This window comes from Streptomyces corchorusii, assembly GCF_001514055.1.
In the GTDB taxonomy this organism is placed as follows: domain Bacteria; phylum Actinomycetota; class Actinomycetes; order Streptomycetales; family Streptomycetaceae; genus Streptomyces; species Streptomyces olivaceoviridis.
Map to the genome: position 1 here is coordinate 114,066 of NZ_KQ948354.1, position 57,488 is coordinate 171,553.

The following is a 57,488-nucleotide window of genomic DNA, read 5'->3' on the forward strand; positions in this document are numbered from 1 at the left end:
CCAACATCGACGACGTCCAACCCATGGGAAACACCCCAAAAGGGCAGCTTCTTCGCTGCAAGGAGAGCGTGTGCTCACTGTCGGTGACAAGTTCCCCGAGTTCGAACTGACCGCCTGCGTCTCGCTGGAGAAGGGCAAGGAGTTCGAGCAGATCCACCACAAGTCCTACGAGGGCAAGTGGCTCGTGGTCTTCGCCTGGCCCAAGGACTTCACGTTCGTGTGCCCGACCGAGATCGCCGCGTTCGGGAAGCTGAACGACGAGTTCGCCGACCGCGACGCCCAGATCCTCGGCTTCTCGGGTGACTCCGAGTTCGTCCACCACGCCTGGCGCAAGGACCACCCGGACCTGACCGACCTGCCGTTCCCGATGATGGCGGACTCCAAGCACGAGCTGATGCGCGACCTCGGCATCGAGGGCGAGGACGGCTTCGCGCAGCGCGCCGTCTTCATCGTCGACCCGAACCACGAGATCCAGTTCACGATGGTCACCGCCGGTTCCGTGGGCCGCAACCCCAAGGAGGTCCTGCGGGTCCTGGACGCCCTCCAGACCGACGAGCTGTGCCCGTGCAACTGGACCAAGGGCGAGCAGACCCTCGACCCGGTCGCGCTGCTGGCTGGTGAGTGACCCGTGTCGCTCGACTCCCTGAAGTCCCGTATCCCGGACTACGCCAAGGACCTGAAGCTCAACCTGGGCTCGGTCATCGGCAACTCGGAGCTGCCGGCCCAGCAGCTGTGGGGCACGGTGCTGGCGACCGCCATCGCCTCCCGTTCCCCGATCGTGCTGCGTGAGCTGGAGCCGGAGGCGAAGGCGAACCTCTCGCCGGAGGCGTACCAGGCCGCCAAGTCGGCCGCCGCCATCATGGCGATGAACAACGTCTTCTACCGCACCCGGCACCTGCTGTCCGACCACGAGTACGGCACCCTGCGCGCGGGCCTGCGGATGAACGTCATCGGCAACCCGGGCGTGGAGAAGGTCGACTTCGAGCTCTGGTCGTTCGCGGTCTCCGCGATCAACGGCTGCGGCATGTGCCTGGACTCGCACGAGCAGGTGCTGCGCAAGGCCGGCGTGGAGCGCGAGACCGTCCAGGAGGCGTTCAAGATCGCTTCCGTGGTGCAGGCGGTCGGCGTCACCCTCGACGCCGAGGCCGTGCTGGCCGAATAGGCCGTACGTCGAGGACCCCGCTCACCCCTGGTGGGCGGGGTCCTCCGCGTTCCGGTCCACCGGCTCTTCCACCGCCTCTTCCGCCTCTTCCACGGGCTCGGCGGGGGCGTCCTGCTGGACCTCCTGCGAATACTGCCGCAGGTACCCCACCACCGTGTTCGTCACCGCCACCAGTGGTACGGCCACCACCGCGCCGCCGATGCCGGCCACCATGCCGCCGGCGGCCACGGTCAGGACGACCGCCAGCGGGTGGACCCGGACCGCGCGGCCCAGGATGAACGGCTGGAGGACGTGCCCCTCGATCTGCTGGACCGCGAGGACGACGACGAGAGTCATGACGGCCGTGAAGACGCCCTGGGTGACCAGCGCCACGATCACCGCGAGCGCGCCGGAGGCGACCGCGCCGACCAGCGGGATGAACGAGAACAGGAAGATGAAGACGGCCAACGGGACGGCCATCGGCACGTCCAGGAAGTAGATGCCGATGCCGATGAAGATGGCGTCGATGAGGGCGACCAGGACCGTGCCGCGCACGTAGGCCGTCAGGGTGCGCCAGGCGCGCGGGCCGGCGCCGGCCACGCCCGGGCGGGCGGCGGCGGGCACCAGCTTCAGGAACCACTGCCAGATGCGCTTGCCGTCGTAGAGCAGGAACAGCGTCGAGAAGAACACCAGCAGGATGCCGGTGAGGGCCTCCACGATGACCTGAACGCCCTCCAGACCGGCGGACGTTATCTGGTCGGCGTTGGCCCCGATCGCCTCCCGGAGGTTCTTGGCGATCTGGTTGATCTGCTTGTCGGTGACGTGGAACGGGCTCTTCAGCAGCCAGTTGCGCAGGTCGTCGATACCGCTCTGGATCTGGTTGGAGAGCGTGTCGATGTTCTCCATGACCTGCCAGGTCACGAACCAGCCCATCAGGCCGATGACGACGAAGCCGCTGATGGCGGTGAGCGCGGTGGCCGGGCCGCGCGGCACCCCGCGCCGGGTGAGCCGGGCGACCGTCGGCTGGAGCAGCGCGGTGACCAGCAGGGCGATGACGAAGGCGAACACCACGAGCTGGATGGCGCTGATGACCCGCATCAGCACCCAGACCGTGCCGGCCAGCACCAGCAGCCGCCAGCCCGCCTCGGCGGCGACCCGGACGCCCCACGGCACCGCTTCGGCCGGATCGGGGCGGGGACCGGACCGCGCCGCGGGCCGGCGGACGGGCGGAGCCGTGGCGGCGGGCGCGTCGTCCGGCCCCGGACCGGCGGGCTCGGCGGGCTCGTCGTGCTCCTTCTCCACCTCGGCGCGGCGCTCGTCCAGGCGCTCGCTCATCTCGGTGAGACCGGCCCCCAGCCGGCCGAGCCACCCTGGCACTCGCGACATGATCCGTCCTCTTCCCCCGCGTCCTCGGGTGCTCGCCACCACTCCCCCGCTGGAGTCGTTCGGATACGACCGTACAGGGCGAAAGCCCCTCCCCTGAGGACGGGGAGGGGCTGCGCGGGGTTGAGAGAGCACCGGCGCAGGGGCTGCGCCGGCGGGACGCTCAGTACCAGTGGTTGGCCTGCCAGAACGACCAGGCCTGGCAGGGGCTGCCGTACCGGCTGTTCATGTAGTTGAGGCCCCACTTGATCTGGGTGGCCGGGTTGGTCTGCCAGTCGGCGCCCACGGAGGACATCTTGGAGCCGGGCAGGGCCTGGAAGAGACCGTAGGCACCGGAGGAGGCGTTCACCGCGCGGTAGTTCCAGCTGGACTCGTGGTCCACGATGTTGCTGAAGCACTGGAACTGGCCGCCGCCCACCATCTGGCGCGCCATCGCCTGGATCTGCGCAACGGTGTAGCTGCCCTGGACCGGGAAGCTGGAGGAGTCGCGGACGTCGGTCCCACGGCTGGCCGCGGCCTTCGCCTCGGCGCGCTCCTTCGCCTCCTTGGCCGCCTTCTCGGCGAGCTCCTTCTTGGCGATCGCGGTCTCGGCGGCGGCCTTGCGGGCCGCTTCCTCGGCGTCCTTCTTGGCGCTGACGTCCGCGGCGATGGCCTGTGCGTCGGCCTGCTGCGTCAGGGACGCGGTCTGCACCTGCGCCTGCTGACCCGCGGGTATGTCGGCGAGGAGCGTGGTGTCGGCTGCCGTCGCCTCGGCGTCGTTGGTCTGCGCGGTGCTGCCCGAGGCAACGCCGACGACGCTTCCGACAGCGGTGACCGCGGTGGCGGAGGCCACTGCGAATCCCCGGACCGAAATCCGGCTCACACGGTTTCCTTCCAGCATCGCCCGCTTCGGTGACCCTGGCGGACGCGATCGTGCCCCTGACACTGGCCTCCCAACTGCGGGGTCACGGAGGCACGGGCCCGGTGGGCAACTCCCCCGGAGGGAGCGCCGTGTGGTGCTCGGGCGGCATACGACGAACTCTATGGAGTTGGTGGTGCTGAGGTGGTGTCGTACCGCTGGGGGTACGGCTGTGTCGTATGCGGGGCCTGACAGGAACGAGACTCTGCCGTAACCGGACGCCGCGTGGCAATTCTGCGTTGCGTGTGAAAGCTCACATCCTGTTTGACCCTGGGGATTTCAGGAAAACTCCACGCACGAAGGCGCCGCCCGGCTAGGCTCGTGGCCTTTACCGGACGGCGCCAACAGCGGTCAGCCGCACGTCAGATGCGTCAGATGTGCCCGTCCTCCAGCATTTCGGTCACAAGTGCCGCAATCTGGGACCTCTCGGAACGCGTCAGCGTCACGTGCGCGAAGAGCGGGTGCCCCTTCAGCTTCTCCACCACGGCGACCACACCGTCGTAGCGGCCTACGCGCAGATTGTCCCGCTGTGCCACGTCATGCGTGAGAACGACACGGGAATTCGCGCCGATCCGGGACAGAACAGTCAGCAGGACGTTCTTCTCCAGGGACTGCGCCTCGTCCACGATCACGAACGCGTCGTGCAGCGAGCGCCCGCGGATGTGGGTGAGCGGGAGCACCTCCAGCATCCCGCGCGCGGTGACCTCCTCGATGACCTCCCGGCTGGTGACCGCCGACAGGGTGTCGAAGACGGCCTGGGCCCACGGGCTCATCTTCTCCGCCTCGGTGCCCGGCAGATAGCCCAGCTCCTGCCCGCCGACCGCGTACAGCGGCCGGAACACCATCACCTTCTGGTGCTGGCGGCGCTCCAGGACCGCCTCCAGGCCCGCGCACAGCGCCAGCGCCGACTTGCCGGTGCCGGCCCGGCCGCCCATCGAGACGATGCCGACGTCCGGGTCGAGCAGCAGGTCGAGGGCGATGCGCTGCTCGGCGCTGCGGCCCTTGATGCCGAACGCCTCCCGGTCGCCGCGCACCAGCCGGACGTTGCCCTCGGCGGTGACCCGGCCGAGCGCCTTGCCGCGCTCGGACTGGATGGTCAGGCCGGTGTGCACGGGGAGGTCGGCCGCCTCCGGGACGTACACGTGCCCTTCCTCGAAGAGGACGTCCACCTGCTCGCCCGGCAGGGTGAGTTCGGTCATCCCGGTCCAGCCGGAGTTCTCCGTGATGGCCAGTTCGGCCCGGTACTCCTCGGCGAGGAGGCCGACCGAGGATGCCTTGATCCTCAGCGGCAGGTCCTTCGACACGACGGTGACGTCGAACCCCTCGGCCTGGAGGTTCCGGGCCACCGCGAGGATGCGCGAGTCGTTGTCCCCCAGGCGGTAGCCGGTGGGCAGCACGCTGGGGTCCGAGTGGTTGAGCTCGACCCGGACCGTCCCGCCCAGTTCCCCGATCGGGATGGGGGCGTCGAGGCGACCGTGCTTCACCCGGTAGTCGTCCAGCAGGCGCAGCGCCTGGCGGGCGAAGTAGCCGAGCTCCGGATGGTGCCGCTTGGCCTCCAGCTCCGTGACCACCACGATGGGGAGCACGACCTCGTGCTCGTCGAAGCGGGCCAGGGCGTTCGGGTCGGCCAGCAGGACGCTGGTGTCGAGAACATACGTGCGCCGGTCGGGCTTGTGGCGCTTTGTGCTGGTCACCACGGAAGAACGTACCCCCTCGGATGAGGTCGGGGAGCGACGAAGTGATGCTGGACCGGTGTCCGGCCCCCGCGCACGGCGGGCCGTGAACCGGCCCTCCGCGGCTGCTTCCGTGCGGTGGCCGCACGGTCGGGCTGGTGCAAAGGGCCTCCCGGGCGGGCGACCCCGTGCCGCCCGCTGAGATCCGACACCCGTGGTTCGGGCGTCGACCTGCTTGGTCTATGCCCTCGATGATGCGCGGCCATGCAAATGCGGCCACCGGCGCGCTGGTGAACTCCTCGTTACGTTCCCGCCAATCGGGGTAAACGACGACGCCCCGTCACCGAGTGGCGACGGGGCGGGGCCGGCGGGTCAGCCGCCGTAGCGGCGGTGACGTGCGGCGTAGTCGCGCAGGGCGCGCAGGAAGTCGACCTTCCGGAAGGCCGGCCAGAAGACCTCGCAGAAGTAGTACTCCGAATGGGCGGTCTGCCAGAGCATGAATCCGGACAACCGCTGTTCCCCGCTGGTGCGGATCACCAGGTCCGGGTCGGGCTGGGCGCCGGTGTACAGGTGACGGCCGATCATGTCGATGTCCACGGACTCGGCGAGGTCCTCCATGGACACACCCTTGTCCTGCGCGTCGAGCAGCATGGAGCGCACGGCGTCGGCGATCTCCTGCCGGCCGCCGTACCCGATGGCCACGTTGACGAGTATCCCGTCGATGTGGGCGGTGGCCTCCTCGGCCTCCTTCAGGGCCGTCTGCATCTGCGCGGGCAGCAGGTCCATCGTGCCGACGTGGTGCACCCGCCAGCGGCCGTCCGCGGCGAGGGTGCGCACGACGTCCTCGATGATGCCGAGCAGGGGGACGAGTTCCTCCTGCGGCCGGTCGAAGTTGTCGGTGGACAGCAGCCACAGGGTGACGACCTCGACGTCGGTCTCGGTGCACCAGCCGAGGAACTCCTCGATCTTCTCGGCACCGGCCCGGTGCCCGTGGACGGTGCTGGAGCCGGACGCCTTCGCCCAGCGGCGGTTGCCGTCCATGATGACGCCGATGTGCTTGGGCACCTGAGCGTGGTCCAGGTGGCCTTCCACCCGGCGTGCGTAGAGCCTGACGAGCAGACCGCGCAGCTTGTCGCGCAGGTTCACGTGACCCTCCGGGGGTTGGGCGCGGGGGATGGGGTGCCGGAGCCGTTGAGCCTACCGCTGCTCGGGGGTTGGTCATGGCCCGCCCCGTCCGTGGGGACGGCGGACCGGGGCCGTGAGGTTCCCGGAGCGGTCCCCCGTGGCGGGTTTCCCCGAGCGGGTTCCCGTGGCGCGTTCCTGAACGGGTTGCCGGAACGGGTTCCCGGAGCGGGGAAGAAAAACGGGCCGGTCCGTGGGGGGGAGACGGACCGGCCCGAGGGGGGGTTTCCACCATAACCCTTCGTAAGGGATGGTGGGCGCATCGGCGGGCCACAACTACTCTCCGGAATCATCCGGCGACGCCCCGGTGGTCGCGGAATGCGGGATTCATGGGGGCTTCATGGCCGGTTCACAGCGGAATTCCAGGGAAATCCGGTCGGATACGAATGGATTCGTAAGGATTAGGCCATCTTGGGGTTCATTGGCGAGTTGCCCCGGATCCCCCCGGACGGGCTACGCCGTCGGCGAAGGGTGGACTTGACGCCTCCGCTACACCCCCGGGCCGGGACCACACGGCTCCACGGCACCGCGCAGCCCCCTCCACTGCGCGGTACCGCCCGCGCAGCTTTGCTCACGCGAATAACCTTGGTCTGAACTTACGTGATCGAGGCGACCGATGTGAACCGCGCTCGATAACAATGTGGAAACCCCGGGCGAACTCCGGTCGGACTACGCCCGACGACCCGGCTTGCGTACGTCGAAAAGGTGCCGGGCGCTGTGCGCGACGAACGGCCCCTCCCGCTCGATCCGTTCGTGCAGCGCGCGCAGCCGCGGCTCGTACGCCTCGACCGTGAAGTCCGGGACCATCCACACCACCTTGCGCAGGAAGTGGACGACGGCGGCGATGTCGTGGAACTCCATCCGCAGCCGCTCCGCCCGCACCCCGGTCACCTCCAGGCCCGCCGCCTCGGCGTCGGCCCGCTCCCGCTCGGGGTCACGGACGGCCCGCACCTCCTCCGGCTGCGGCCCGAGGAAGTACTCGACCAGCTCGAAGACGCTGCTCGGCCCCACGTGCTGGGCGAAGTACGTCCCGCCGGGCCGCAGCACCCTGGCGATCTCCGCCCAGTACGGCCGCACCGGGTGCCGGCTGAGCACCAGGTCGAACGCGCCGTCCGCGAACGGCAGCGGCGCGTCGTCCGGGGCGGCGACCACCACGACGCCCCGGGGCCGCAGCAGGGCGGTGGCCTTCGCCACGTTCGGCGGCCACCCCTCGGTGGCCGCGACCAGCACCGGCCGGGCCGGCTCGGCCCGGCCCAGCGCGAAGTCCAGCACCTCACCGCCGCCGGTCTGGACGTCCAGCACGGCCCCGGCGCCGGCCAGCCGCTCCCCCGCCGACCGGGCATACCCCCACGACGGCCGCTCCTCGGTGGCCCGGCCCTCGAACCACGAGAAGTCCCACCCCTCGGTCGGTACGGCGACGCCCTCGGCCACGAGGTCTTCGAAGGAACGCTGCGGAGTCATACGGCCATGATCCCAGCGGAACCCCCGGCGGGTCCCGCCGTTTTTCCGCACCCCGGGCCGGGACCGCTCTCAGCTCTGCCCGGACGGCGCCGTGAGGACCAGCATGATGTGCTCGTCCGTCCCGTGGCGGACCGTGCCGGTCCGCTCGAAGCCGTGCCTCTCCAGGAGCCGCACGGAGGCGGTGTTGCCGGCGAAGGGGTCCGCGTACAGCGGACGCACCGGCTCCAGCTCCAGGAACCGGCCGAGCGCGCGCGTGCCGACCCCGCGGCCCCAGTACGGCCGCCCGAGCCAGTAGCCGACGAACCGCCGCCCGTCCTGCGTCCAGGACACGACGCTCCCGGCGGCCTCACCGCCGACGGTGACCGTCCGCACCAGGCAGTCGGGGTCACCGAGCACCCGCTCCCGCCAGTGCCGGAAGAAGGCTTCCCGCGGCCGGGGGGTGAACCTCGACCGCCGGACGGCTTCGGGGTCGTGCTCGTAGGCGAAGAGGGCCTCCAGATCCTGGTCCGTGACGACCCGCAGGCCCACGGGGAGATCCGGGTCGGGCGCTACGGTCTCGTGGTCACCGGTCTTGTCCGGCTCGCGTCGGTCGGTCATGCAGAGCAGTGTGACACCCGCCACTGACAACGCCTCTGACCTGCGGCGACTGCCTGCCGCGCTGTCCGCTCAGGGCACCAGCGGGCGGACCTCCCGCGCGGCGAAGCGCACGAAGCCCTCCGGGTCGGGCTCGTCCGCCGTCGGCTGGAGGACGACGGTGTCCGCGCCGGCCCCGGCCAGCCGCCGTACCGCCTCCGCGACCGCGCCCGCGTCGCCGGCGACCCCCACGTCCGCCCCCGCCTCCACCCCCTCGGCGGCGAGTTCGGCGCGCAGCCGGGCGTCGGCGCCGGCGCCCGTGGCGGCCAGCAGATAGACCACGATCCGGTGCGCACCGTCACGTCCGGCCGCCCGCCTCCCCTCCTCGACGAGCTTCCTGGCCCGCCGTACGCCGTCCGCCGAGGTGGTGGCGGTGAGCAGGGTGCCGTCGGCCTTCTCGCCGGAGAGCCGGAGCGTACGGGGGCCGGTGGCGCCCGCGAGGACGTCGACCGGGCGGTACGGGGGCCAGTCGAGGGCGACGTCGTCCAACTGGACGTACCGCCCGCGCACGCTCAGGCGTTCCCCGCGCAGCAGGGCGCGCAGGGCGTCGAGATGTTCACCGAGGAGGCCCAGCGGGGAGGCGGCACGGGCGCCGACCTGGCCCATCCAGTCCTGCACCCCGTGCCCCACGGTCAGGATGGCCCGGCCGGGGAACATCCGCTCCAGCGAGGCGGCCTCCATGGCGGTGACGGCCACGTTCCTGAGCGGCACGGGCAGCAGTCCGATGCCGACCCGCACCTGCTCGGTCCAGGCGAGCGCGGCGGCGGCCGTGGACACCCCGCCCTCCAGGAAGCAGTCCTCCCACAGCCACAGCTCTTCGAGCCCCGCGTCATCCGCGAGGCGGGCGATGGCCCGCAGCCGCTCGGGAGGAAGCTGGGGGCGGAATACGACACCGAGTCCTGTCATGGAGCCCTTCCTAGTGGGGAGGACGGCTACGGACAACGTATTTGCGGGCCGGGCGAGTTGACGACACGGGTGGCTGGGCGTGGGAGGTCGGGGCATGGGGCGGCGCTGGCGGGACGGACGGGGACGGCTGATCGTGCGGGCGGGCTCCGGCGGGGGGCAGGCCGCCGCCACCGTCCCGCTGGAGATCGCGACCTCCTACCGGGCGCGGACGAAGGGGCTCCTGGGCCGGGACGCGGTCGACGGGGCGCTGCTGCTGTCGCCGGCCAGCGGTGTGCACACGTTCGGGATGCGGATCCCGATCGACGTCGCCTACCTGGACCGCCGCCTGACCGTCATCGCCGTCCGCACGATGCGCCCCGGCCGCCTGGGCCTGCCGCGCCCGCGGGCACGGCACGTGCTGGAGGCGGAGGCGGGGGCGATGGCGGGGTGGGGGCTGCGGCCGGGAGCGCGGGTGGAGGTGGAGGCGGACCCGGGGCGCTAGCCGGGTGCCGCCTCACTGCCGGGTACGGGGGAAGGACACCTCCACCCGGCGGTTCTTCTTCCGGCCGGCCTCGGTGGAGTTGTCGGCGATCGGGTACTGCTCGCCGTAGCCGCGGACGTCGAAGGTGATGGACGGGGCGTTCAGGTCCTGGTCCAGTACGGCCTGTACGGCGTTGGCGCGCTGTCTGGAGAGGGTGTCGCCGTGGGCGGAGGAACCGAGGTTGTCGGTGAAGCCGAAGACGCGGACCTGGGTCGCGTTCTGCTTCCTGATCTCCTCGGCGATGCCGGCGATACGGGCCTTCGCCTCCGCGCCGAGCTTGGCGCTGTCCTTGTCGAACAGCACCTCGGCCTGGAGGGCGAAGGTCACGTCGGCGTTGGTGTCCTCGCGCCGTTCGTCCCCGCTCTGGTCCTCCACGACCGACTTGATGTCCAACACCTTGGCCTCGGCGAGCGTGGCCCCTTCCGGGAGCTTCAGATCCGGATCCGTGGGGTCGACCTTCACCGGGGCGGCGGCGGAGGGTTCGGTACCGGGGGGTTCACTGGGACCGGTGTCGTCGGCGACCGCGGGGGTGGCGGGCAGATTCACGACGAACAACAAAGCAGCGGCCGTGAGGGCGATCCGGGACGCGGTGATCACTTGGGCCTCACCCGGAGATCTTGATGGAGGCGGAGGAGAAGGTCGGCAACTGGAAGTCGACCTCGGTCGTGGTTGCTGGGGGTGCTGGGAACTGCATGAAGACAGGAACCGTGTCGCCCGCCCTTACGGACTGAACGCCGATCGTGGTCAAAGGCCGCCCGTCGGTGTCCCGCAGGACGTAGTAGCGCCTTCGCGCCTTCGAATCCACAAGCGTGGCTCCACCAAACGACTGCCCGTTCTTCATGATCTCTGTCTCGTTGCCGGTCAACTGCGACGACAGAACGGCATCCTTGCTGCCGTCATTCTTGAGCTGGCCATTGACGGTGACGAATCCGCCGGAATCACGCTGAGCCGACATGATTTTGAGTGACAGCCCGTCAGGACCTCGTAGCTCAGCCAGCGGTTGCGCTGACTGGCCCTCCTGAGGGCTCGCTTGAGAGCCACCACTCTTGGAAGGGGATGCAGAAGCGTCCGGCTTCTTGTCGCCGGTGTCTCCACTGCCGCAACCGGCCACACCCACGGCCAAGCCGATGGCAATGGTCATGGCGGCCATTCCCCTGCGAGCCTTCGCGGTGAATCGCATGCTCATCGCGCTGCTTCCCTTTTCCATCGTCGTCCGCTTGTCAGTCGGCGGCCAGGTGAACATCGAAGAGGTCCTCGGGTGAGGGCAGAGTGGCTTCATCGTCCGGGTCCGGATTCCAGGTCTTGCCGTCACAGTCGAGTGGGGGCAGCTCATCGCCCCCGGCTGCCTCCTCTGGAGGGTCGAACGTGCAGCGTGGCTCGATCACGGCCGTGGCGGCGGCCTTGGAGTGGATGTCCTCCGTGCCGGGAACAACGGAATCTCCGACTGACTTGTTCGTTTCGACATCGACCGTGTACCGCAGAAGCTGCCAGTTGCAGTCATTCAGCGTGGCATCGTTCTGTGCCGCCAGTTGCTCCGCACGAGCGCAGGGGTTGTCGACCGGCGACTCACCGTCGAAGACATCCCCCCACTTTTCCGGGTGGAGTAGATCCGCGACCCATGCGGCCGCGAGTTGGTCGCGCCCGCTTTGGGCAGCAGCCAGCACAGCCGCGTCGGCGGCTGTCTGTGCGCCGCCGCGGTTCACTGCGGCCTGGCCCACCGCAAGGTAGGCGAACGCAAGAAAGAGCAGGCCCGCCACCACCGTGATGTAGATGGGGAAGGCCTGCCCAGAGTCGCCGCTTGAGCGCCGGACGATCAGGTGATCTCCGTGATCTTGGACTTGATCTTGTCGAGGATCGTCTTGCCGATGTCCGTACCTGTGATCGCCAGCACGATCGCCACCACTACCGCGATGATGCCCAGGTACTCGACCGCGGTCTGCCCCCGGTCGCCGCCACGGCGGCGCATGGCCTCGACCGTCGTGTTCTTCCAGCCGTTCACGCGAACCTTGGTCGCCACAGCCGTCTTCAGCAAAAGATCGCTCACGGTGCTCCCCTCCGGGCTTGGTTTCGACCGACGCACCGTAGAGCGCTCCCACCGGCCGAACAGAGGGCCCCAGGGCCCAACCCCAGGCCCATTCGGGGTGGGGGGTTGTTTCCCCGCGTGTCATGTCAGGCCACCCCCAGCCACTTCGCCGTCGCCTGGGACCTCGTCGTGCTGTGGAGCTTGGCGAAGATGCGGTTGATGTGGTTCTTGACCGTCTTCTCGCTGATGAAGCAGGCGGCGGCGATCTGCTGGTTGGTCATGCCGGACGCGATGAGGTCCATGATCTCCGCCTCCCTGCCGCTCAGCCGGAACCGCGACCGGAACGACTGTCCCACAGATGGTTGCAGTTGCGAAAGGGTTTGGGAGGGTAAGTTTGGCTCGATGCCAGGGGTTTGAGTGGGCTCGTGTGCGAGTGCATCCCCCCGCAGCTCCGACAGCAACGCCCTCGCCGCCCCCGGCGTCACATGCGGGCGCCCCTCCCGTACGTCCCGTACCGCCCTCACCAACTGCTCCGTCGTGAACTCGCCGTGCACCAGGTATCCCCCCGCCCCCAGCCGCAGCGCCTCCCGCACGGTCTCCGTCTCGTGGCTGTAGGTGAGCATCATGACGGGGGCCAGCCCCACCAGGTGGGGCAACGCCGAGATTCCGTCGACTCCGGGCATGCGGACGTCGAGGAGGATGACGTCCGGCCGGTGCCGGACCGCCGCCTCGTACGCCTCCCGCCCGTCCCTCGCCTCCGCCACCACCGTGGTGTCCGGGTGACCCGAGAGCAGGGCCGTCAGGCCGGCGCGGACGACGGGGTTGTCGTCGGCGACCAGCACCCGCAGTGGCGGGGACGCCGGCGCCGGCGGCGGGAACGGCTGTGATGGTGGTCGTCCGGGGCGCATGTGCCTCCTCTCAGGCATGTCGGGACACAGGTGGCGGTGTCGGCAACGGGACCTCCAGACGGACCTCCGTGCCCCGCTCGTGGTGGCCCCTTCCGATGCGGATCCGGGCGCCGGCCTGCGCTGCCCGCTCGACCATGCCCAGCAGGCCGAAGTGGCCCGAACCCCGCAGTTCTTCGAGTGTGGTGCCCGGCGGGAGGCCCCTGCCGTCGTCGTGGACCGTGACGCGGAGCAGGTGGCCGTCGACCGCCGCCCGTATGTCCACGCGGGTCGCGGACGCGTGCCGGTGGGCGTTCTCCAGTGCCTCCGTGACGATGGAGAGGACGTGGCGGGCCAGGGGGGCCGGGAGCGCGGGGAGGCCGGTCCCGTCACTCGCCCCGCCGTCCCCGTCCCCCACCCCGCCATCGCCCCCGCGCGCCCCGCCGTCCCCCTCCCGCCCTTCCCAGCCGCACGTGACCTCCAGGCCCGTGCGTCTCGTGAAGTCCGTCGCCCGGTGTGCCAGTTCCCGCCAGAGCGGGATGCCGTCCGGCGCGTCCGGCTGGTCCCGGCGCAGGTCCGTCAGCAGTTCCCGGGACTCCGCCGCCGCCCTGCGCGCCGAGCGGGACACCAGTTCCGCCTGCTCCCTGATGCGGGCCGGGTCGGGGGCCGCGGCCGACGCCGTGGCCGCCAGGCCGTCCGCCGCCAGGGCGACGCCGTACAGGGTCTTGGCCACGGAGTCGTGCATCTCGCGGGCCAGCCGGGCCCGTTCCGCGCTCACCGCCTCCGCCGCCGCGAGACGGGCCTGGACCGTCGTCAGGGCCTGGGTCGCGGCGCCGAAGCGGAGCATCAGGTTGCGCAGGGTCGAGCCCATGGCGCCGGCGATGACGCAGAGGCCGGGGAGGAGGAGGGCCTCGGCGACGGGCGCGTGGCGGTCGGCCTTCAGCGTGGCGTGGACCAGGAGCAGGATCAGGGACTGGAGCGAGGCGAAGCAGGCGGCGCCGCGCCAGCCGTAGACCAGGCCGGCCAGGAGCGGGGTGCAGACGCTGACGTAGGCGAGGGTGGTGTCCGGGCCGGCCGAGATGAGGAGGAAGGAGCCGAAGAGGGTGTCGGCGGCCAGGAGGCTGGGGTGGCGCAGCAGGAGGGGGCCGAAGCGTTCCCAGTCGCGGAAGAGGACGTAGGACACCATGAAGGTGACGACCACGGCCGCGCCGACCAGGCGGGCGCCCAGGCCGGGGGCCGCGTTGAGGAGGGCGGCGGGGGCCGACAGGACGATCATCGCCAGGCGGAAGCCGAAGACCTGGCGGCACAGGGCCTGGAGGGCGCGGATCTGGAGCTTCTCGGAGGGCTCGGCGGGGGGCGCCGCCGTCACCGTCGCCGCTGCCGTCGGGTGCGGTGGCACCTCCGCCACGGCACCGGCCGCCCCCGGCCCCCGCTCCGACCCGGCCGCCCCCGGCTCCCGCAGCCGCCCGGCCGCCCGCAGCCATGCCCCGGCCCGCGCCAGCCCCGCGTGCACGCCCCGGCCCGTACGCCCCCTCAGCACCGTCGAGCCCGTCACCGTCACGGCCGTCCTCACTCCCCCGTGAGCGAGCCGAAGTCCACGCCGGAGCCGAGGAGCAGGCCCGCGCCCAGCAGGAGCATCGTCGCCGGGACCATGAACGTGGTGATCATCAGTGTGGCCTTCGGCACCGCCCGCGCGGCCTTGCGGCGGGCGTTCTGGGCGTCGGTGCGGCGCATGTCCTTCGCCAGGGAGACCAGCGTGTCCACGATGGGCGCGCCGAGTTCCTCGCCCTGCTGCAACGCCGTGACGAACATGGCCACCTGCTCGGAGTCGTTGCGCCGCCGCAGCTCCGCGAACGCCTCGCGGCGGCTCATGCCGAGGTCCATCTGGCGCAGGGTGATGCGCAGTTCGTCGGCCCACGGGCCCTCGTAGCGGGAGGCGACCCGGTCCAGGGCCTGCCGGAAGCCGAGCCCCGCGCTGACCACGACGGCGAGGACGTCCAGGAAGTCCGGCAGGGTGCGTTCGATGACGTCCTTGCGGACCCGGATCGCCGACCAGAGGCCGACCTCCGTCCAGAACGCGCCGAACAGGAGCAGCAGGACGGCCACGAACCACTGGCCGCGCAGGAGGAACACCAGGAAGCCGACGCCGCCGAGGGCGCCGTAGACCGCGCGGCGGGCGGCGTAGCGGTCGATGGTCAGGCCGCCGGGGTTGCCCGCGAGGTCGATCTTCCGGCGGTACCTGGCCACCAGGCGCGGGCCCATCAGGCGCAGCACGGCGGGGGCGTAGCGCATGCCCATGCGGTCGACGACCGAGCCGACCGCGCCGGTGCGGGTGGCGCCGACCTCCAGGGCGACGGCGAGGTCGCCGGGGAGCCGGGCGTCCGCGCGGTACATGCGGATGCCGGCGAAGACGCCCCAGACGCCGAGGCCCATCAGCAGGGCGAGCAGGTATGCCATCGGGTCACCTCCCTCAGACGTCGATCCGGCTCATCCGGCGGATGAGGACGAAGCCGACGGCGTACAGGGCGAAGGCGATGATCACGCACGCCTGGCCGACCGGTGAGCCGGTCATGCGGTCCAGCGCGCCGTCCTTGACGCCGTTCATCAGGAACAACGCGCCGACCCCGAGGACGGGCACGGCGTAGGACGTCATGGTCACCTGGGAGAGCTGGGTGCGGATCTCGCGCCGGGTCTCCTTGCGCTCCTCCAGGGTCTCGGTCAGGTTGCGGAGCGCGGAGACCACCTGGCCGCCCGCCCGGTTCGACAGGACCAGCGTCGTCACGAGCACGACCAGTTCGCGGGAGGGGAGGCGGTCGGCCAGCTCGCCGAGGGCGTCGTCCAGGGAGTGGCCGACGGCCAGCTGGTCGGCGACCTTGGCCAGTTCCTCGCCGGCCGGGGCCTCCAGTTCCTCCGCCGCCATGCCGATCGCGGTGCGCAGGGCGAGGCCGGCCTGGGTCGCGTTGGCCAGGATGCGGGCCAGTTCCGGGAGTTGGTTGATGAAGCGTTCGATGCGCTTCTGCCGTTGCCAGTTGAGGAACTGGACCGCCGCCCAGACGCCCAGCAGGCCCGCGAGCGGGCCGAAGAACGGGGCCAGGGTGGCCTGGCCGACCAGCCAGAGCGCGGCCACCGTCGCGAGCATGGCGGCGAAGAACTCCCCCGGCGTGACGTCCAGGCCGGTGGCCGCCAGGCGCCGCTCCAGCCAGCGGCCGAGGCGGGTGCGGCGCAGCCGCCGGTCCAGGTCGCGGAAGCGGCGGGTGCGGCCGGTCGCGGGCGGCGCGCCGGTGTGCGCGAGGCGGTCCACGAGGGCGGCGCGCCGGGCCCGGCCGGAGGCGTAGGCGTGCACGCCGGCCACCGCGAGGACGCAGGTCAGCAGCGTCACGCCGGTGGTGAGCTGGACGAGGGTGTGCAGTTCCATGGTCCTTGAGTCCTACCTGGCTTCTCGGGTGGCGAGCTGGTCGGCGGAACGGGCGACGCCGAAGGCCTGCGGGACGGGCTGGCTCGCCATGTAGAGGCGGTCGGCGGTACGGCGGGGCAGCGGGAAGTACCGGAAGTCGCCGTACACGCGGCCGTCCGGGGTCATGGGCCGCGCGTCGAAGCGCGCCACGGTCGCCAGCCGGTACGGCTCCCCGCCGTGGCTGTCGAGCAGCGCGATCTCGGTGATCCGGCGGGCGCCGTCCGCGAACCGGGTGAGCTGGACGATGACGTCGACCGCGCTGTTGATCTGGTCGTGCAGGGCGACGAAGGGCACCTCGACGTCGGACATGGAGGCCAGGGTCTGCAACCGGGTCAGCGCGTCCTCGGCGCTGTTGGCGTGCACGGTCGCCAGCGAGCCGTCGTGGCCCGTGGACATCGCCTGGAGCATGTCGAGGGACTCGCCGCCGCGGACCTCGCCGACCACGATCCGGTCGGGGCGCATCCGCAGGGAGTTGCGGACCAGGTCCCGGATGGTGACCTGGCCCTTGCCCTCCACGTTCGGCGGGCGGGACTCCAGGCGGACCACATGGGTCTGCTGGAGCTGGAGTTCGGCGGAGTCCTCGATGGTGATGATGCGCTCGTGCACCGGGATCAGCCCGGACAAGGCGTTGAGCAGGGTGGTCTTCCCGGTGCCGGTCGCGCCGGAGACGATGATGTTGAACTTCGCCTGCACCAGGCCCGCCAGCAGGTACACCATGTGCTCGTCCAGCGAGCCGAGGCCGATCAGCTCCTGGAGGGTGAAGGAGCGCGGGAAGCGGCGGATGGTGAGGACGGGGCCGGTCAGGGACAGCGGCGGGATGATGACGTTGACCCGCTCGCCGGAGGGCAGGCGGGCGTCCACCATCGGGTTCGACTCGTCCACGCGGCGGTTGACCGTCGACACGATCCGCTCGATGGTCTGCATGAGCTGGTCGGCGGAGACGAACCGCAGGGGGAGCTGTTCGACCCGGCCGCCGCGCTCCACGAAAATGGCGTCCGGGCCGTTGACCATGATCTCCGTGATCGACGCGTCCTCCAGCAGCGGTTCCAGGATGCCGAGGCCCAGCGCCTCGTCCACGACCCGGCGGATCAGCTGGGAGCGCTCGACCGTCGACAGCACCGGGCCCTCGCGGCTGATGATGTGCCCGAGCACCCGCTCCAGCCGCGCCCGGCGTTCGGCGGCGGCCAGCGCGCTCATCTCCGCGAGGTCGATCTCCTCCAGCAGCTTGGCCCGGTAGGAGGCGACGAGATGCCCGTCCTCGCCCCGGCTGCCGTGCTCCTCCGGGGTGCTGATGCGTGCCCGCAGACTCATGGGGTCGCCTCTCCTCGGTCAGTGGTCGAGCGGCATGGTGGCGGACTTGGTGGCGGAGCCGAGGTCCCAGACGATGGTGGGGATGTGGACGGTCGCGGTGACGGTGACGGAATCCGCGCCGCCTGGGCCGATGGAGCAGGACACGTCGAGTCCGCCGCTCACCGCGTCGGCGCAGGCCTGGGCGTACGACTGGTCCAGCGAGGCCGCCCGCGCCCCCGCTCTGGCCGCCGTACCGGCCTGCTCGGCGGCGTAGGCGACGGCGCCGAGCTGGATCCCGGCCAGCCCGACGATGAGCAGGACGGGGATGAACCCCAGGTACTCGATGGCGACCTGGCCCCGGTCGCGTCCCGGGCGGTACGGCATCTCAGTCCTTCACCTCCTCGACGGCGCCGGCGTGGCCGTGCACGGTGGCGGGGAAGGAGATCACGCCCGGGAAGAGGACGGGAACCTTGAGGGAGACATCGGCCGTGACATAGCCGGACGCGCTGCACTGCACCGACGCGTCCCCCTTCCACGCTCCCGACAGGTGCTTCATCCCCGCCTCCGCGCACGCGGCCTGGCGCGCGCCTCCCCGTGGCGCGGCCGTCCCGGCCCGCACCGCCTCGTCGGCAGCATTCCCGGCGAGCGTGAAGGTGTATCCCACGAGCACGGCCTGCCACATGAGCACCAGCGTCAGGACGATCAGCGGGGTCATGCCCAGGAACTCGACGCTCACCTGTCCCCGGTCCCCGTCCGGCCTTCTCATCAGGGGTTCACTCCTTCCGCCGCCGCAGGCTCACGGAACCGCGTCCGCTCCCGCGGTGGGAGGCTCCCTCCGCGGCCTTCACCAGGCCCAGTTCGCCCGCGAGCCCCCACAGCGCCTGTTTGACCGTGCTCCTGGCGTCGAGTTCGTGGACCCGCCCGGCGTCCACGACCCCTTGCAGTTCCTTGAAGTTGGCGGGGACGGCGGTGCGCGCCAGCGCCGTCCCGGTGATGCGCTGCACCAGCGCGGGCTGGATCTCCGTACTGCGCGTGTGCCGGTTGACGACCACGGTCGTCTCCTCGGCCTTGCGGATCTGGAGCCGGTCCCACATCCGTACGGTCCGTTTGGCGGCGCGTACGGCGATGACGTCCGGGGTGGTGACCAGCAGCGCGGTGTCGGCCATCTCGACGGCCGCCGCGCCGGCCCCGCCGAGCTGGGCGCCGCAGTCGACGACGACGACCTCGTAGCGGGAGCGCAGGGCGCTGACGAGCTGGCGGGTGGCGCGGTCGGTGACCTCCTCGCCGCGTTCGCCCTCGCCGGGCGCGAGGAGCAGGGAGAGCCCGGTGTCGTGGCGGAAGACGGCGTCGGCGAGGACGCGGGGCGAGATGTCGGTGATGGCGGCCAGGTCGGCCACCGACCGGCGGAACTGGATGTCGAGGTAGGAGGCGACGTCGCCGGTCTGGAGGTCGAGGTCGACCAGGGCGGTGGCGCGGCCGGAGGCCTGGGCGGCGAGGGCGAGCTGGATGGCGGTCAGTGTGGTGCCCACGCCTCCCTTGGCGCCGCTGACGGTGACGACGGTGCCGCCGGCGCCGGCGAGCGCCTCGGCGCCGTGCCCGAGGTGCCGTCGTACCCCCGTCGACCACTGGGCGACGGCCTGCACGCGGTTGGCGAGCTCCTCGTACGACAGCGGGAGCGCGACCAGGCCGCGGGCGCCGGAGTCCATGGCGGCGGCGAACAGGCCGGGGCTCGTGTCGGTGGTGACGAGGATGACGCCGACGGCCGGGAAGCGCAGGGCGACCTCGCGGATCAGTTCCAGGGCCGGGACCGGGCCGATCCGTTCGTGGACGACCACGACCTCGGGCAGTTCGTCGACCGACTCGGCGGCGAGCCGGGCGAGGGCGTCGACCAGTTGGGTGGAGTCGGTCACCGGGGGCTGCGGCTCGGCGTCGGGGAGCTGGCTGAGCAGGGTGGTGAGGGAGCGGACGGCGTCCGGGTCCGCGCCGGCCGGGAGGATCCTGGTGGGCATGGCCGCCTCTCACTTGTCCGTCGCGAGTTCGTAGGTGCGGTCCTTGTCGGGGACGCTGGTCTCGCTGCCGGGGGCCACGAGCGCGAGCCGGACGCGCTGGGCGAAGGACTCGGCGTAGGTGACGCGCTGGGCGTCGATGGTGGACAGGGCGAAGGTGATGGGGACGGCCTCGGTGGGCTGCCGGTCCTTGTCGCGGTCGGGTTCCAGGGCGGTGATCCGGCCGACGTCGATGACGCGGGCGTTGGTCACGATGATCTTCGACTGGTCCGGGTCGCCCTCCTTCTTTCCCTCGAAGGTGGCATAGACGTTGACCCGCGACCCCGGGGTGATCTTGCCCGCCACGCCGGTCGCCGCGTCGATCATGATGGCGACCTCCTGCTGGCCGGGCTGGAGGGCGGGCCGGTCCACGATCATGTCGGTCTGGAGCAGGGAGCCGGCGCGCAGGGTGGTCACGGCGATCTTGCCGCGGATCTGCCGGAGGTCGGTGACGGCGTTGCCGGACAGCCACCGCTTCGGCATCTCGATCTTCTCGAACTGGCCCGTGTCCAGTGCGGTGTACGGCTTCACCTCGGACCTGACCCGGTAGGCGGCGACCTCGGGCCCGACCTTGGAGTTCGCGTCGTGGATGACGGAGAGCACGCCGGCGAACGCGCCCAGCGCGCACAGGACCGACAGGATCAGGAGTATCACGCCGCGGCGCTGACGGGAGTTCATGAACCGTGCAACCTCATTGGGGGAATCGGTCGAGCGGGACGGGTCAGGTTCGCGCAGGTCAGGCGGGCGTTCGCTGTTCCAGGGCGCGGGGTGTCTCGTACGCGGGCGAGGTGGCGGAGCAGAAGACGCAGCGGTCGCCGATGACGTCCAGGCCGCACCAGTGGCAGCTGGTCTGCCGTACGGAGGTGACCAGTTGGTAGAGCACGGACAGGTCGGCGAGGTAGCCGCAGAACTCGACCACGCGGCCGGTCCCCCACCACACCGGGGACTCGGCGGGCAGCGGGACCTCGCGCAGCCCGTGCACACCCCACCGGGTGCCGAGCCCGGCGGCCCAGTCGCTCTGCAACTGCCCCTTGGCGACCAGCATCCAGGTGCTGAAATCGGGCCCCTTGAGCGTGGCGTCGGGGGCCACCTTGACGAGCTGGGGCTCGGGGTGGGCGAGGACGGCGAACTGGCTGCCCGGCATCCAGGACCTGGCGTGCGCCTTGAGGCCGACGGGGACCCGGTCCAGCTTGGCGACGGAGCCGAGGACGGCGCCGGCGTGGATGTAGTGGGTGAGCAGCCGGCCGGCGGAGGCGAGGACGCCCGGGCTCAGGTCGCAGGAGGCGAGCTGGCGCAGCTGCCGGGCCAGGACGGCGATGCCGAGCGGCGGGAGCTCCGGCCGGAACAGGGCGATGCGGTCGCTCTCCAGCAGCGAGCGCAGGGTGTGCAGCCGCCGTACGACCGGCTCGGGGGTGGCCTGTGAGCAGACGACGACCACATAGCCGTACTGCTCGGTGAGGGCGTTGAGTTCGGTGAGGGCCTGGTCCAGCGGCTTGTGGTCGAGGCCGGTCAGCACGACGGCGGGCATGGTCCGCTCGTCCTGCGCCGGCAGCGCCATGTCGGCACTGGTCACGGCAATGGCAGTTGGCACGCGCAGCTCCCCGCTCTTCACACCCGCCCGGCCCACCGGTGTAACTCCCGTGCGCCAGGACGACTTCATTGCGTGACTACCTGAGCACTGTATCCACGGGCGTATGGCCGGAGAACAGCGTTTGTGAAGCCGGTGTGGAACTCTCCCGGATCAAGTCCCGCCAAACCTGGACAGGTTGAGCCACCGAGCGGAGACGGTTTCGGCCTGGACCTCTTGACACCCGGATTGGTCTGGACCAACTTAGGCGCAAGCGGTGGCCACCGCCCCTCTCCCCCTCTCCTCCCCTCACCGCCCACTCCCCACGGAGGCTCCAGTGGACCGCGTACCAGGCATACCCAGACCCCGCGGACGGCGGCTCGCGGCATGGTCCGCCGCCACCGCCCTGGCCCTCTCGGTCGCGGGCCTCGCCACGGCCGGCCCCGCGTCCGCCGCGGACGTCAACAACGTGAAGAACGCGGGCTTCGAGTCGGGCCTGGCCAACTGGACGTGTACGGCCGGCAGCGGCACGACGGTCACGTCCCCGGTGCACGGGGGCACCGCGGCCCTGAAGGCGACCCCGGCCGGCCAGGACAACGCCCAGTGCACCCAGACGGTCGCGGTCAAGCCCAACTCGACGTACACGCTGAGCGCGTGGGTCCAGGGCGGCTACTCCTACCTGGGCGTGACGGGCACCGGCACGACGGACGTCTCGACCTGGACCCCCGACTCGGCCTCCTGGAAGCAGTTGTCGACGACGTTCACGACGGGCTCGTCCACGACCTCGGTCACGGTCTACACCCACGGCTGGTACGGCCAGGCGGCCTACTACGCCGACGACCTCTCGGTCTACGGCCCCGACGGCGGCGGAGGCGGCGACCCGGCCCCGACGGTCCCGGCGGCCCCGGCCGGCCTCTCCGTGACCGGTACGACGTCCTCCGCGGTCTCCCTGTCCTGGTCGGCGGTGTCGGGCGCGACGGGCTACAACGTCTACCGGAACGGCACGAAGGTCACCGCCGTGACCGGCACGTCCGCGACGGTGACCGGCCTCACGGCGGCCACGTCGTACTCCTTCCAGGTCACGGCGACCAACGCGGCCGGCGAGTCGGCCAGGTCGGCGACGGTGACGGGCACGACGGCCTCCGGCACGGGCGGCGGAGGCGGCGGCTCCCTGCCCAAGCACGCGGTGACCGGCTACTGGCAGAACTTCAACAACGGCGCCACGGTCCAGAAGCTCTCGGACGTCCCGTCGTCCTACGACATCATCGCGGTGGCCTTCGCCGACGCCACGTCGACCCCGGGAGCCGTCTCCTTCACCCTGGACTCCGTCGGCCTGAACGGCTACACCGTCGACCAGTTCAAGGCCGACATCAAGGCCAAGCAGGCGGCCGGCAAGAAGGTCATCATCTCGGTCGGCGGCGAGAAGGGCTCGGTGTCCGTCAACGACGCGTCGTCGGCCGCCAACTTCGCCAACTCGGTCTACTCCCTGATGCAGACGTACGGCTTCGACGGCGTCGACATCGACCTGGAGAACGGCCTGAACGCGACGTACATGACGCAGGCGCTGCGCGCGCTGTCGTCGAAGGCGGGCTCCTCGCTGATCATCACGATGGCCCCCCAGACGATCGACATGCAGTCCACGTCGAACACGTACTTCCAGACGGCCCTGAACATCAAGGACATCCTGACGGTCGTCAACACGCAGTACTACAACAGCGGTTCCATGCTGGGCTGCGACGGCAAGGTCTACAGCCAGGGCACGGTCGACTTCCTGACGGCCCTCGCCTGCATCCAGCTGGAGGGCGGCCTCTCCCCGTCCCAGGTAGGCCTCGGCGTCCCCGCCTCCACCCGCGCGGCGGGCAGCGGCTACGTCTCCCCGACGGTGGTCGACAACGCCCTGGACTGCCTGACGGCGGCCACGAACTGCGGCACCTTCAAGCCGTCCAAGACCTACCCGGCCCTGCGGGGCGCGATGACCTGGTCCACGAACTGGGACGCGGCCTCGGGCAACGCATGGTCGAACACGGTCGGCCCCCACGTCCACGCACTCCCGTGACGTGACCTTCGGCCACCCCCAGCGCCCGGGCCTTTCGGTCCGGGCGCTGTGCTGTGCGGCGGGGCGGCCGGACTTGATCGGTCAGCCCGGCATCGCGTTGCGACCGCCGTCAGGCACTGTGATGATCCCGTCCATGGTTGAAGACGGGAGGCGTACACGCAGGTCACGGCTGTACGACTACACGGACACGGCCGTACCCGGCCCATCGGGGACCACGGACGACCCCGAGCGCGGACGCCGCCAGTTCGCGGCCTTGCTGGGTGAGTTCCGGCGCACGGCCGTGCTGGTCCCCCTCGACCCGGAGACCGGCAGCCCTCTGACAGCCGATTTCGGTGGTGTCCGTTGGTTCTACGCCTTCTCGAACGAGGGGGCGTTGGCGCGTTTCGCCCTCGCGCGGGGTGAGGGTGAGCGGGAGTGGCCGTATCAGCGGTGGCTGGGGGCGCGTCTGCTGGACGCGGCGGTCCCGGCGGCCGGGGTGCCGTGCGGGGTGGCGCTGGACTGCGCGGACGGGGAGGACGGGATGGTCCTTCCTCCGGTGCGCGGGATCGTGCCGGACGCGGTGGCGGTGGACGCCGGCACGGAGGCGGAGGACACGCAGGACACGGGGGACATGGGGGACGGGCGGTGACCGGGGGCGGCGGCGAGGATCTGGTGGCGCAGGGTCTCGGCCTGATCGCCAAGGGCCTGACCGAGGCGCTGGGGGAGCTGAAGGAACTGGGCATGGTCGGCGAGGCGGGTGCCGGGCGTGGTTTCTCCGACATCGCGCTGTCCGGGCTGGAGCTGGGCCATGAGGGCCTCACGGACGACTTCGCGTCGTTCTGCGAGCGCTGGGAGTGGGGCGTGCGGTCGCTGATCCACGAGGGCAACGGCTTCGCCGTGAAGACGGGCCTGGCGGCGGGCACGTACTACGAGACCGACCAGTACGTGAAGGGCTCCTTCAAGATCGTCGCCAATGCGGCCGTCGGCAATCCGTACGCCTCCGAGGAGGACGTGCAGAAGATGGGCTATGGCGAGATCGCCTCCTCGGTGGGGGACGTGGACTACAGCAAGGAGTCCTTCGAGCAGGCGTGGGAGACCAGCAAGCAGGGCTGGAAGGACGCCGGGCGGGATCTGATGACCTCGCACACGGTGGGGGCGATGGGTCTGGGCCCGGAGGACCTGCACCAGGCGTTCGGGGTCTCGGACAAGGAGTACGACCAGTACCTGGACGACACGTTCGGCCCTTCCCCCGAGGCCCGCGCCCGGGCCGCCGAGCAGCAGGGCGGTGAGGGCTGATGGGGTTCGGCGATGTGACCAACGCGCTTCTGGGCGGTGCCGAGGACCTCTACGACAAGGGCAAGAAGAAGCTCGGCGAAGGTGTCGACTGGGCCACGGACAAGGTCGGCGAGGGCCTGGACGAGGTCGGCGCCCACAAGTGGGCCGACACCGTGGAGGACTGGGGCGACGGCGTCGCCTCCGACCTGGGCGCGACCCCGGGTGAGCAGCAGCTTGGCCAGACCGAGGAGGCGAACGAACTCGTCCACGGCAGCCCCGACAAGATCCGGGGCAGCGCCAAGCACCTGCGGGACTTCCACGGCGCGTTCGACAAGGTCAGCCAGGGCCTGAAGAAGGTCGACTCCTCCGGCTGGAAGGGCGAGGGCGGCGACACCTTCCGGGAGAAGTTCGCCGTGCACCCCGCCAAGTGGGCACAGGCCGCCGAGGCCTGCCAGACGGCGGCCGGGGCGCTGGAGTCGTACGCCGACACCGTCCAATGGGCACAAGGACAAGCGAAGGAAGCCGTCGAGCTCTACAAGAAGGGTGTCAAGGCGTCCAAGGACGCGGTGGAGGCGTACAACAAGAAGGTCGACGCCTACAACGCCAAGATCAAGGCCGAGGAGGACCCCGGCCCCCGACCGGAGCCGTTCCACGACCCCGGCAAGGCCGACATCCAGGCCGCGCGTGAGAAGCTCGCCGAAGCGCGCAAGCAACGCAACACCGCCGCATCCGAGGCCCAGGGCAAGGTCAAGGCCGCCCGGGCCCACGCCCCCGCCCAGCCCCCGCCCCTGAACCGGCTCAAGGACGACTTCACCGACCAAGCGCTGTCCACCGGCATCGAACTGACCCACTTCGCCGGCGGCGTGGCCAAGGGCACCGCCGGCCTGGTCAACTTCGTGCGTGGCCTGAACCCCACCGACCCCTACAACCTCACCCACCCCGCCGCCTACCTGCAGAACGTCAGCATGACGCTCTCCGGCCTGACCTCCACCGTCGCGCCACCCCGAACGCACCGCGAAGGCCATGTGGGACGAGGCCCGCAAGGACCCCTCCGAGTTCGGCGGACGCCTGCTGCCCCAGCTCGTCGGCACAGACGGCCTCGGCATGGAAGCGGGCCTGGCCCGCAAGGCCGCCGAGACCGGCCTCACCCGACGCGCCGCGGAAGCAGCAGCCACACGGGAAGCTCGCGCCGGAGCGGAAGGCGCGGCCGGGAAGACAGCCCGGGAACGCGTCAACGACGACCCGCACCAGCCTTCCCGTACCGGCGAATCGGTGGAGAGCAAGGGCACCGACCCGATCGACCTCGCCACGGGCAAGATGTACCTGCCCCAGACGGACGTCGCCCTCCCCGGCGCACTCCCCCTGCTCCTGACCCGGCGCGTCGAGTCGGGCTACCACCTGGGCCGCTGGTTCGGCCCCTCCTGGTCCTCAACCCTGGACCAGCGCCTGGAGATCGACGCGGAGGGAGTCGTCTACGTCACCGAGGACGGCCTCCTGCTGTCCTACCCCCACCCCGCCCCCGGCCTGCCCACCCTGCCCAGCCACGGCCCCCGCCTCCCCCTGGACCGCGTGGACGACGGCTACACCATCACCGACCCCCGCACCCACCGCACCTGGCACTTCGCCGACCAGAGCCCCGACCTCGCGGTCCTCGAACAGATCGACGACCGCAACGGCAACTGGATCACCTTCGAGTACGACACCGAGGGCACCCCGCTGGGCGTCCACACCAGCGCCGGCCAGGGCGTCCGCATCTCGACGGAGTCGGGTCGCGTCACGGCGTACCACCTGACCGCGACCGGCGAGGAACTGAGGCGCTTCGGCTACACGGACGGCAACCTCACGGAGGTCGTCAACTCCTCCGGCCTGCCGCTCCGCTTCACCTACGACGAGGCCGGCCGCGTCACCTCCTGGACGGACACGAACGACCGCGGTTACACGTACGAGTACGACGACCAGGACCGTTGCGTCGCGGAGGGCGGCTCGGCGGGCCACATGGCGCTGCGCCTGGCGTACGGCGACCCGGACGCGACAACGGGCCTGAGGACGACGACGGCGACGACGGCCGAGGGCCACACACGCCGCTACTTGGTGAACGACGCCTGGCAGGTGGTGGCGGAGACCGACCCACTGGGCGCGACGACGCGACACGTCCGCGACCGTTACAACCGCCTGCTGTCCGCGACGGACCCGCTGGGCCACACGACGACGTTCGAGTACGACGAGTCGGGCAACCTCACGCGGGTGGTCCGCCCGGACGGCCGCGAGGCGCGGGCGGAGTACAACGACCTCGGCCTGCCGGTGAAGGCCGTGAACCCGGACGGCACGGTGCTCCGTCAGACGTACGACGACCGGGGCAACCGCACGTCGGTGACGGACCCGGCGGGCCAGACGACCCGCTTCACGTACGACGAGGCCGGCCACCTCACGTCGGTGACGGACCCGCTGGGCCACACCACGACGGTCGTCTGCGACCGCGCGGGCCTCCCGGTACAGGTGACGGACCCGCTGGGCGCGACCACGCGCTACGAGCGGAACGCCCTCGGCCTCCCCACCGCGATCACCGACCCCACCGGCGCGACGACCCAGCTGGAATGGTCACTTGAAGGCAAGCTGACCCGTCGCACGGCCCCGGACGGCACGACGGAGACGTGGACGTACGACGGCGAGGGCAACTGCACGAGCCACACGGACCCGCTGGGCGGGGTCAGCCGCTTCGAGTACACGCACTTCGACCTGCTCACGGCCCGCACGGGTCCGGACGGCGTCCGCTACGAATTCGAGCACGACACGGAACTGCGCCTGACGACGGTCACGAACCCGCAGGGCCTGACCTGGACGTACGAGTACGACGCGGCCGGCCGCCTGGTGCGGGAGACGGACTTCGACAGTCGCACGCTGAACTACGTGTACGACGCGGCGGGCCGCCTGGTGTCACGGCGGAACGCGCTCGGCGAGACGGTGACCTTCGAGCGGAACGAACTCGGCCAAGTGCTGCGGAAGAACGCGGCAGGCCAGGTCACGACGTACGCCTACGACCTGACCGACCAACTGGCACAGGCGGTGGGCGCGGACGGCACGGCCCTGACCCTGCTGCGGGACCGCCACGGCCGACTGCACTCGGAGACGGTCAACGGCCGCACGGTGACGTACACCTACGACGCCTTGGGCCGCCGCACGGGCCGCACCACGTCGACAGGTGCCGTATCCACATGGTCGTACGACGCGGCGGGCCGCCGCACGGGCATGGTGGCGTCGGGCCGGCCGATCGACTTCACGTACGACGAAGCGGGCCGCGAACTGACCCGCCACATCAACGGCACGGTCGCTCTGGAGCACTCCTTCGACCTCATGGGCCGCCTCACGACCCAGTCGGTAACCGGCGCCGGGGGCCACCGGCTCCAACACCGGACGTACGCCTACCGCGCCGACGGCAACCTGATCGGCATCGACGACCACCTGTCCGGCACCCGCCGCTTCGACCTCGACGCGGCCGGCCGGGTGACGGCGGTCCACGCGGCCGGCTGGACGGAGCGCTACGCCTACGACGAGGCAGGCAACCAGACCGAGGCGTCCTGGCCCTCGGACCACCCGGGCGCGGAGGCAAGGGGCCCGCGCGCGTACACGGGCACCCGCATCACCCGAGCCGGCAACGTCCGCTACGAACACGACGCACTCGGCCGCATCACCCTCCGCCAGAAGACCCGCCTGTCCCGCAAACCCGACACCTGGCGCTACGAATGGGACGCCGAGGACCGCCTGACATCCGTGGTCACCCCGGACGGCACCCGCTGGCGCTACACCTACGACCCCCTGGGCCGCCGCACCGCCAAACTCCGCCTCGCCGAGGACGGCGAAACGGTCCTGGAACGGGTGGACTTCACCTGGGACGGCACAACCCTCTGCGAACAGACGACGACCTCCGCCGACCTCCCCCACCCGGTCACCCTCACCTGGGACCACCAGGGCCTACGCCCCCTCGCCCAGACGGAACGCATCACCCCGGCCGACGCCTCCCAGCAGGAGATCGACTCCCGCTTCTTCGCCATCGTCACCGACCTGATCGGCACCCCGACCGAACTCGTCGGCGAACAAGGCGACATCGCCTGGCACATCCGCAGCACCTTATGGGGAACAACAGCATGGTCGACAAACAGCACCACCTACACGCCCCTGCGCTTCCCGGGCCAGTACTACGACCCCGAAACCGGCCTCCACTACAACTACTTCCGCCACTACGACCCGGAAACGGCCCGGTACCTCACCCCCGACCCCTTAGGACTTGCCCCTGCTCCCAACCCCACTACCTACGTCCACAATCCACATGCATGGACCGACGCTCTCGGCCTTGCTCCTAACGGCTGCCCGGAAGAGGAACATCTGTTCCGAGGTACCACCAGGGGATTCAACGCAAGCGATGGCACGCAGAGTTCCGGGTTCACTCCGACATCTACAGACCCAGGGGTAGCCACAGCATTCGCAAGACACTCAGAACAATTCGGGGATGCAGTCGTTCAACTTATCCCAAGAAACGCACTGCAAGGAGTCGAGACCCTACCCGGGTACATTCGCGCCGAGGCGGAAGTCGGCGTGAATCTTCCGGCTCATGAACTTGCTCGCAGAGCCACGGTCGAGCTTCCAGCGAATGTCGCTCATGAAATTCTTGGAAATATGGGAATCCACGTCCCCAGGATTAAGTCATACGAAGGCATTACCGACGCCCTGGAATGGGATATACCGAAACTTTCCCCAGATCAGATAAAACAGTTCGTAGCAGAGGCTTACAGGCATGGATGAAACTTACGCGGCAAAGTTGCAGATCTACTCGGTGGAAGAGAAGGTAGCATCGACCGCCGTGTGCATCGTTCGATGCGTAGGAGGAGTCGCCCGCGCCGGTCAGCAATTCGAACGAGAGTCAACGACCGACGCGAGCAGCAGCCAATCACGCATGACGCTCGAATCAATTTTCCGGTACGAGCAGCCAGCCGATTTCCTGGAACCGCCCCATAGCGCCAAGGTTCACTTGTCCGGTGAAGGTCTCGACGACTTGAAAAGAGGGGTCATCATTATGGCCCGCCATACTTCGACTTGATACGGCTTAATACGGCTTGATCATCCACACGAATGATGCTTCCGACCACCCCACCTTGGCCTCGTCCCCCAACCGTCCACCGGCCGCAAGCCGCCGATACCGCCTGGCTTGCAGACGAGGCACGTCCGCGTACCCTCCGCTGGCGGTTCGCTTCTGGCCGACGCAAGGGCCCAGTGCCGATAAGGGCCACCGCCTCACCGGGCCGCTCGCTCGCCTCTCCCCCGTACCGGAGGGGGCCGCTGGGCCGCCTCACCCTCCACCAGAAGAGACGTCAGTCCCCCACCCGGTCAGTTGGTCGCACGGTAGGACGACGGTACGCCGTTCAATCCACACAACGAGCTGAAGCAGGTACGGGACTGTCCAGGTAGTTGACCGCCTCAATGGGTTCTTGCATTCGATTGGACATCGCCAAGCCACTCGGAATTGGAGGAGCTTTTGCTTTCGCATTTTGTAGACAGAGGCAGCTCTATCGAAGATCTGGAGGGTAATCGATGGCCTGACCCTCCAAAAGCCAGCACGACCCTGGTTCGCAGCGTTCACGAGTTGCGGAGGCGAGCCATCAAGGACCTCACAGTGGAAGATCTACGCCGGCTGATCACCCAGGATGTCGGCCTGCGTTGGCTCCTTCCCACCGCTCTGGACTTCCTGCGCGAAACAGCACCACAGGAGGCGGCCGGCTGGTACGACGACGACTTGCTCTCAGCAGTGCTGACACGGCGGGAGTCGGTATGGCGGAGCGCGCCGGAACTGGCACGCCACCTCGACGGGACAGTGCGCATGCTCACCGACCTCTCGCCGCACATGCAGCGGGACGTGGAGTACTTCCGGACCACACTGTCGGACTTACTGTGACACCTCTGCAAATCGCTACACAAAGGGCTGACCATGGAACATTGGAAGGTTGACTGGGCACATGAATTTCAATCGGAACCAGTCCGCTTCTATAGCGAAATCGGAAGCGATGGATATGAAGCACGAAAGATTCAACTCTACCGGGACGGACGAATATTGAAGGCCGACGCGTTCCACGAGTCCGCGGAAATCGGTCTGAGTGAAGTACCCGTCGGATCGATCGATGATGTGGCCAACCAGCCAGACTTCTCAGCTTCTTCGATCAGCTCTGAAGAGTTCGAGCGAGCATGGCGAACCGCCTCGTGGCCGCCGAGACGGCGGTGATTGGCGGATTTGAGCCACGCAGCGACGTCTCCGGACGGCCCCAGCCTTCACTTCTCCCTACGCCCCCTGGAACAAATCCGCCAATCACCGCCACCACCGGCCGTTGGCCGCCAAGCCGGCCCGGCGTGCCGGCGAGGTGCTGGGCGCCCCCGCTCACCGGGCCGGACGTCCGCCGCGTGGACGGACTGGAAGGCGACGGCGGGCAACGCGTGGTCCAACTCGGTCGGAGGGCACGTCCACGCACTGCCGAGATCTGACCCACCAGCCGTCCCCGGCGCCCGGACCCTCCCGGTCCGGGCGCTTTCCTGTGGGGTACCCGCCGTCATCTCAGTCCGGCAGACATGCCGGGAAGTCCGCGGTGGTCTGAACCGACTCAGCCGACACCCAACCCGTCGTGGGGTAGTTGTTGACGTTGGTGACGACGAGATAGAAAATGCCATCGCCAGCCGGGCTCTTAACGGTGCAGGCGGCGGAGACATCGGTACCGCCGGGCAGAAAGGCCACGACGTCGGCGTTGTCCTGCGGTGCCGAGAGGAGATTGGTCGGTGTCACGCCGACCTGCGGCAGCGAGTTGGGGCGTCCCGGGGCCCCGGATCCGATCGTGTGGTTGGCTCCGGTGACGTGGCCGGTTCCGGTGAGGATCTGTCCACACGACTGGTAGCTGTTCTCGTTGTGGTTTCCCTGATTGGTGATGACGCACGGCCTGTAGCCATCTCCGTCGTCCATCTGTGCGGCGTGGACGACGGTTCCCATACCGATGAAGCTGGTGAGGGCCAGAAGCGACGTGGTCGTGGTCAGCCCGCGGCGGATGAAGGGCATATCGCACTCATTCCGTGAATTCTCCTGCGCTATTGCCTCTTCATCGTGTCTTCCGGCGGGCCCTGAACCATGGAGGCGTGACTGAGGCTTCGCCCGGATGGCTCACTGCCCAAGTAGGTGGCATCCCAGGCGAATTGGAGCGGTGCGAAGCCGCCGGCTTCGGAAGGCGCGTCGGCATCGGCCTGCCGTTTCCGGTCGTTCCCCCCACTCGTACTTGACCTGATCATGCCAACACGCACCATGAGCGCCAACCCGCACAGCGAGTTCACAGGGAGCCCGACCGAAGGCCCCCGCCGGCTCGCATCCGCACGTCGCACGGGAACACCCCACCTCCCCTCCACCCCCACAAGGAGAGTTCATGCGACTTCGCATCCGCGGCTCCGGCGCGCGTGGTGGCAGACGTACCGCCGTTCTCGGTGCGCTGCTGGCCCTCGCGCTCGCCGCACCGGTCTCGGCCGGCGTCGAGCATGCCACCGCCGACAGCGTGCGCAGGGCCGGACCGGCCGACGACGGCGTACGGCAGTACGAGATCCACCAGAGCACGACCCCCGTGACCCGTACGGCCATCCAGGCGGCTGGTGTCACCGTCGACGAGGCCGACGAGGAGAGCGTCGTCGTGTCCGGGCGGGCCGAGCAGATCCGCAGGCTCCGGCGGCTCGGGTACGACGTGCAGCCGTTGGGGGCGGTGCCGCAGCGGTCCGGGGCGCGGCTCTACGACTTCCCCGGCGCCGACGCGAAGTACCACAACTACGCCGAGACGAACGCCGAGATCGACCAGCGGCTCGCCGCCTACCCGGGCATCATGAGCAAGCGGGTGATCGGGAAGTCGTACCAGGGGCGGGACATCGTCGCCATCAAGGTCAGCGACAACGTCGGCACCGACGAGGACGAACCGGAAGTGCTGTTCACCGCTCATTAGCACGCACGGGAGCACTTGACCGTGGAGATGGCGCTGTACCTGCTGCGCGAACTCGGCGCGGGGTACGGGACCGACTCCCGGATCACGAACATCGTCAACAGCCGGGAGATCTGGATCGTGCCCGATCTCAACCCGGACGGGGGCGAGTACGACATCGCCAGCGGGTCGTACCGGTCGTGGCGGAAGAACCGGCAGCCCAACTCCGGTTCCTCGTACGTCGGTACGGATCTCAACCGGAACTGGAACCACAAGTGGGGCTGCTGCGGCGGGTCGTCGGGGTCGACGTCCTCCGAGACCTACCGGGGGTCCGCCGCCGAGTCCGCGCCCGAGGTGAAGGTCGTCTCCGACTTCGTGCGCGGCCGGGTCGTCGGCGGCAAGCAGCAGATCAAGGCCGGCATCGACTTCCACACCTACAGCGAGCTGGTGCTCTGGCCGTTCGGGTGGACGTACAACGACACCGCCGCCGGGATGACCGCGGACGACGCCGCCGCGTTCAAGGCCGTGGGGCAGAAGATGGCCGCCAGCAACGGGTACACGGCGGAGCAGTCCAGCGACCTGTACATCACCGACGGGTCCATCGACGACTACCTCTGGGGCGTGCACAAGATCTTCGACTACACCTTCGAGATGTATCCGACGTCCAGCTCCGGAGGCGGGTTCTACCCGCCCGACGAAGTCATCGAGCGGGAGACCTCCCGGAACAGGGACGCTGTGTTGCAGCTGCTGGAGAACGCCGACTGTATGTACCGGTCGATCGGCAAGGCCGCCCAGTACTGCGGTTAGGTCACGCCTCCTCGAAGTAGGCGTCGAGCACCGCGTCGATCTGCTCGTCCCACTCCTTGAAGCGCGCCCTGGCCGCCGCCTCGATCTCGATCGGGTACCAGCGGCGGTCAGGGGTGTGCACGGTGATCGTGTAGCGCTTGCCGAAGCGGGGCGACTCCGTCTCCACCGCCGCGATCTCGTCCCAGCGGAACTCGCAGGCCTCCTCGTCCAGGCTGAGCCGGACGCCCTTGCGGTCGGCCACGATCCGCGCCCGGCGGTCGGACGCCTCGAAGACCGGGCCGTCGGCCTTGTCCTCGGCGTCCGCGTCGGCGACGTCCTCGGCGTCCGCGTCGGCGACGTCCTCGGCATCCGCGTCGGCGACGTCCTCGGCGTCCGCGTCGGCGACGGCTTCCGCGCCCGCCTCCTCGGCGTCCACCCGTTCAGGGGACGCCGGTTCGGCGGACGGCGGCTCCTGCGCCCCCTTCGGCTCCGGTGACTTCGCCACCCCGTCCGTCGGTGTCGGACCCGTGATCCCCGGGACGAAGGCCGGGTCGAAACCGGCGCCCATCACAGGCTCGGCCTTCACGGGTCCGGCCTTCGACGGCCCCGCCTGCGAAGGCTCCGCCGTCAACGGCTCCGCGGCCTCGGTCGGCTCGCTGCTCGATCCTATGCGCTGCTCCACGGCGGCAGTATGGACGACTTCCCTGTGCCGGAACCAGTCAGCTCACGAACACGCTGACCACCGCCGCCACCGCGAACCCCGCCAGTGACAGCACCGACTCCAGGACCGTCCAGGTCCGCAGCGTGTCGCGTTCGCTGATGCCGAAGTACTTGGCCACCATCCAGAATCCGCCGTCGTTGACGTGCGAGGCGAAGATGGAGCCCGCCGAGATGGCCATGATGACGAGGGCGACGAAGGCCTGCGAGTGGTGGCCCTCGGAGAGCAGGGGCGCCACGATGCCCGCCGTCGTGACGATCGCGACCGTCGCCGAGCCCTGGGCGACCCGCAGGACCACCGAGATCAGGTAGGACAGGACGATCACGGGCAGGCCCACGTCGTGGAAGGTGTCCGACAGCGCCTGCGCCACCCCGCTCGCCTTCAGTACGGCGCCGAAGACGCCGCCCGCGCCGACGACCAGCAGGATGTTGCCGATCGGCTTCAGGGACGCCGTCGACACCGTCTCCAGGGACTTGCGGGACCAGCCGCGGCGGATGCCGAGCAGGTAGTAGGCGAGGAGCAGGGCGATCGTCAGGGCGACGAAGGGGTGGCCGAAGAACTCGACGACCGAGCGGCCCGTGGAGGGGTCGAAGGCGATCGAGGAGAAGGTGGCGGCGAGGATCAGGATCAGCGGCGTACCGATGATGGCGAGGACCGTGCCCAGCGGCACCGGCTCCTCGCGCGGCTCGACACCCGAGGCGCGCTGCTCCTGGAGGACGGCCTGCTTCGCCTCCGCCGCGGCCTCCACCATGTCCTGCGGTACGGCGACGAAGACGCGGCGGCCGATCCACGCGGAGTACGCCCAGGCGGCCAGCACGGCGGGGATGCCGCAGACGACGCCCATGAGGATGACCCAGCCGAGGTCGACGTGGAGCAGTCCGGCGGCGGCCACCGGGCCCGGGTGCGGGGGCAGGAAGGCGTGGGTCATCGACAGGCCGGCCAGCAGGGGCAGGCAGTACAGGAGGATGGAGCGGCCACTGCGCTTGGCGGCGGCGTAGACGATCGGCGCCAGGACGAAGATGCCGACGTCGAAGAAGACCGGGATGCCGAAGATCAGGCCGGTCAGGCCCATCGCGAGGGGGGCGCGGCGCTCGCCGAACAGGGCGAGCAGGCGCGAGGCCAGCACCTCCGCGCCGCCGCTGACCTCCAGGACGGCGCCGAGCATGGTGCCGAGGCCGATGATGATCGCGACGTGACCGAGGATGCCGCCCATGCCGGACTCGATGGTGGACACCGCGTCCGAGCGCTGGACCGTGCCGAAGAGTTCGGTGACCGACAGGCCGGCGAGCAGGCCGACGGCTATGGAGACGGCGAGCAGGGCGACGAACGGCTGGAGCCTGACCTTGATGATCAGGAAGAGGAGCAGGGCGATGCCCACGGCGGCGACCGTGAGCAGTCCGGCCGTGCCGTCGACGAGGAGGAGCAGGCCTCCGGTGTGGGGTGGCGCGGCGGGGGCGGGAGCGGCGAGCGGATAGGACATACGGGGGTCCTCTACGTAAATGCATACTGCTTTCGGGCAGGGGGGAGCGCGGCACGGCGCCTCGTGAGGTGCCGTGCCGTACCGGACGTGCGGGAGGTGCGGGGGGTACGAGGGGTGAGCGGACGTCAGCCGAGGACGGCGAGGGCGTCGATCTCGATGAGGAGGCCGGCCGGCAGACCGACGTAGACCGTCGTGCGGGCGGCGGGCGGCTGGGTGAGGCCCTGCTCCTCGAAGTAGGCGTTGTAGATCTCGTTCATCTCGGCGAAGTGGCCGACGTCGGTGAGGTAGACGCGGATCATCATCACGTCGTCCCAGCCGGCGCCGCCCTCCTCCAGGATCGCCTTGACGTTGGCGAGGGTCTGGAGGGTCTGCTCGCGCAGGGAGGGGCCGGCGAGCGTGGGGGGCTTGCCCTCCTCGGCGGGCAGGAAGCCGACCTGGCCGGCGACCTGGAGGATGTTGCCCTTGCGCACGCCGTGCGAGAACTTCGCGGGCGGGGTGGTGTGGGTCTTCGGGGTGAGGGCGATCTTGTCGGTCATGCGGTGCGGTCCTTCACTGGGGTGCGTCCGGAGTACTCGCCGCTGATCGCGTCCGCCGTACGGCGCACCAGCGGGAGGAGGGTGAGGAGTTCCTCGGCGGTGACGACCACGTTCGGCGCGGACACCGACATGGCGGCGACCACCCGGCCGTCGGCGCCGCGGATGGGGGCGGCGACGCAGTTGATGGACTCCTCGTGGCCACCGAGGTCGGTGGCCCAGCCCTGTTCGCGCACGGTGGCCAGCTCCTTCAGGAAGGCCTCGGCGTGGGGGGTCGAACGGGCCGTGTACAGGGGGTAGTCGAGCTGCTGGGCGAGGGCGCGGCGCTCGGGTTCGGGCAGGTCGGCGAGGAGCAGCTTGGCCACGGCGGCGACGGTGATGGCGACGGGCTTGCCGATCCGCGAGTACATGCGCACCGGGTAGCGGCTCTCGACCTTGTCGATGTACAGCACCTCGTTCTCCTCGTAGACGGCGAGGTGGACGGTGTGGCCGCACTGCTCGTTCAGCCGTACGAGGTGGGGGTGGGCGATCTCGCGGATGTCGAGGTTCTCCATCGCCTCCTGTGCGAGGGCGAAGAGGCGGGCGCCGAGGCGGTAGCGCTGGTCGGACTGGCGGTAGACCAGGCCGTGTTCGTGCAGGGTGCGCAGGAGGCGGAGGGCCGTGGACTTGTGCACGCCGAGGCGGTCGGCGACCTGGCCGAGATCGGCGGGGCCCTCGGCCAGCAGCGGCAGGATGCTCAACGCGCGGTCGACGGTCTGACTCATGGGATGTTCGCCTCCTCCTCGGCCTGCTCGGCTTGCGTCCAGCCGGGGCCGAGTCGAAGTCTCCCCCATGCGTCGTCGTCCAGGGCGGCGAGGCGGTCGGCGTGGCCGCGGGCGGGGGGTGCGGCCAGGTCGCCCGGGGTGGTGAGGGCGGCGGCGGCGAAGAGGTGGCCGTACCGGAGCCGGTCCCTGACGGTCAGCCCCCGCAGGGTCGCCGAGAGGAAGCCTGCGGCGAAGGCGTCTCCCGCGCCGACGTGGGCGACGACGTCGACCCCGGGTGCGCGGACGTGTGTCGCGGTACCGCCGGCGTCTTCCATGCCGTCGGTGCCTCTGGCGAAGGCGGTCGCTCCTCCCTTGCCCTGTTTGACGACGACGATGTCCGGTTGGGGCAGTGCCTCGACGATGGAGGCCCCGCCGTGCAGCCCCCAGGCGTCACGGGCCTCGTCCGCGCCGACGAACACGATGTCCGCGCGCCGCGCCAGCTCCAGCAGGACATGGGCGCCCTCGCCGTCGCCCCACAGTCCCGGGCGGTAGTTCACGTCGAAGGAGATCAGCGGGCGCCCCGGGGCGGGGGCCGTCAGCTCGTGCAACAGCTCCCGGCACTCGTCCGACAGCGCGGCGGTGATGCCGGTCAGGTGCAGGACGCGGGCCGACCGGGCCGCCGTCAGGTCGACGTTCCCCGGCGACATCGCCGACGCCGCCGAGCCCGCCCGGTAGTACGCCACCTCGTGCGCGCCCGTTCCCCGGTCCCCGGCGGTGCGGAAGTAGACGCCCGTGGGCCGGCCGGGGTCCCGGTGCACGGCGGTGACGTCGACGCCGTAGCCGGCGATCCGCTCCAGCAGGTGGTCGCCGAAGCCGTCCGCGCCGACGCGGCTGACCCAGCGTGCGGTGTGTCCGAACGCGGCCAGGGCGCAGGCGACGTTGGACTCGGCGCCGCCGATGGCCCGGTCGAAGGAGGGGACGTCGGCGAGGCGGCCGGGGCGGCTGGGCAGGAAGGTGACCATGGACTCACCGAGCGCCACCACGTCCACGTCCATGACATTCCGCGGGTGCGCAACGGCCGAGGCGTAAGCAGCGTCGTTGATGATGACTCCTGTCGATCGCTCGGCCGGCGGATCCGTTGACCCGGTGTTCGGCGAGATGCTAGACACCTGTAAGCACTACACGCAATGGCTGTTGCACAGATTGCAACGCCTGAGAGGGGCTTCATGGGCACCGAAGCGCTCACCCGCCTTGCCGAGGAACGTGTCGACCACCGCTTCAAGGGCCTGCCCCCGGACGCCGACGGCCTGACCGTCGCCGAGCTGGCCGCCCAGCGCCGCAACCTCTTCCGGGACGGCGACGGCTTCACCACCCCCGTCCTCGCGCTGTCGGCCGAGCGCCTGGAGCACAACCTCGCGCTGATGGAGACGTACACCACCCGGCACGGTCTCGCCTTCGCCCCGCACGGCAAGACCTCCATGGCCCCGCAGCTCTTCCACCGCCAGATCGAGCACGGCGCCTGGGGCATCACGCTCGCGGTGCCGCACCAGGTGCGGGTGGCCCGCGCGTTCGGCGTCCAGCGGGTCTTCCTCGCCAACGAGCTGGTGGACGCGCCCGCCCTGCGCTGGATCGCCGGCGAGCTGGCCGCCGACCCGGAGTTCCGGTTCGTCTGCTACGTCGACTCCGTGCGCGGGGTGGAGCTGATGGACGCGTCCCTGGCCGGCACGGCCCGCCCGGTGGACGTCGTGATCGAGCTGGGCGCGGGCGAGGGGGCCCGGACGGGCGTGCGCACGGAGACGGAGTGCGCGGCCGTCGCCGCGGCCGTGGCCGCCGTACCGACCCTGCGCCTGGTCGGCGTGGCGGGGTACGAGGGCGAGGTGCCGCGGGCCGATCCGGAGCGCGTGCGGGCGTATCTGCGGCGGCTGGTGGCGCTGGCCGCCGACCTCGACAAGGGCGGGCTGTTCGGCAAGGCCGAGGAGATCGTGGTGAGCGCAGGCGGCAGCGCCTGGTTCGACGCCGTCGCCGACGTCTTCGCCGGCATCCCCGAACTGTCGCGGCCCGTACTGAAGTTGCTGCGCTCGGGCGCGTACGTCTCGCACGACGACGGGCACTACCGCAGGCTCACCCCGTTCGGCCGGGTGCCCGAGGAGGGCGCCCTGGAGCCCGCCTTCCGGCTGTGGGCGCAGGTCGTCTCCCGGCCGACCCCCGAGCAGGCCTTCGCCAACGCGGGCAAGCGTGACGCGGCCTACGACCTTGACCTGCCCACCGCCCAGGTGGTGCGCCGCGACGGCGAGGAGCGCCCGGCCACCGGCATCACCGTGACCGGGCTCTCCGACCAGCACGCCTGGCTGCGCACGGAGGCGGAGGCGGACCTGGCGGTCGGCGACTGGATCGGCCTCGGCCTGTCCCACCCGTGCACGTCCTTCGACAAGTGGCAGCTCATCCCGGTGGCCGAGGCGGACGGCACGGTCGTCGACTACATCCGTACGTTCTTCTAGGAGGCCCGCGTGGAGGACCTGGTCATCCGGGACGCCGACGTCGTCGACGGCAGCGGGGCGGACGCGTACCGCGCCGATGTCGTGATCGACGCCGGCCGGATCGTCTCGATCGTCAAGGAGGCCGCCGCGGCGGGCTGCCAGCGCCCGCGCGCCATGCGGGAGATCGACGCGGAGGGCCTGGTCCTCTCCCCCGGCTTCATCGACATGCACGCCCACTCCGACCTGGCCCTGCTGCGCGACCCCGATCACAGCGCGAAGGCCGCGCAGGGGGTCACGCTGGAGGTCCTCGGCCAGGACGGGCTGTCGTACGCCCCGGTGGACGACCGCACGCTGGAGGGGGTGCGCCGGGCGATCACCGGCTGGAACGGGTACGGCGAGGACATCGACTTCGACTGGCGGAGCGTCGGCGAGTACCTGGACCGGCTCGACCGGGGCATCGCCGTGAACGCGGCCTACCTGATCCCGCAGGGCACGGTCCGGGCGCTCGTCGTCGGCTGGGAGGACCGCGAGCCGACCCCCGACGAACTGGACCGGATGCGGCGGCTGGTGGCCGAGGGGCTGGAACAGGGCGCGGTCGGGCTGTCCTCCGGGCTGACGTACACGCCCGGGATGTACGCCCAGGACGCCGAACTGACCGAGCTGTGCCGCGTGGTGGCGTCCTACGGCGGCTACTACTGCCCGCACCACCGCTCCTACGGCGCCGGCGCCCTGGAGGCGTACGCCGAGATGGTCGACCTGGCCCGGGAGGCGGGCTGCCCGCTGCACCTCGCGCACGCGACGATGAACTTCGGCGTCAACGAGGGCCGGGCACCGGAACTGCTCGCCCTGCTCGACCGGGCCCTGGACGCGGGCGCGGACATCACCCTGGACACCTACCCCTACACCCCCGGCTGCACCACGCTGGCCGCGCTGCTGCCGAGCTGGGCGAGCGAGGGCGGCCCGCGGGAGATCCTGGCCCGGCTCACCGACCCGGCGACGGCCGAGCGGATCCGGTACGACCTGGAGGTCACCGGCTCGGACGGCTGCCACGGCGTGCCGGTGGAGTGGGAGACGGTCGAGATCTCCGGGGTGACCGATCCGGGCCTGGCCGACGTCGTGGGCCGTACGGTCCGTCAGGCGGCGGAGCTGCGCGGCGAGACCCCCTGGGCCACGGCGCACCGGCTGCTGGTCGGGGACCGGCTCGGGACGACCATCCTCCAGCACGTCGGCCACGAGGAGAACGTCCGCGCGATCATGCGGCACCGCGCGCACACCGGTGGCTCCGACGGCATCCTGCGGGGCAGCAAGCCGCACCCGCGTGCGTACGGCACCTTCCCGCGGTATCTCGGCCACTACGTGCGGGAGTTGGGGGTGCTGACGCTGGAGGAGTGCGTCGCCCACCTCACCTCCCGGCCCGCGGCGCGGCTGCGGCTGCCGGACCGCGGGCTGGTGCGCGAGGGCTACCGGGCCGACCTGGTCCTGTTCGACCCGGAGACGGTCGCGCCCGGCGCCACCTTCGCCGAGCCCCGCAGACTGCCGGCCGGCATCCCGTACGTGCTGGTCGACGGCCGGTTCGTCATCGAGGACGGCAGGCGGACGGACGTCCTGGCGGGGCGGTCCGTCCGCCGTACGCCGCGGTGAACCGCGCCTACGGCTTGGGCAGGGTGCAGCCGGCCGCGCTCAGGTTGAGCTTGTTGCCGGTGGTGAAGCAGGCCGGGATGTTGTACGTCTCCTCGGCGTAGTTGATGCCCTGGCGGACGGTGACGGTGCCGTTCGCGTCGACCTCGCACGGGTTGTTCACCGTGCACTGCTGGCCGTCCTCGTTGCCGGTGTTGTTGACGGCGACGACCTTGCCGGTGGCGGTGTCGATGACCGGGGAGCCGGAGGTGCCGCCGATGGTGTCGCAGGCGGAGGTGTAGCGGACCGAGTCCTTCCAGGTCCAGTCGCCCTCCTTCAGCCGGTACACGAACCCGTCGATGTTGCAGCCGTAGATGCGCTTCCAGTAGCCGGAGACCACCTTGATGGCGGTGCCGGCGACCGGGTGCGTGTCCTGCACGGTGAGCGGGCTGATGCCGTACGAGCTCTTGATCGCCGCGTAGGTGGTGGTGGTGCGGTAGATCGTGACGTCCGTGTCCGTCATGGTCGAGTAGACGACCTGGTTGGCGCGCAGGGTGGCGACCTTGGTGCCGGCGGAGTTCAGCAGGCCGAAGGTACGGCTGGAGGACTGGCCGGTGATGACCTCGCCGGGGTCCGGGAAGCCGGTCTCCAGGCAGTGGCCGTTCGTCAGCACGAGGGCCGGGTCGGTGTCGGCCGAGCCCGGGAAGCGGATGACGGAACCGGAGCAGTTGCTGAGCGAGACGGTGCCGGCGAAGTCGACCGTGACCGCGGCGGCCTTGGCGGAGTGCGGTGCGGCTACCGCCGGGGTCGCGCCCAGCCCGGCGATGGCCAGGGAGGAGAGCGCGGCAAGGAGAGGCTTGTTCACGTGGGGGTCCCCTCTGACGACTTGGGCGACCGGAGTCCTCCGGCCGCCCACTCGATTGTCATGCGCATTCTCAACGTCGGAGAGGGGAGGGGACAAGACGCCGTGTCAGGTCATAGGGGTTTCCCTGTACGGACGGACGACGGCCCCGCCGGGGCCCAGCACGCGGCGACTCGGCGGTCGGCGGGGGTGGTTGGCGGTGCGGTGGCCCCTGCCGGGGCGCCGGACGATGCCACGGCCGGCCGGCACCGAGGGCGTGATGACGACCGCCACGGACGGGCGGTGGCGGGTCCGTCGCGGCGCGATACTCGGCGCTCATCGCGGGTGGTTGGCGGTGCCGTGGCCCCTGCCGGACGGCGACACGGCCGGCATCGAGGGCGCGGCGGCGACCGCCACGGACGGACGGCGGCGGAGCCGTGGCGGCGCAGTACGCGGTGACACGGCCGGCACCGAGGGCATGGTGGCCACCGCCACGGACGGGCGACGGCGAGAACACCGTGACGCACACGGCGACTCGGCGCTCAGCACGGGGCGTGGCGATGCCGTGGCCCCTGCCGGGGGCACCGGACGGCGACACGGCCGACGCCGAGGGCAGGGCGGCCACCGCCACGGACGGACGGCGGCGGGAACGCCGTGTCCCACACGGCGACCCGGCGCTCAGCACGGGGCGTTGGCGGCTCCGTGGCCCCTGCCGGCGATGCCGGACGATGACACGGCCGGCACCCAGGGCAGGGCGGCCACCGCCACGGACCGGCGACGGCGAGAACGCCGTGACGCACACGGCGACTCGGCGCTCAGCGCGGGTAGTTAGCGGTGCCGTAGCCCCTGCCGGATGGGGCCAGACGGCGACACGGCCGGCACCCAGGGCGTGATGACCACCGCCACGGACCGGCGACGGCGAGAACACCGTGACGCACGCGGCGACCCGGCGCTCAGCAATGGTGATTGGCGGTGCCGTCGCCGTAGCCGGTGGCGCCGGACCGTGACACAGCCGGCACCCAGGGCGTGGTGGCCACCGCCACGGACCGGTGACGGCGGGAACGCCGTGACGCACGTGGCGACTCAGCGCTCAGCGCGGGTGTTGGCTGCGCCGTGGCCCCTGTCGGCGGAGCCGGCGCGGCGCAACATGCGGCGACCCGGCGCTCAGCGCGGGTGTTTCGTGGTGCCGTGGCCGTAGCCGTTGCCCCTGCCGGAGGTGCCGGGCGGGGACGTCGGTGGCGGGTCGGCCGTCGGCGTCCCCGTGGGGGTCGGTGCCGGTGCCGACGCGCCGGACGGCGACACGTCCGGTGCCGAGGGCGTGGTGGTGGCCGCCGGGCCGTCGGCCGTCCCGTTGTTCGCCTCTCCCCCGGCGCCGGTGTCCGAGGAGGCGGCCGAGCGCGACGGCACGGGGTCCCCGGCCTCCGGCGCGCTCGCGCTCGGCGAGGCGGTGTCCCCGCGCGGGCTCGCGGGAGTGGAGTCGACGCTCGCGCTCCCGCCCTTCTCGGGACGCGCGCCGGCCGGGGAGCCCGAGCCGCCCAGCGCGGCGAACGCGGCCACGGCGCCGGCCACGCCGAGGACCCCGGCGACGACCGCCACCCGGCGCCGGCCGCCCGCGCGGCGCGCGGCCCTTCGCCGCCCGGCCCGGCCCTCGCCGGGCCCGTCCGGATGCGTCGGCTCCGGGCGCTCCCCGGCTTCGGCCGCCGGCAAGGCATCCGGGGCCTCGTGAGCTCCGTATGTCCCACGGGCCTCGTCGGCCTCGCCGGCCTCATACAGGCCGGGCAGTTCGCGGGTCGCGTCGTAGGCGTCCTGCCAGCCGTGCGCGGCGGCGGGGTCGGCGTACTGCTCGTACGCGGGGGCCGGAGCCGGCTGCGGGTGGTACACGTTCGGCCGGGCTTCGGGCGCGCCGCCCGTTCCGTTCACGCCGTCCGCCCCCACCTCGTACTCCCGTTCCGTGGACATGCCAGCGAATTGTAGGGACGCAAGCGACTCCTGAGACACCTGACGGTGATATCCGGGCAAATCTCCGTGTCTCACGTGGCGGAAAACACGAGCCATGAGGCGTTACCGCGCCGTAAGCTCACGCACATGCAGGTGATCCAGTCGACCAAGCTCGCCAACGTCTGTTACGAGATCCGGGGCCCGGTTCTCGAAGAGGCCATGCGGCTTGAGGCGGCGGGCCACCGCATCCTCAAGCTCAACACCGGCAACCCGGCCGCCTTCGGCTTCGACTGCCCCCCGGAGATCCTGGAGGACATCCTCCGCAACGTCTCCACCGCGCACGGCTACGGCGACGCCAAGGGCCTGCTCGCCGCCCGCCGCGCGGTCGTGATGCACAACCAGACCCTCGGCATCGAGACCGACGTCGAGCACGTCTTCATCGGCAACGGCGTCTCCGAGCTGATCGTGATGGCGATGCAGGGGCTGCTGGACGACGGCGACGAGGTGCTCGTACCGGCCCCGGACTATCCGCTGTGGACGGCGGCCGTGTCCCTCTCGGGCGGTACGGCGGTGCACTACCGCTGCGACGAGCAGTCCGACTGGATGCCGGACCTCGCCGACGTCGAGCGCAAGGTCACCGACCGCACCAAGGCGATCGTCATCATCAACCCGAACAACCCCACGGGCGCGGTCTACGACGAGACGGTGCTCAAGGGCCTGACGGACATCGCCCGCCGGCACAACCTGCTCGTCTGCTCCGACGAGATCTACGACAAGATCCTCTACGACGGCGCCACGCACACCCCGACCGCGAAGGTCGCCCCGGACCTGCTCACCCTCACCTTCAACGGCATGTCGAAGGCGTACCGGGTGGCCGGCTACCGCGTCGGCTGGATGTCGATCTCCGGCCCGCGCGCCCACGCCGACTCCTACATCGAGGGCCTGACGATCCTGGCGAACATGCGGCTGTGCGCCAACATGCCGGGGCAGCACGGGGTGGTCGCCGCGCTCAGCGGACGCCAGACGATCAACGACCTGGTGCTGCCGGGCGGCCGGCTGAAGGAGCAGATGGACACCGCGTACGACCTGCTGACGCGGATTCCGGGGGTGAGCTGCGTACGGCCGAAGGGCGCGCTGTACCTGTTCCCGCGGCTGGACCCCGACGTCTTCAAGATCAAGGACGACCGGCGGATGGTCCTGGACCTGCTCCGCAAGGAGAAGATCATGGTCGTCCAGGGCACGGGCTTCAACTGGCCCGAGCCGGATCACTTCCGGGTGGTGACGCTGCCGACGGTGGGGGACCTGCGGGACGCGGTGACCCGCATCGGGAACTTCCTGGACGGATACAGCCAGCCGTAGTCGACGGGCTCCGTTCCGTGACCCGGCTCAACTTTAGACGAAATCCAAGCTAAGATGGCTTCCTGTCAGCGCACAGGAGGCCATCCCCATGTACGAGCCGATCCGCACCAAGTCGGTCCACAGCACGATGGCCGGCACCGCCTCGGACTTCCCCCACCGGTCGCGCGAGGAGGAGCTGGACATCCAGCTCGCCGGCCACCTCGCTGCGCTGCTCGCGGTCACCGACGAGCTGCGCGCACTGGGCCCGTCCGCCGACCTGGACACCGCCGCGGAGCGCCTCGCGGCGCAGGTGGCGCGGCTGCGGGGAGGACGTACGCCGCTGCGCGCGGCACCGGCCGCGGCCGGTGACCCCGTCGCCCTGCACCGGCGCGCGCACGCCCTCGCCGGGCGCGCGCTCGTGGTCGCCGCGTCCCGCGCCGACACGGCGGTGGCGATCCTCTCGGCCGAGCGGATGGACGCGCACGCCGCCGCGCTGTCCGCCGACCCGAAGGAACTCAGCACCGCCTGACCCCCGCGGGGGTCCCCCGATCGGCCCCGGTCCGCGCGCATCCGCAGCGACGCGCGGACCGGGCGCCACAAGCTGCGCTCCGTGCGCGTCTCCTTCCACGGGGCGCCGCCCGACGTCGCCGCCCCATTCCGGAGGGGTGACCTCCGGTTGCATACCGGGAACGGGACGTCACCCGTCGTTCATCTCGATGCGTGGGGAACGTGGGGTTCCGGGAGCACGCTCCCCGGCGTGAGACGTATCGCGGGAATCGTCCTCGCGGTCCTGCTGATCGGTGGCGTGGTGGCCGCCGTCGTAGCGGGCCGGCAAGGGGAGGACAAGGGCACGGCAACGAAGACCGTGCGTGGCGTGATCGGATCGGAGAAGGCCGACTTCTTCGCCGATCCCGACGTGGTGAAGGCCCTCGCCGCCAAGGGCTACACCGTCAAGGCCGAGGCCTCCGGGTCCTGGGCCATGGAGGGGCTGGACCTCAAGGGGTACGACTTCGCCTTCCCGTCCAGCCAGGCGCCCGCCGACCAGCTGGCGCGCAAGTACCACATCCAGGAGCCGCTGCCCCGGCCCTTCTACTCGCCGCTCGTGGTCGTGGCACACCGCGCCGCGGCCGACGTGCTCGCCGCGAACGGGCTGACGGTGCTCGACGGGAAGAACCGCGGCACGCTGAGGACGGGCGCCTACGTGGACGCCGCCCGGCACGACCGGACCTGGCAGCAGCTCAAGGGCGCCAAGGCCCACGGCGAGCTGACGGGCACCCTGTACATCGCCAGCACCGACCCCGAGTCCTCCAACTCCGGCGCCCTCTACCTCGCCGCCGCCTCCTACGTGGCCAACGGCGGCAAGGTGGTCGCCGGCAAGGCGGACCTCGACCGCACCGCCCCCCTGCTGCACAAGCTGGTCAGCGTCCAGGGCGCCCAGCAGTCCAGCACGGACGCGGTGTTCCGGGACTTCGTCAGCGGCGCGGGCAACCCGCTGGTGCTGGTGTACGAGTCGCAGGTCGCGGCGCTCCTCGCGGAGCGGCACGGCGTGGACGACCTGGTGGTGCTGTACCCGGACACCACCGTCAACAGCGACCACACCGTCGTACCGCTGAACGCGGACGGCCGGGCGCTCGGGGAGCTGCTCAGCACCGACCCGGCCCTGCGCAGGCTCGCCGTCCGGCACGGATTCCGGCCGCAGGGCGACGCCGCCGAGTTCGTCGCGGCCACCGCCGACCGCGCCGCCTACCTCAACCAGAAGCTCACCGGTGTCCGGCAGGCACCCGTGCCCACCTCCGCGGTGCTGCACGAGATGGCCCGCCGGGCCCGCGGATGACACGGGGGACCCACCGCATGACCGACAGCGACTTCCAGCTCACCCCGCCCGACCCCGTGCCGGCCGTGCCCAAGGAGAAGGCCGGCGGACTGGTGCCCGTCGAGGACGCGGTGCGCACCGACATGGCCCGCAAGGCCACCGCCTTCGTCGAGCAGCTCGCCGCGCTCGACGCCCGCTCGCCGGAGTTCGCGGGCAAGGTCGGCGAGATCACCGCGCTCGGCGCCGGCGAGATGCGCACCGCCGCCGTCCAGTCCAACCGCATGCTGGAGCGGGCCGTGCGCAGCCTGCCCGACAAGGGCGGGGACGCCCAGGGCAAGGTCGCCGGCTCGCTCGTGGAACTCCGCCGGGCGGTGGAGGACCTGGACCCGCGGGACCTGCCCGCGCACAGGGGCCGCAGGTTCCTGTCCCGGCTGCCCGGCGGCAACAAGCTGCGCGACCACCTCGCCAAGTACGCCTCCGCGCAGGGCAACCTGAACCGGATCGTCGGCGCGCTGCGCGGCGGTCAGGACGAACTGCGCCGGGACAACGCCGCGTTGCAGACCGAGCGGGTCCGGCTGTGGGAGACGATGGGCAAGCTCCAGGAGTACGTCGTCCTCACCCAGGCCCTGGACACCGCCGTCGAGGAGCACATCGCCGGGGTCGGCGACCCGCAGGAGGCCGACGCCCTCCGCGCCGACGTGCTCTTCCCGGTCCGGCAGAAGCACCAGGACCTGCTCACCCAGCTGGCGGTGTGCGCGCAGGGCTACCTCGCCATGGACGTCGTACGCCGCAACAACGACGAGCTGATCAAGGGCGTCGACCGGGCCGCCACGACCACCGTCTCGGCGCTGCGCATCTCCGTGCTGCTGGCCTCCGCCCTGGACCGCCAGAAGAAGGTCGTCGAGCAGGTCCACGCGTTGCGCGGGACCACCGAGGACCTCATCCGGGGCAACGCCGAGATGCTCGCCACGCAGAGCGGCGAGATCCAGCGCATCGCCGCCGACCCGGCGGTCGGCGCGGAGACCCTGCGCGCCGCGTTCCAGCAGATCTACCGCACCCTCGACGCCATCGACAGCTACAAGGTCCAGGCGACCGAGGTCATGGCGAGCACCGTGCAGTCCCTCACGGACGAACTGCGGGGGGCCTCCGCCCACCTGGAGCGCAGCCGCGCCCAGGGCGCGCTGGAGGGGGGCCTCGGATGAGACGACGCTCCCTGCTCGCCGTGCTCGTCGTCGCCGCCGGCCTGCTGAGCGCGTGCACCGCCGAGGACCCGAAGGAGGACCCGAACGCGCCGAAGCCCGGCACCCTCCGGGTCCTCGCCTCCAGCGAACTGAGCGACATGACCGCCGTCTTCGACCGCGTCCGCCAGGACACCGGCATCACCGTCCGGCCCACCTACATGGGCACCCTGGACGCCGTCGACCTGCTGGCCCGGGGGAAGGCGGACGGGGCGTACGACGCGCTGTGGCTGTCGTCGGACGACTATCTGCGGCTGCGGCCCGAGGCGGCGAGGAAGGTGCTGTCCGAGACGCCGGTCATGTCCAGCCCGGTCGCCATCGGCGTCCGGCCGGCGACCGTGCGGGAGCTCGGCTGGAAGCCGGAGAACGTCACCTGGTCCCAGGTGGACAGGGCCGTCCGGGACGGGAGGCTGACCTACGGCATGACCGACCCGGCGCGCTCCAACTCCGGCTTCGCCACGCTGGTCTCGGTCGCCTCCGCCCTCTCCGGCGCCCAGTCCGCGCTGACCGACGCCGACGTGGCGAAGGCGACGCCCCGGCTGAAGGAGTTCTTCCGGGGCCAGAAGCTGACCTCGGGCTCGTCGGGCTGGCTCGCCACCGCCTACCGGCGGCGCGGCACCGTGGACGCCCTGCTCAACTACGAGTCCGTCCTCAAGGGCATCCCGGGCCTCACCGTGATCCGCCCCCGCGACGGCGTCGTCACCGCCGACTACCCGTTCTCCTCGCTCGCGTCCACCGACGCCCGCACCCGCGAGGACGTCCGCAAGGTGACCGCGGACCTGCGCACCGACGCCGTGCAGAAGCTGATCACCGACACCACCCGCCGCCGCCCGGTCGTGCCCTCGGTGCGGCCCGCCGCCGGCCTCGACACCGGCCGGCGCCGTGAACTGCCCTTCCCCGGCAGCCGCTCGGTGGCCGACGGGCTGCTGGACTCGTACGAGAACGAACTGCGCCGCCCGTCGCGCACGGTGTACGTCCTGGACACCTCCGGCTCCATGGAGGGCGACCGGCTCTCGGCGCTGAAGAAGGCGCTGACCGGGCTCACCGGCGACTTCCGGGACCGGGAGGAGGTGACGCTGATGCCGTTCGGCTCGAACGTGAAGAGCGTGCGCACCCACGTCGTCGACCCGAAGGACCCGGGGGCCGGCCTGGCCGCGATCCGCCGGGACACCGACGCCCTCGGCGCCGACGGCGGCACCGCCGTCTACACCTCGCTGGAGCAGGCGTACGACCATCTCGGGCCCGACCGGGACACGTTCACCTCCATCGTGCTGATGACCGACGGCGAGAACACCGCGGGCGCCGAGGCGGGCGACTTCGACGGCTTCTACCGCGCCCTCGGCCGCGACCGGCGGGACATCCCCGTCTTCCCGATCCTGTTCGGCGACTCCTCCCGCTCCGAACTCCAGCACATCGCCGACCTGACCGGCGGCCGGCTCTTCGACGCCCGGCAGGGCTCGCTGGACGGCGCCTTCGAGGAGATCCGTGGCTATCAGTAAGGTCCCCGGCGACAAGGTCCTCGGCTACCTGGAGTCCCGCAAGAACCTCACCGGCGGCGCCTGCGGGCTGCTCGGCCTGGTGCTGACCTTCGCCGGGGTCGCGGGACCGTACTGGCCGGTCGTGGTGGCCGGGTTGTACGGCGCGGGCGCGCTGATCGCCCCGCCGGAGCGGCCCGCCGTGCCGGACTTCCCCAGCCCGTCGGCCCAACTGGATGAGGTCCGCGCCGACTTCGATCGGCTCGGCGGCTACCTCGCGGACGTCGACCTGCCGCCCGAGGCCGCCGCCCGGCTCGGCGGACTGACCGGGCTGCTGGGCGCGCTGCTGGAACCGGGCTGGGTCGCCGAGGCGCTGGCCCGGGACCCGGAGGGCGTGCACACCGTCTCCCGGGCGGTGCGGCAGGACATCCCGGAGGCCGTGGACGCCTTCGTCCGCACCCGCTGGTGGACGCGTCTGGCGCCGGGCACCGAGCCGCCCGAACGCCATCTGGAGCGGCAGCTCGATCTGCTGCGGCAGGAGGCCGAGCGGCTGGCGGCGGAGCTCGGCGAGGCCGAGGCCCGCCGCCAGGAGTCCCACACCCGCTACCTTCAGGACCGGGGCGGGACGGGGGACGGCGAACTCAGCGCCTGACGTACACCGTGACCGACGCCGTGGCACCCGTGTGCAGGTCGTCGCCCGGCCAGCCGACGGTGTAGGTCACCTCGCGCCGGGTGCGCGGCAGGTCGTCGACGGTGAAGGTGCCGTCGGCGGCGACGGTCACCGACGACAGGGAGCCGGTGCCGAGCCGGTCCGTGCGCCGCACGGTGAGCGTGGCCCGCTCGGGCAGGGCCTTGCCCTGTGCGGTGAACGTGCCGGTGAGGTGGACGCCCTCGCTCGTCGTGGCCTCGTCCGGACCGGTCAGCGTGAGCGAGCTGGGCGCCTTGCCGACCGTCACCGTGTGGGTGATGTCGGGGGCGGGGCGGTGGGTGAGGTCGCCGAGGAAGGACACGGTGTAGGTGGCGTCGCCGACCAGGTCGGGCTCGTCCAGGACGGTGAAGGTGCCGTCGTCCCGGACGGTGGCGGTGCCCAGTTGGTGCCTGCCGTTCGCGTCCTCGCGCACGGCGGTCACCTTCAGCGGCTCGGCGGGCGCGGGCCCGTCCCACTCCAGCCGGCCGCGCACCGACAGCGGCTCGCCCGCGACGGCACCGGAGGGGCTGTGGGCGAGGTCGCCGGTGAAGCGGGTGTCGTACTGGACGGCCGGGGGCTGGATGACGTGCAGCCAGTACTCCTGGCCGGTGCCGCCCCGGGTGACCGCGAAGAGCCGGGAGCCGTCCTCGGACCAGGCGAGGCCCCGCGGGGTGACGCCGTTGCCGTCGAGGCTGCCCTCGAAGGCGAACTCCAGCGGCGGGGTGCCGTCGGCCGGGTCGGCGCTCTGCACCAGCAGATCGGGCGTGCCGCCGGCGGCCTGGGCGCCCCGGGCGATGTACTTCCCGTCGCCGCTGAAGGCGACGGCGGTGGAGGTCGCGCCGGCGGGCAGGGCCTGGTACTGGCCGGGCGCGTCCGACAGGTCGCCGGCGTTCAGCAGCCGGGTGCCGGCGGTGGCGTCGGCCACGGCGACCTCGGTGCCGTCCGGGCTCGCCGCCATGTCCTGTAGGTCGAGGGCGCCCTTGCCGTCGGCGTCCGCGAACCGGCGGGCGGCTTCCCGCACCGGGGTGGCGCCGCTGACGTCGAACGAGGCGAGGAAGGGGTTCGCGGCGCCGCTCTCCTTGGGCTGGCCCATGAGGAGACGGTTCCGCGCGCGGGCCCCCGGGGCGAGCTGGAGCCGGCCGACGTCGTTCCAGCCGGTCCGGGAGACCGTGCCGTTCGTGAGCGTGTCCAGGGACGTCGTCGCCGTGGCGCACTGGTAGCTCTGGTAGACGTAGGCGTCGGTGCTCCACACCGTGCCGCCCGCGTAGGCGAGCTGGCGTCCGCAGGTGTCGTAGGCGGCGCTGTGCGCGCCCGTCTGCTGGAGCGTGCCGGTGTCGTAGGTGACGACGCGTCCGCTCTCGCCCACGTACAGCGTCGCGGAGTCCTCGCCGAGCGCCACGCCGGAGACCGGGCCCGGGTGCGCGAGCGCCGCGACCTTCCGGCCCTGGAAGTCGTAGACCAGCACCGTGCCGGCGGCCTGGCCGTCGCGCTGGTCGGCGATGTAGACGCGCTGGTGCACGGAGTCGACGGCCAGGCCCGAGTACGACGAGATCGGCAGCTTGGCGACGGCGTCGGAGGCCGCCGCGTGGGCCGCGGGCGCGGCGGCGACGGTCAGTCCGGTCCCGGCGAGCACCGCGGTGAGCAGTGTGGCCGCGAGACGTCTGGAGCGGTGTGCTGTATTCAACTGTGCCCCCCACAGGCTGAATCGAGCACCTCACCGGTGTCGGTGAGACGCCTGTAGGGGTCATGAAAGCGCTGTGAAGATCTCGTGGGCAAGGGGGCGCGCGCGACCGGGCCCCGCACACCTTTGTGCGGGGCCCGGCGGATCGTTCACCGCGGCCGGTCGTGACGATCGCTGGTCAGGGCACGGCGACCGGCCGCGGGGTCATCGGTGGGCGGTTCAGCCCAGGCGCTCCACCAGCGCCCGGTACTGGTCCCACAGCTCCTTAGGGGTGTGGTCGCCGAAGGTGTCGAGGTGCCCGGGGATCAGCGCGGCCTCCTCGCGCCAGACCTCCTTGTCGACCGTGAGCAGGAACTCCAGGTCGGAGTCGGACAGTTCGAGGCCGTCGGTGTCCAGGGCGCCCTTCGCCGGCAGGATGCCGATCGGCGTCTCGACGCCCTCGGCCCTGCCCTCCAGCCGCTCCACGATCCACTTCAGGACCCGGGAGTTCTCGCCGAAGCCCGGCCAGACGAAGCGGCCCTCGTCGTTCTTCCGGAACCAGTTGACGTAGTAGATCTTCGGCAGCTTGGACTGGTCCTTGTCCTTGGCGACGTCGACCCAGTGGGCCATGTAGTCGCCCATGTTGTAGCCGCAGAACGGCAGCATCGCGAACGGGTCGCGGCGCAGCTCGCCGACCTTGCCCTCTGCCGCGGCGGTCTTCTCGGATGCCACGTTGGCGCCGAGGAAGACGCCGTGGTTCCAGTCGAAGGACTCCGTCACCAGCGGCACCGCCGTCGCGCGGCGCCCGCCGAAGAGGATCGCCGAGATCGGCACGCCCTTCGGGTCCTCCCACTCGGGCGCGATGATCGGGCACTGCGAGGCCGGCACGGTGAAGCGGGCGTTGGGGTGGGCGGCCGGGGTCGCGGACTGAGGCGTCCAGTCGTTGCCCTTCCAGTCGGTCAGGTGGGCCGGGGGCTCCTCGGTCATGCCCTCCCACCACACGTCGCCGTCGTCGGTGAGCGCGACGTTGGTGAAGACCGCGTTGCCCCACAGGGTCTTCATGGCGTTGGCGTTGGTGTGCTCGCCGGTGCCGGGCGCGACGCCGAAGAAGCCGGCCTCGGGGTTGATCGCGTACAGCCGGCCGTCCTCGCCGAACCGCATCCAGGCGATGTCGTCGCCGATGGTCTCCACCGTCCAGCCGGAGACGGTGGGCTCCAGCATGGCGAGGTTGGTCTTGCCGCAGGCGGAGGGGAAGGCGGCGGCGACGTACTTGGACTCGCCCTGCGGCGGGGTGAGCTTGAGGATCAGCATGTGCTCGGCCAGCCAGCCCTCGTCGCGTGCCATGACGGAGGCGATGCGCAGGGCGTAGCACTTCTTGCCGAGCAGGGCGTTGCCGCCGTAGCCGGAGCCGTAGGACCAGATCTCCCGAGACTCGGGGAAGTGCGAGATGTACTTGGTCTGGTTGCAGGGCCAGGGGACGTCCTCCTGGCCGGGCTCCAGCGGGGCACCGAGCGTGTGGACGGCCTTGACGAAGAAGCCGTCGTCGCCGAGCTCGTCCAGGACGGCCTGGCCCATGCGCGTCATCGTGCGCATCGAGACGGCGACGTAGGCGGAGTCGGTGATCTCCACGCCCAGCGCGGACAGCGGGGAGCCGAGCGGGCCCATGCAGAAGGGCACGACGTACATGGTCCGGCCCCGCATGGAGCCCCGGAACAGGCCCTGGTCGCCGGTGAAGATCTCCCGCATCTCGGCGGGGGCCTTCCAGTGGTTGGTCGGGCCCGCGTCCTCCTCCTTCTCCGAGCAGATGAAGGTCCGGTCCTCGACGCGCGCGACGTCGGACGGATCGGAGGCGGCGTAGTAGGAGTGGGGGCGCTTGACCGGGTCGAGTTTCTTGAACGTTCCCTTGGCGACCAGTTCCTCGCACAGCCGCTCGTACTCGGCCTCGGAGCCGTCACACCAGACCACGCTGTCCGGCTGCGTCAGTTCGGCGATCTCGTTCACCCACGAGATCAGTTCCTGATGGTTGGTGGGGACGACGGTGGGAGCCGCGATGTCGCGCGCCACGATTGCTCCTAAGTGAGGGATTTTTTGTGTTCTCGCCCCGTGGGGGCCGCGACCCGGATGCTTCGTAGCCTGCTCATCCGGTGCCGACCGCACTCATTTGATCATCCGAGTCTAGTGCCCATCTGTCCAGAGGGCATCACAAGTGAGCGGCGTGAGGAATGCCACGGTCACCACGACTCTTTGCGTCCACGTTGGGTTCAGCTGAAGGACTTTTTGCCGGATGACTTGATCGGACGTGCATTGACGACTGACTTACGGCAGCGTCGGTACCATGCGGCCATGACTGCGTCCGCCTCCGACGCGCCCACGGACACGCCGGCCGCCGGCCGTGGTCCCGTGGCGCTCTCCCTGCCGCATCCGGTCAAGCCCAGGCTCCGCGGCTGGCTGCACCTCGGTATGTTCCCGGCCGTACTCATCGCGGGCCTCGTGCTCACCGCCCTCGCCGACTCGACCAGAGGCCGCGTCGCCTGCGGCATCTACGCCCTGACGGCCTGCCTCCTGTTCGGCGTCAGCGCGCTCTACCACCGGGGCAACTGGAGCCCCCGCATGGACGGCGTGCTGCGCCGCCTCGATCACGCCAACATCTTCCTGATCATCGCGGGCACCTACACCCCGCTGACCCTGCTGCTCCTGCCCGGCGCCAAGGGCCAGTGGCTGCTGTGGGGCATCTGGGCCGCCGCGGCGGCCGGCATCGTCTTCCGCGTCTTCTGGGTCGGCGCCCCGCGCTGGCTGTACACGCCCTGCTACATCGCGATGGGCTGGGCGGCCGTCTTCTTCCTGCCCGACTTCCTGCGCACGGGCGGCATCGCCGTCCTGGTCCTGGTGGTCGTCGGCGGCCTGCTCTACAGCGCCGGCGGCGTGATCTACGGCATCAAGCGCCCGAACCCGTCACCGCGCTGGTTCGGCTTCCACGAGGTCTTCCACTCCCTCACCCTCGCCGCGTTCGTCGTCCACTACGTCGGGATCTCGCTGGTGGCGTACCAGCACGCGTAACCCTCCCCCCCCCGGCCTTCCCCGGCCACGGCTCACCCGAGCCGTGGCCGTTTCTCATGCCGGTGCTCCCCGCCGCGCCGGTCATGCCGTCCGCCCTGTCCGTGCCGCCCTCGCTGTCCGGCCCCGACGAGCGCGCTGTCCCCGGCCGTGGCCCCCACCACGGCAGATGCCGGACAATGACCGGCATGACGCCCGCACGTTCCCCGCTCTCCCCCGCCGACCGCCCCCAGCCGGGCCTGCGTGAACGCAAGAAGATCAAGACGCGCGAGGCGATCCGCGCCGCGACCTACGCGCTGATCGAGGAGCAGGGCTACGACGCCACCACGATCGACCAGATCGCCGACCGGGCCGAGGTGTCACCGTCGACCGTCTTCCGGTACTTCCCGACCAAGGAGGACATCGTCCTCACGGGCGAGTACGACCCGCTGATGCCGGAGGAGGTGCGCGCGCGGCCCGCGGGAGAGCCGTGGACGGACTCGGTACGGCACGTGATGCACAAGGCCATCGACACGATGATGGCGGAGGACCCCGACGCGGTGCGGGTGCGGGCGCACCTCGCGGTCCAGGTCCCCGCCGTCCGGTCCCGGATGGTCGAGAGCATGTCGGAAAGCGGGCGCCTGCTGCGCGCGGCCCTCGCCGAACGCTCCGGGCTGGCCGCGGACAGCCTCGAAGCGCGCGTCTGCGCGACGGCCCTCGTCGGCGGCCTGATGGAGGTCAGCATGTCCTGGGCGGAGAACGGCTTCCAGGACGACCTGGGCGACCTGCTGGACCGGGCCCTGGACGTCCTGGAGCACGGCCTCCCCGCCGGAAAACCCTGAGGCCACGGCCCGCTGCCGTGACATGCTGACCGGGTGAACGGTCCTGAGATCCACGTCGAGTTCGCCCCCGAGCTGGCCGTGTTCGTCCAGCGGAGACCGCACCGGACGCTCGTCACCGACGGAGTGTCGTCCCTCGGCCATGTCGTCGAGTCCCTCGGGGTACCGCTCACCGAGGTCGGCGCGCTGGTCGTGGACGGCCGCGAGGTCCCGCCCTCGCACGTCCCGGGGCCGGCCGAGCGGCTGGTGGTCCGGCCGGTGGAACGCCCCCAGCGGGTGCCCGGCGCACCCCTGCGCTTCCTCCTCGACGTCCACCTCGGCACGCTGGCCCGCCGGCTGCGGCTGCTCGGCGTGGACACGGCGTACGAGTCGACGGACATCGGCGACCCGGCGCTCGCCGCCCGCTCGGCGGCCGAGAAGCGGGTCATGCTCAGCCGTGACCGGGGCCTGCTGCGCCGCCGGGAACTGTGGGCCGGCGCCTTCGTCTACAGCACCCGCCCCGACGACCAGCTCCACGACGTCCTCGACCGCTTCGCCCCCGAGCTGAGCCCCTGGACCCGCTGCACCGCCTGCAACGGCCTGCTGCGACAGGCCACCAAGGACGAGGTCGCCGCCCAGCTCAAGCACGGCACCCAACGCTCCTACGACGTCTTCGCCCAGTGCACGGCCTGCGGCCGGGCGTACTGGAAGGGCGCGCACCACGACCAGCTGGAAGCCATCGTGGCGCGCGCCCTGAACAACCGCTGACGCCTGCTCACGGCCCAGCGGTCCACGGCCGGGTCCGCCGGGCCGGCGGCCGGGCCCTCAGGGCGCGGTCAGCTTCGTGCGCAAGGCGTCCGGGTCCGTCACCGGCAGGTCGCAGACGAAGCCGCGGCAGACGTACGCGGTCGGCGCGCCCTCGACGAGGGTGCGGTCGGCGAGCAGCGGGAACTCCTCGCTGTCCGGGGTGCCGCAGGCGACGACGGCCCCCGGGGCGGTGCTCAGCAGCGCCGTCCGGTGCAGGGCCGCCGTCCGCTCGTCGTCCGGGGCCGGTCCGACGACCGCCACCTCGCGCGGCCCGTCGAGCAGCGCCTCGGCGACGGCCAGCCCCCATCCGATGAACCGGGGCACGCGCGGCCCGAGCGTCTTCACGACCCCCAGCGCCCGCTCGGCGGCGGCCCGGTGCGGCTCGGAGCCGGTGTGGGCGGCGTAGCTCAGCAGGGCCCCGGCCGCGGCGGTCCAGCCGGAGGGGGCGGCGTTGTCGGTGGGGTCTTGGGGCCGGCGGATGAGCTGCTCGGCGTCGGACGCGGTGTCGTACAGGGCACCGGTCTCGGTGTCGGTGAAACGGGCCAGGACGTGGTCGAGCAGCAGCCCGGCGAAGTCGAGCCAGACGCCCTCGCCGGTCACGGAGGCGAGCGCGAGGAAGCCCTCGGCGACGTCGGCGTAGTCCTCCAGCACGCCCGCGTTCGGGCCGACCCGGCCGTCCTTGCTGGTGCGGGCGAGCCGCCCGTGTTCGTCCAGGTGGACGCGGACCAGCAGGTCGGCGGCGGCCACGGCGGCCTCGGTGAGGTCCGGCCGGTCGAAGCAGGCGCCGGTCTCGGCGAGCGCGGCGATGGCGAGCCCGTTCCAGGCGGCGACGACCTTGTCGTCCCGGCCGGGCGCGGGGCGCCGCGCCCGGGCGGCGAGGAGCCGGTCCTTGACGGAGGCGATCTTCTCGGCCTCGAACACGCCCTCCGTCTGCGGGAGTTGCAGGACGGACTGGCCGTGCTCGAAGGTGCCCTCGTCCGTCACGCCGAAGTACTGGGCGGCGAGTTCGGCGTCGTCGCCGAGGGCCTCGCGCAGCTGGTCGGGCCGCCAGACGTAGTACGCCCCCTCGACGTGCCGCCCGCTGCCGTCGTCGCTGTCGGCGTCGAGGGCGGAGGCGAATCCGCCCTCGGCGG

53 protein-coding genes and 2 pseudogenes (1 of these 55 only partly in view) are annotated in these 57,488 nt (G+C 71.1%); 23 read left to right on the top strand and 32 right to left on the bottom strand.

Going from position 1 to position 57,488, the window contains the following annotated elements:
• Positions 1-70: 70 nt before the first annotated feature.
• Positions 71-625: a peroxiredoxin gene (locus tag AQJ11_RS10520; RefSeq protein ID WP_014674690.1), complete on the top strand. Its 555-nt coding sequence runs from the start codon at positions 71-73 to the stop codon at positions 623-625.
• Positions 626-628: 3 nt separating this feature from the next.
• Positions 629-1,162: an alkyl hydroperoxide reductase gene (locus AQJ11_RS10525; protein ID WP_014674689.1), complete on the top strand. Its 534-nt coding sequence runs from the start codon at positions 629-631 to the stop codon at positions 1,160-1,162.
• Positions 1,163-1,183: 21 nt separating this feature from the next.
• Here AQJ11_RS10525 and AQJ11_RS10530 read toward each other — a convergent pair whose 3' ends face one another.
• The 7 genes from AQJ11_RS10530 to AQJ11_RS10560 form a co-directional block, all read right to left on the bottom strand.
• Positions 1,184-2,527 carry an AI-2E family transporter gene (locus tag AQJ11_RS10530; RefSeq protein WP_059262850.1) on the bottom strand — a complete coding sequence of 448 codons (1,344 nt, stop codon included), beginning with the start codon at positions 2,525-2,527 and terminating at the stop codon, positions 1,184-1,186.
• 160 nt (positions 2,528-2,687) lie between these two features.
• Positions 2,688-3,386, bottom strand: a complete 699-nt coding sequence (locus AQJ11_RS10535) for an aggregation-promoting factor C-terminal-like domain-containing protein (RefSeq protein ID WP_450407099.1) — start codon at positions 3,384-3,386, stop codon at positions 2,688-2,690.
• Positions 3,387-3,793: 407 nt separating this feature from the next.
• A complete protein-coding gene (locus AQJ11_RS10540) occupies positions 3,794-5,119 on the bottom strand; it encodes an RNA 5'-3' helicase PhoH2 (protein ID WP_014674686.1) in 1,326 nt (441 codons plus the stop codon).
• A 348-nt stretch (positions 5,120-5,467) separates the two neighbouring features.
• Complete coding sequence (locus tag AQJ11_RS10545; RefSeq protein ID WP_014674685.1) at positions 5,468-6,241, bottom strand: isoprenyl transferase; 774 nt, start codon at positions 6,239-6,241, stop codon at positions 5,468-5,470.
• A gap of 705 nt (positions 6,242-6,946) precedes the next feature.
• Entirely contained in the window at positions 6,947-7,738 is a 792-nt protein-coding gene (locus AQJ11_RS10550) for a class I SAM-dependent methyltransferase (protein ID WP_059262852.1), read from the bottom strand.
• 69 nt (positions 7,739-7,807) lie between these two features.
• A complete protein-coding gene (locus tag AQJ11_RS10555; RefSeq protein WP_059263078.1) occupies positions 7,808-8,335 on the bottom strand; it encodes a GNAT family N-acetyltransferase in 528 nt (175 codons plus the stop codon).
• Positions 8,336-8,404: 69 nt separating this feature from the next.
• Positions 8,405-9,373, bottom strand: coding sequence for an LLM class flavin-dependent oxidoreductase (locus AQJ11_RS10560; protein ID WP_279616945.1), 969 nt, complete (start codon positions 9,371-9,373; stop codon positions 8,405-8,407).
• On the opposite strand from AQJ11_RS10560, the gene AQJ11_RS10565 reads away from it, so the two are divergent.
• Positions 9,372-9,758, top strand: a complete 387-nt coding sequence (locus AQJ11_RS10565) for a DUF192 domain-containing protein (RefSeq protein WP_059262856.1) — start codon at positions 9,372-9,374, stop codon at positions 9,756-9,758. The two genes, AQJ11_RS10560 and AQJ11_RS10565, sit on opposite strands and share 2 nt — an antisense overlap.
• Before the next feature lie 12 nt (positions 9,759-9,770).
• Here AQJ11_RS10565 and AQJ11_RS10570 read toward each other — a convergent pair whose 3' ends face one another.
• From AQJ11_RS10570 to AQJ11_RS10635, 14 genes are all read right to left on the bottom strand, one after another.
• Positions 9,771-10,394, bottom strand: coding sequence for an OmpA family protein (locus AQJ11_RS10570; RefSeq protein WP_059262858.1), 624 nt, complete (start codon positions 10,392-10,394; stop codon positions 9,771-9,773).
• 7 nt (positions 10,395-10,401) lie between these two features.
• On the bottom strand, positions 10,402-10,983 hold the full coding sequence (locus AQJ11_RS10575; RefSeq protein WP_059263079.1) for a hypothetical protein: 582 nt from the start codon (positions 10,981-10,983) through the stop codon (positions 10,402-10,404).
• Positions 10,984-11,017: 34 nt separating this feature from the next.
• On the bottom strand, positions 11,018-11,614 hold the full coding sequence (locus tag AQJ11_RS10580; protein WP_079082284.1) for a pilus assembly protein TadG-related protein: 597 nt from the start codon (positions 11,612-11,614) through the stop codon (positions 11,018-11,020).
• Complete coding sequence (locus AQJ11_RS10585) at positions 11,611-11,841, bottom strand: hypothetical protein (RefSeq protein ID WP_079082270.1); 231 nt, start codon at positions 11,839-11,841, stop codon at positions 11,611-11,613. The genes AQJ11_RS10580 and AQJ11_RS10585 overlap by 4 nt, the downstream gene beginning before the upstream one ends.
• A 125-nt stretch (positions 11,842-11,966) precedes the next feature.
• Positions 11,967-12,728 carry a response regulator gene (locus tag AQJ11_RS10590; protein ID WP_059262865.1) on the bottom strand — a complete coding sequence of 254 codons (762 nt, stop codon included), beginning with the start codon at positions 12,726-12,728 and terminating at the stop codon, positions 11,967-11,969.
• 10 nt (positions 12,729-12,738) lie between these two features.
• Positions 12,739-14,265: a sensor histidine kinase gene (locus AQJ11_RS10595; protein ID WP_059262867.1), complete on the bottom strand. Its 1,527-nt coding sequence runs from the start codon at positions 14,263-14,265 to the stop codon at positions 12,739-12,741.
• Positions 14,266-14,273: 8 nt separating this feature from the next.
• On the bottom strand, positions 14,274-15,161 hold the full coding sequence (locus AQJ11_RS10600) for a DUF5936 domain-containing protein (protein WP_014674674.1): 888 nt from the start codon (positions 15,159-15,161) through the stop codon (positions 14,274-14,276).
• 13 nt (positions 15,162-15,174) lie between these two features.
• Positions 15,175-16,119, bottom strand: a complete 945-nt coding sequence (locus tag AQJ11_RS10605) for a type II secretion system F family protein (RefSeq protein WP_059262868.1) — start codon at positions 16,117-16,119, stop codon at positions 15,175-15,177.
• A gap of 12 nt (positions 16,120-16,131) precedes the next feature.
• On the bottom strand, positions 16,132-17,469 hold the full coding sequence (locus AQJ11_RS10610; protein WP_059262871.1) for a TadA family conjugal transfer-associated ATPase: 1,338 nt from the start codon (positions 17,467-17,469) through the stop codon (positions 16,132-16,134).
• Positions 17,470-17,487: 18 nt separating this feature from the next.
• A complete protein-coding gene (locus AQJ11_RS10615) occupies positions 17,488-17,832 on the bottom strand; it encodes a TadE/TadG family type IV pilus assembly protein (RefSeq protein ID WP_059262873.1) in 345 nt (114 codons plus the stop codon).
• A gap of 1 nt (position 17,833) precedes the next feature.
• Positions 17,834-18,214, bottom strand: a complete 381-nt coding sequence (locus AQJ11_RS10620; protein WP_014674670.1) for a TadE family protein — start codon at positions 18,212-18,214, stop codon at positions 17,834-17,836.
• 7 nt (positions 18,215-18,221) lie between these two features.
• Positions 18,222-19,457 carry a CpaE/TadZ family protein gene (locus AQJ11_RS10625; RefSeq protein ID WP_059262875.1) on the bottom strand — a complete coding sequence of 412 codons (1,236 nt, stop codon included), beginning with the start codon at positions 19,455-19,457 and terminating at the stop codon, positions 18,222-18,224.
• A 9-nt stretch (positions 19,458-19,466) separates the two neighbouring features.
• Entirely contained in the window at positions 19,467-20,171 is a 705-nt protein-coding gene (gene cpaB / locus AQJ11_RS10630; protein WP_014674668.1) for a Flp pilus assembly protein CpaB, read from the bottom strand.
• A gap of 58 nt (positions 20,172-20,229) precedes the next feature.
• Positions 20,230-21,051 (bottom strand): hypothetical protein, encoded by an 822-nt coding sequence (locus AQJ11_RS10635; RefSeq protein WP_398725568.1) that lies wholly within the window; start codon positions 21,049-21,051, stop codon positions 20,230-20,232.
• A 346-nt stretch (positions 21,052-21,397) separates the two neighbouring features.
• Between AQJ11_RS10635 and AQJ11_RS10640 the strand changes: the two genes are divergently transcribed.
• The 8 genes and pseudogenes from AQJ11_RS10640 to AQJ11_RS52370 all read left to right on the top strand — a co-directional run bounded on the left by AQJ11_RS10640 (position 21,398) and on the right by AQJ11_RS52370 (position 30,638).
• Positions 21,398-23,116 carry a chitinase gene (locus AQJ11_RS10640; protein WP_059262879.1) on the top strand — a complete coding sequence of 573 codons (1,719 nt, stop codon included), beginning with the start codon at positions 21,398-21,400 and terminating at the stop codon, positions 23,114-23,116.
• 121 nt (positions 23,117-23,237) lie between these two features.
• On the top strand, positions 23,238-23,744 hold the full coding sequence (locus tag AQJ11_RS10645) for a hypothetical protein (protein ID WP_059263080.1): 507 nt from the start codon (positions 23,238-23,240) through the stop codon (positions 23,742-23,744).
• Entirely contained in the window at positions 23,741-24,391 is a 651-nt protein-coding gene (locus tag AQJ11_RS10650; protein ID WP_059262881.1) for a hypothetical protein, read from the top strand. The genes AQJ11_RS10645 and AQJ11_RS10650 overlap by 4 nt, the downstream gene beginning before the upstream one ends.
• Positions 24,391-25,092, top strand: a pseudogene (locus AQJ11_RS52640) (putative T7SS-secreted protein); the annotation flags it as partial. The gene AQJ11_RS10650 and the pseudogene AQJ11_RS52640, both read left to right, overlap by 1 nt.
• Positions 25,093-25,393: 301 nt before the next feature.
• Positions 25,394-29,167: a DUF6531 domain-containing protein gene (locus AQJ11_RS10655; RefSeq protein ID WP_398780994.1), complete on the top strand. Its 3,774-nt coding sequence runs from the start codon at positions 25,394-25,396 to the stop codon at positions 29,165-29,167.
• Complete coding sequence (locus tag AQJ11_RS45565; RefSeq protein WP_079082272.1) at positions 29,160-29,462, top strand: hypothetical protein; 303 nt, start codon at positions 29,160-29,162, stop codon at positions 29,460-29,462. The genes AQJ11_RS10655 and AQJ11_RS45565 overlap by 8 nt, the downstream gene beginning before the upstream one ends.
• A 435-nt stretch (positions 29,463-29,897) precedes the next feature.
• Positions 29,898-30,314, top strand: a complete 417-nt coding sequence (locus AQJ11_RS10660) for a contact-dependent growth inhibition system immunity protein (RefSeq protein WP_059262883.1) — start codon at positions 29,898-29,900, stop codon at positions 30,312-30,314.
• Between the two features lie 33 nt (positions 30,315-30,347).
• Positions 30,348-30,638, top strand: a complete 291-nt coding sequence (locus tag AQJ11_RS52370; protein WP_079082273.1) for a DUF6881 domain-containing protein — start codon at positions 30,348-30,350, stop codon at positions 30,636-30,638.
• A gap of 327 nt (positions 30,639-30,965) precedes the next feature.
• Here AQJ11_RS52370 and AQJ11_RS10665 read toward each other — a convergent pair whose 3' ends face one another.
• A complete protein-coding gene (locus AQJ11_RS10665; RefSeq protein ID WP_059262885.1) occupies positions 30,966-31,457 on the bottom strand; it encodes a hypothetical protein in 492 nt (163 codons plus the stop codon).
• A gap of 358 nt (positions 31,458-31,815) precedes the next feature.
• Between AQJ11_RS10665 and AQJ11_RS10670 the strand changes: the two are divergent.
• Positions 31,816-33,159, top strand: a pseudogene (locus AQJ11_RS10670) (M14 family metallopeptidase).
• Between the two features lies 1 nt (position 33,160).
• On the opposite strand, the gene AQJ11_RS10675 reads toward AQJ11_RS10670, so the two are convergent.
• The 5 genes from AQJ11_RS10675 to AQJ11_RS10695 form a co-directional block, all read right to left on the bottom strand.
• Positions 33,161-33,820 carry a hypothetical protein gene (locus AQJ11_RS10675; RefSeq protein ID WP_398780995.1) on the bottom strand — a complete coding sequence of 220 codons (660 nt, stop codon included), beginning with the start codon at positions 33,818-33,820 and terminating at the stop codon, positions 33,161-33,163.
• A gap of 37 nt (positions 33,821-33,857) precedes the next feature.
• Entirely contained in the window at positions 33,858-35,336 is a 1,479-nt protein-coding gene (locus tag AQJ11_RS10680; protein WP_059262887.1) for a GntP family permease, read from the bottom strand.
• A gap of 125 nt (positions 35,337-35,461) precedes the next feature.
• Entirely contained in the window at positions 35,462-35,872 is a 411-nt protein-coding gene (locus AQJ11_RS10685) for a RidA family protein (protein WP_059262889.1), read from the bottom strand.
• Entirely contained in the window at positions 35,869-36,633 is a 765-nt protein-coding gene (locus tag AQJ11_RS10690; RefSeq protein WP_058081714.1) for an IclR family transcriptional regulator, read from the bottom strand. The genes AQJ11_RS10685 and AQJ11_RS10690 overlap by 4 nt, the downstream gene beginning before the upstream one ends.
• Positions 36,630-37,667: a sugar kinase gene (locus AQJ11_RS10695; RefSeq protein ID WP_059262891.1), complete on the bottom strand. Its 1,038-nt coding sequence runs from the start codon at positions 37,665-37,667 to the stop codon at positions 36,630-36,632. Before AQJ11_RS10695 ends, AQJ11_RS10690 begins: the two co-directional genes overlap by 4 nt.
• A gap of 171 nt (positions 37,668-37,838) precedes the next feature.
• Between AQJ11_RS10695 and AQJ11_RS10700 the strand changes: the two genes are divergently transcribed.
• On the top strand, positions 37,839-39,110 hold the full coding sequence (locus tag AQJ11_RS10700) for an amino acid deaminase (protein ID WP_059262892.1): 1,272 nt from the start codon (positions 37,839-37,841) through the stop codon (positions 39,108-39,110).
• Positions 39,111-39,119: 9 nt separating this feature from the next.
• A complete protein-coding gene (locus AQJ11_RS10705) occupies positions 39,120-40,730 on the top strand; it encodes an N-acyl-D-amino-acid deacylase family protein (protein ID WP_059262893.1) in 1,611 nt (536 codons plus the stop codon).
• 7 nt (positions 40,731-40,737) lie between these two features.
• On the opposite strand, the gene AQJ11_RS10710 is transcribed toward AQJ11_RS10705, so the two are convergent.
• Together AQJ11_RS10710 and AQJ11_RS10715 are read right to left on the bottom strand one after the other, a co-directional pair.
• Positions 40,738-41,571 (bottom strand): trypsin-like serine peptidase, encoded by an 834-nt coding sequence (locus AQJ11_RS10710; protein WP_014674651.1) that lies wholly within the window; start codon positions 41,569-41,571, stop codon positions 40,738-40,740.
• A 1,140-nt stretch (positions 41,572-42,711) separates the two neighbouring features.
• Positions 42,712-43,506: a hypothetical protein gene (locus AQJ11_RS10715; RefSeq protein WP_244218188.1), complete on the bottom strand. Its 795-nt coding sequence runs from the start codon at positions 43,504-43,506 to the stop codon at positions 42,712-42,714.
• A 126-nt stretch (positions 43,507-43,632) separates the two neighbouring features.
• Here AQJ11_RS10715 and AQJ11_RS10720 point away from each other — a divergent pair, with 126 nt between their 5' ends.
• The 6 genes from AQJ11_RS10720 to AQJ11_RS10745 all read left to right on the top strand — a co-directional run bounded on the left by AQJ11_RS10720 (position 43,633) and on the right by AQJ11_RS10745 (position 50,001).
• Positions 43,633-44,844, top strand: a complete 1,212-nt coding sequence (locus tag AQJ11_RS10720; RefSeq protein WP_014674648.1) for a pyridoxal phosphate-dependent aminotransferase — start codon at positions 43,633-43,635, stop codon at positions 44,842-44,844.
• A gap of 88 nt (positions 44,845-44,932) precedes the next feature.
• A complete protein-coding gene (locus AQJ11_RS10725) occupies positions 44,933-45,352 on the top strand; it encodes an SCO4983 family protein (protein WP_014674647.1) in 420 nt (139 codons plus the stop codon).
• Positions 45,353-45,580: 228 nt separating this feature from the next.
• The gene (locus AQJ11_RS10730; protein ID WP_059262894.1) at positions 45,581-46,657 is read left to right on the top strand and encodes a substrate-binding domain-containing protein; all 1,077 of its coding nucleotides are present in this window, start codon (positions 45,581-45,583) and stop codon (positions 46,655-46,657) included.
• A 17-nt stretch (positions 46,658-46,674) separates the two neighbouring features.
• Positions 46,675-47,838 carry a toxic anion resistance protein gene (locus AQJ11_RS10735; protein WP_059262895.1) on the top strand — a complete coding sequence of 388 codons (1,164 nt, stop codon included), beginning with the start codon at positions 46,675-46,677 and terminating at the stop codon, positions 47,836-47,838.
• On the top strand, positions 47,835-49,373 hold the full coding sequence (locus AQJ11_RS10740; protein WP_059262896.1) for a substrate-binding and vWA domain-containing protein: 1,539 nt from the start codon (positions 47,835-47,837) through the stop codon (positions 49,371-49,373). The genes AQJ11_RS10735 and AQJ11_RS10740 overlap by 4 nt, the downstream gene beginning before the upstream one ends.
• The gene (locus AQJ11_RS10745; protein ID WP_244218189.1) at positions 49,360-50,001 is read left to right on the top strand and encodes a hypothetical protein; all 642 of its coding nucleotides are present in this window, start codon (positions 49,360-49,362) and stop codon (positions 49,999-50,001) included. The genes AQJ11_RS10740 and AQJ11_RS10745 overlap by 14 nt, the downstream gene beginning before the upstream one ends.
• On the opposite strand, the gene AQJ11_RS49170 is transcribed toward AQJ11_RS10745, so the two are convergent.
• Together AQJ11_RS49170 and AQJ11_RS10755 are read right to left on the bottom strand one after the other, a co-directional pair.
• Positions 49,991-51,670, bottom strand: a complete 1,680-nt coding sequence (locus tag AQJ11_RS49170) for an NHL repeat-containing protein (protein WP_059262897.1) — start codon at positions 51,668-51,670, stop codon at positions 49,991-49,993. The two genes, AQJ11_RS10745 and AQJ11_RS49170, sit on opposite strands and share 11 nt — an antisense overlap.
• A 267-nt stretch (positions 51,671-51,937) precedes the next feature.
• Positions 51,938-53,761: a phosphoenolpyruvate carboxykinase (GTP) gene (locus tag AQJ11_RS10755; RefSeq protein WP_059262898.1), complete on the bottom strand. Its 1,824-nt coding sequence runs from the start codon at positions 53,759-53,761 to the stop codon at positions 51,938-51,940.
• A gap of 279 nt (positions 53,762-54,040) precedes the next feature.
• Between AQJ11_RS10755 and trhA the strand changes: the two genes are divergently transcribed.
• The 3 genes from trhA (at position 54,041) to AQJ11_RS10770 (ending at position 56,316) form a co-directional block, all read left to right on the top strand.
• On the top strand, positions 54,041-54,754 hold the full coding sequence (gene trhA, locus AQJ11_RS10760) for a PAQR family membrane homeostasis protein TrhA (RefSeq protein ID WP_059262899.1): 714 nt from the start codon (positions 54,041-54,043) through the stop codon (positions 54,752-54,754).
• A gap of 185 nt (positions 54,755-54,939) precedes the next feature.
• On the top strand, positions 54,940-55,572 hold the full coding sequence (locus AQJ11_RS10765; RefSeq protein ID WP_014674638.1) for a TetR/AcrR family transcriptional regulator: 633 nt from the start codon (positions 54,940-54,942) through the stop codon (positions 55,570-55,572).
• Positions 55,573-55,605: 33 nt separating this feature from the next.
• Positions 55,606-56,316, top strand: coding sequence for a Mut7-C RNAse domain-containing protein (locus AQJ11_RS10770; RefSeq protein ID WP_014674637.1), 711 nt, complete (start codon positions 55,606-55,608; stop codon positions 56,314-56,316).
• Positions 56,317-56,373: 57 nt separating this feature from the next.
• Here AQJ11_RS10770 and AQJ11_RS10775 read toward each other — a convergent pair whose 3' ends face one another.
• A protein-coding gene (locus tag AQJ11_RS10775; RefSeq protein WP_014674636.1) for a thioredoxin domain-containing protein crosses the window boundary here: on the bottom strand, positions 56,374-57,488 show its 3' portion. 919 nt of this gene lie beyond the right edge of the window; 1,115 of the gene's 2,034 nt are visible here — the last part of the coding sequence; its start codon lies beyond the right edge, outside the window; the stop codon is at positions 56,374-56,376.

Coding starts and splice junctions, on each gene's coding strand:
- AQJ11_RS10530 (WP_059262850.1), bottom strand. CDS start 2,527: ATGTCGCGAGTGCCAGGGTGGCTCGGCCGGCTGGGGGCCGGTCTCACC.
- AQJ11_RS10550 (WP_059262852.1), bottom strand. CDS start 7,738: ATGACTCCGCAGCGTTCCTTCGAAGACCTCGTGGCCGAGGGCGTCGCC.
- AQJ11_RS10555 (WP_059263078.1), bottom strand. CDS start 8,335: ATGACCGACCGACGCGAGCCGGACAAGACCGGTGACCACGAGACCGTA.
- AQJ11_RS10565 (WP_059262856.1), top strand. CDS start 9,372: ATGGGGCGGCGCTGGCGGGACGGACGGGGACGGCTGATCGTGCGGGCG.
- AQJ11_RS10560 (WP_279616945.1), bottom strand. CDS start 9,373: ATGCCCCGACCTCCCACGCCCAGCCACCCGTGTCGTCAACTCGCCCGG.
- AQJ11_RS10575 (WP_059263079.1), bottom strand. CDS start 10,983: ATGAGCATGCGATTCACCGCGAAGGCTCGCAGGGGAATGGCCGCCATG.
- AQJ11_RS10590 (WP_059262865.1), bottom strand. CDS start 12,728: ATGCGCCCCGGACGACCACCATCACAGCCGTTCCCGCCGCCGGCGCCG.
- AQJ11_RS10600 (WP_014674674.1), bottom strand. CDS start 15,161: ATGGCATACCTGCTCGCCCTGCTGATGGGCCTCGGCGTCTGGGGCGTC.
- AQJ11_RS10605 (WP_059262868.1), bottom strand. CDS start 16,119: ATGGAACTGCACACCCTCGTCCAGCTCACCACCGGCGTGACGCTGCTG.
- AQJ11_RS10610 (WP_059262871.1), bottom strand. CDS start 17,469: ATGAGTCTGCGGGCACGCATCAGCACCCCGGAGGAGCACGGCAGCCGG.
- AQJ11_RS10615 (WP_059262873.1), bottom strand. CDS start 17,832: ATGCCGTACCGCCCGGGACGCGACCGGGGCCAGGTCGCCATCGAGTAC.
- AQJ11_RS10620 (WP_014674670.1), bottom strand. CDS start 18,214: ATGAGAAGGCCGGACGGGGACCGGGGACAGGTGAGCGTCGAGTTCCTG.
- AQJ11_RS10625 (WP_059262875.1), bottom strand. CDS start 19,457: ATGCCCACCAGGATCCTCCCGGCCGGCGCGGACCCGGACGCCGTCCGC.
- cpaB (WP_014674668.1), bottom strand. CDS start 20,171: ATGAACTCCCGTCAGCGCCGCGGCGTGATACTCCTGATCCTGTCGGTC.
- AQJ11_RS10635 (WP_398725568.1), bottom strand. CDS start 21,051: ATGGCGCTGCCGGCGCAGGACGAGCGGACCATGCCCGCCGTCGTGCTG.
- AQJ11_RS10645 (WP_059263080.1), top strand. CDS start 23,238: ATGATCCCGTCCATGGTTGAAGACGGGAGGCGTACACGCAGGTCACGG.
- AQJ11_RS10655 (WP_398780994.1), top strand. CDS start 25,394: ATGTGGGACGAGGCCCGCAAGGACCCCTCCGAGTTCGGCGGACGCCTG.
- AQJ11_RS45565 (WP_079082272.1), top strand. CDS start 29,160: ATGGATGAAACTTACGCGGCAAAGTTGCAGATCTACTCGGTGGAAGAG.
- AQJ11_RS52370 (WP_079082273.1), top strand. CDS start 30,348: ATGGAACATTGGAAGGTTGACTGGGCACATGAATTTCAATCGGAACCA.
- AQJ11_RS10665 (WP_059262885.1), bottom strand. CDS start 31,457: ATGCCCTTCATCCGCCGCGGGCTGACCACGACCACGTCGCTTCTGGCC.
- AQJ11_RS10680 (WP_059262887.1), bottom strand. CDS start 35,336: ATGTCCTATCCGCTCGCCGCTCCCGCCCCCGCCGCGCCACCCCACACC.
- AQJ11_RS10685 (WP_059262889.1), bottom strand. CDS start 35,872: ATGACCGACAAGATCGCCCTCACCCCGAAGACCCACACCACCCCGCCC.
- AQJ11_RS10690 (WP_058081714.1), bottom strand. CDS start 36,633: ATGAGTCAGACCGTCGACCGCGCGTTGAGCATCCTGCCGCTGCTGGCC.
- AQJ11_RS10695 (WP_059262891.1), bottom strand. CDS start 37,667: ATGGACGTGGACGTGGTGGCGCTCGGTGAGTCCATGGTCACCTTCCTG.
- AQJ11_RS10700 (WP_059262892.1), top strand. CDS start 37,839: ATGGGCACCGAAGCGCTCACCCGCCTTGCCGAGGAACGTGTCGACCAC.
- AQJ11_RS10715 (WP_244218188.1), bottom strand. CDS start 43,506: ATGTCCACGGAACGGGAGTACGAGGTGGGGGCGGACGGCGTGAACGGA.
- AQJ11_RS10720 (WP_014674648.1), top strand. CDS start 43,633: ATGCAGGTGATCCAGTCGACCAAGCTCGCCAACGTCTGTTACGAGATC.
- AQJ11_RS10725 (WP_014674647.1), top strand. CDS start 44,933: ATGTACGAGCCGATCCGCACCAAGTCGGTCCACAGCACGATGGCCGGC.
- AQJ11_RS10735 (WP_059262895.1), top strand. CDS start 46,675: ATGACCGACAGCGACTTCCAGCTCACCCCGCCCGACCCCGTGCCGGCC.
- AQJ11_RS10740 (WP_059262896.1), top strand. CDS start 47,835: ATGAGACGACGCTCCCTGCTCGCCGTGCTCGTCGTCGCCGCCGGCCTG.
- trhA (WP_059262899.1), top strand. CDS start 54,041: ATGACTGCGTCCGCCTCCGACGCGCCCACGGACACGCCGGCCGCCGGC.
- AQJ11_RS10765 (WP_014674638.1), top strand. CDS start 54,940: ATGACGCCCGCACGTTCCCCGCTCTCCCCCGCCGACCGCCCCCAGCCG.